This window comes from Marinobacter salinus (assembly GCF_001854125.1).
Lineage (GTDB): Bacteria > Pseudomonadota > Gammaproteobacteria > Pseudomonadales > Oleiphilaceae > Marinobacter > Marinobacter salinus.
In genome coordinates this window covers 1,322,026-1,378,460 of the sequence record NZ_CP017715.1, presented here as the reverse complement: position 1 = coordinate 1,378,460, position 56,435 = coordinate 1,322,026, and the positions used below count along the sequence as shown (strand labels likewise).

The 56,435-nt window shown below is 55.0% G+C and carries 55 protein-coding genes (2 of these 55 only partly in view); 33 read left to right on the top strand and 22 right to left on the bottom strand.

Annotated elements, in window-relative coordinates; translation table 11 throughout:
* The 3 genes in view from BKP64_RS06255 to BKP64_RS06245 are tightly spaced (each overlapping or abutting the next) and all read left to right on the top strand, a layout consistent with a single transcriptional unit that may run on beyond the window.
* On the top strand, positions 1-2,868 hold the 3' portion of the coding sequence (locus BKP64_RS06255; protein ID WP_070967414.1) for a coiled-coil domain-containing protein. Its footprint begins 72 nt before the window's first position; only the last 2,868 of its 2,940 coding nucleotides appear in the window; the start codon falls outside the window, past its left edge; its stop codon occupies positions 2,866-2,868.
* Complete coding sequence (locus tag BKP64_RS06250) at positions 2,861-4,288, top strand: hypothetical protein (RefSeq protein WP_070967412.1); 1,428 nt, start codon at positions 2,861-2,863, stop codon at positions 4,286-4,288. Before BKP64_RS06255 ends, BKP64_RS06250 begins: the two co-directional genes overlap by 8 nt.
* Entirely contained in the window at positions 4,281-4,850 is a 570-nt protein-coding gene (locus BKP64_RS06245; protein WP_070967409.1) for a condensin complex protein MksE, read from the top strand. The genes BKP64_RS06250 and BKP64_RS06245 overlap by 8 nt, the downstream gene beginning before the upstream one ends.
* An 11-nt stretch (positions 4,851-4,861) precedes the next feature.
* On the opposite strand, the gene BKP64_RS06240 is transcribed toward BKP64_RS06245, so the two are convergent.
* The 7 genes from BKP64_RS06240 to BKP64_RS06210 all read right to left on the bottom strand — a co-directional run bounded on the left by BKP64_RS06240 (position 4,862) and on the right by BKP64_RS06210 (position 12,603).
* Entirely contained in the window at positions 4,862-5,656 is a 795-nt protein-coding gene (locus BKP64_RS06240) for a cyclic nucleotide-binding domain-containing protein (RefSeq protein ID WP_070967405.1), read from the bottom strand.
* Between the two features lie 175 nt (positions 5,657-5,831).
* A complete protein-coding gene (locus BKP64_RS06235) occupies positions 5,832-6,308 on the bottom strand; it encodes a CBS domain-containing protein (RefSeq protein WP_070967402.1) in 477 nt (158 codons plus the stop codon).
* Between the two features lie 96 nt (positions 6,309-6,404).
* Positions 6,405-7,964, bottom strand: coding sequence for an FGGY-family carbohydrate kinase (locus tag BKP64_RS06230; protein WP_070967400.1), 1,560 nt, complete (start codon positions 7,962-7,964; stop codon positions 6,405-6,407).
* Complete coding sequence (locus BKP64_RS06225) at positions 7,954-9,564, bottom strand: glycerol-3-phosphate dehydrogenase/oxidase (protein WP_070967396.1); 1,611 nt, start codon at positions 9,562-9,564, stop codon at positions 7,954-7,956. Before BKP64_RS06225 ends, BKP64_RS06230 begins: the two co-directional genes overlap by 11 nt.
* A gap of 2 nt (positions 9,565-9,566) precedes the next feature.
* A complete protein-coding gene (locus tag BKP64_RS06220; RefSeq protein WP_070967393.1) occupies positions 9,567-11,171 on the bottom strand; it encodes an FAD-binding oxidoreductase in 1,605 nt (534 codons plus the stop codon).
* A 107-nt stretch (positions 11,172-11,278) separates the two neighbouring features.
* Positions 11,279-11,941 (bottom strand): transglutaminase-like cysteine peptidase, encoded by a 663-nt coding sequence (locus BKP64_RS06215; RefSeq protein WP_070967390.1) that lies wholly within the window; start codon positions 11,939-11,941, stop codon positions 11,279-11,281.
* 8 nt (positions 11,942-11,949) lie between these two features.
* Entirely contained in the window at positions 11,950-12,603 is a 654-nt protein-coding gene (locus BKP64_RS06210; RefSeq protein WP_070967387.1) for a type II secretion system protein N, read from the bottom strand.
* 163 nt (positions 12,604-12,766) lie between these two features.
* Between BKP64_RS06210 and gspE the strand changes: the two genes are divergently transcribed.
* Genes gspE through gorA form a run of 11 tightly spaced genes read left to right on the top strand, consistent with a single transcriptional unit; the run spans position 12,767 to position 22,618 of the window.
* The gene (gspE, locus tag BKP64_RS06205) at positions 12,767-14,275 is read left to right on the top strand and encodes a type II secretion system ATPase GspE (RefSeq protein WP_070967384.1); all 1,509 of its coding nucleotides are present in this window, start codon (positions 12,767-12,769) and stop codon (positions 14,273-14,275) included.
* A 2-nt stretch (positions 14,276-14,277) separates the two neighbouring features.
* Positions 14,278-15,489: a type II secretion system inner membrane protein GspF gene (gene gspF / locus BKP64_RS06200; protein WP_070967381.1), complete on the top strand. Its 1,212-nt coding sequence runs from the start codon at positions 14,278-14,280 to the stop codon at positions 15,487-15,489.
* Between the two features lie 51 nt (positions 15,490-15,540).
* Positions 15,541-16,008: a type II secretion system major pseudopilin GspG gene (gene gspG, locus BKP64_RS06195; RefSeq protein WP_269466073.1), complete on the top strand. Its 468-nt coding sequence runs from the start codon at positions 15,541-15,543 to the stop codon at positions 16,006-16,008.
* A 6-nt stretch (positions 16,009-16,014) separates the two neighbouring features.
* Positions 16,015-16,542, top strand: a complete 528-nt coding sequence (gene gspH / locus BKP64_RS06190) for a type II secretion system minor pseudopilin GspH (protein WP_070967379.1) — start codon at positions 16,015-16,017, stop codon at positions 16,540-16,542.
* Positions 16,539-16,913: a type II secretion system minor pseudopilin GspI gene (gspI, locus tag BKP64_RS06185; protein WP_070967376.1), complete on the top strand. Its 375-nt coding sequence runs from the start codon at positions 16,539-16,541 to the stop codon at positions 16,911-16,913. Before gspH ends, gspI begins: the two co-directional genes overlap by 4 nt.
* Positions 16,913-17,653, top strand: coding sequence for a type II secretion system minor pseudopilin GspJ (gene gspJ, locus BKP64_RS06180; RefSeq protein ID WP_070967373.1), 741 nt, complete (start codon positions 16,913-16,915; stop codon positions 17,651-17,653). Before gspI ends, gspJ begins: the two co-directional genes overlap by 1 nt.
* Positions 17,650-18,660 (top strand): type II secretion system minor pseudopilin GspK, encoded by a 1,011-nt coding sequence (gene gspK / locus BKP64_RS06175; protein WP_070967370.1) that lies wholly within the window; start codon positions 17,650-17,652, stop codon positions 18,658-18,660. The genes gspJ and gspK overlap by 4 nt, the downstream gene beginning before the upstream one ends.
* Positions 18,661-18,662: 2 nt before the next feature.
* Complete coding sequence (gene gspL / locus BKP64_RS06170) at positions 18,663-19,967, top strand: type II secretion system protein GspL (protein WP_070967367.1); 1,305 nt, start codon at positions 18,663-18,665, stop codon at positions 19,965-19,967.
* A gap of 4 nt (positions 19,968-19,971) precedes the next feature.
* Positions 19,972-20,502 carry a type II secretion system protein GspM gene (gene gspM / locus BKP64_RS06165; RefSeq protein ID WP_070967364.1) on the top strand — a complete coding sequence of 177 codons (531 nt, stop codon included), beginning with the start codon at positions 19,972-19,974 and terminating at the stop codon, positions 20,500-20,502.
* A 56-nt stretch (positions 20,503-20,558) separates the two neighbouring features.
* Positions 20,559-21,230: a GNAT family N-acetyltransferase gene (locus tag BKP64_RS06160; RefSeq protein WP_070967363.1), complete on the top strand. Its 672-nt coding sequence runs from the start codon at positions 20,559-20,561 to the stop codon at positions 21,228-21,230.
* Between the two features lie 26 nt (positions 21,231-21,256).
* Positions 21,257-22,618: a glutathione-disulfide reductase gene (gorA, locus tag BKP64_RS06155; RefSeq protein WP_070967360.1), complete on the top strand. Its 1,362-nt coding sequence runs from the start codon at positions 21,257-21,259 to the stop codon at positions 22,616-22,618.
* A 43-nt stretch (positions 22,619-22,661) separates the two neighbouring features.
* Here gorA and BKP64_RS06150 read toward each other — a convergent pair whose 3' ends face one another.
* The 3 genes from BKP64_RS06150 to BKP64_RS06140 are packed head-to-tail and all read right to left on the bottom strand — an operon-like array spanning position 22,662 to position 27,669.
* Positions 22,662-24,626, bottom strand: coding sequence for an ATP-binding protein (locus BKP64_RS06150; protein WP_099092549.1), 1,965 nt, complete (start codon positions 24,624-24,626; stop codon positions 22,662-22,664).
* Positions 24,598-25,590 carry an ABC transporter substrate-binding protein gene (locus BKP64_RS06145; protein WP_227515518.1) on the bottom strand — a complete coding sequence of 331 codons (993 nt, stop codon included), beginning with the start codon at positions 25,588-25,590 and terminating at the stop codon, positions 24,598-24,600. The genes BKP64_RS06150 and BKP64_RS06145 overlap by 29 nt, the downstream gene beginning before the upstream one ends.
* A gap of 21 nt (positions 25,591-25,611) precedes the next feature.
* The gene (locus tag BKP64_RS06140) at positions 25,612-27,669 is read right to left on the bottom strand and encodes a TonB-dependent receptor plug domain-containing protein (protein WP_227515517.1); all 2,058 of its coding nucleotides are present in this window, start codon (positions 27,667-27,669) and stop codon (positions 25,612-25,614) included.
* Positions 27,670-27,894: 225 nt separating this feature from the next.
* Between BKP64_RS06140 and BKP64_RS06135 the strand changes: the two genes are divergently transcribed.
* Positions 27,895-28,551 carry a molecular chaperone DnaJ gene (locus BKP64_RS06135; protein ID WP_070967354.1) on the top strand — a complete coding sequence of 219 codons (657 nt, stop codon included), beginning with the start codon at positions 27,895-27,897 and terminating at the stop codon, positions 28,549-28,551.
* Positions 28,552-28,606: 55 nt separating this feature from the next.
* Here the strand turns inward: BKP64_RS06135 and BKP64_RS06130 are convergent, their stop codons facing one another.
* The 8 genes from BKP64_RS06130 to BKP64_RS06095 form a co-directional block, all read right to left on the bottom strand.
* Positions 28,607-30,193, bottom strand: coding sequence for a gamma-glutamyltransferase family protein (locus tag BKP64_RS06130; RefSeq protein WP_070967351.1), 1,587 nt, complete (start codon positions 30,191-30,193; stop codon positions 28,607-28,609).
* 65 nt (positions 30,194-30,258) lie between these two features.
* Positions 30,259-31,095, bottom strand: coding sequence for a sulfite exporter TauE/SafE family protein (locus BKP64_RS06125; protein WP_070967349.1), 837 nt, complete (start codon positions 31,093-31,095; stop codon positions 30,259-30,261).
* Between the two features lie 24 nt (positions 31,096-31,119).
* Positions 31,120-32,445, bottom strand: a complete 1,326-nt coding sequence (locus BKP64_RS06120; RefSeq protein ID WP_070967345.1) for a TRAP transporter large permease — start codon at positions 32,443-32,445, stop codon at positions 31,120-31,122.
* Entirely contained in the window at positions 32,442-32,984 is a 543-nt protein-coding gene (locus BKP64_RS06115; protein ID WP_070967343.1) for a TRAP transporter small permease subunit, read from the bottom strand. The genes BKP64_RS06120 and BKP64_RS06115 overlap by 4 nt, the downstream gene beginning before the upstream one ends.
* 14 nt (positions 32,985-32,998) lie before the next feature.
* Complete coding sequence (locus BKP64_RS06110; protein ID WP_083329168.1) at positions 32,999-34,093, bottom strand: TRAP transporter substrate-binding protein; 1,095 nt, start codon at positions 34,091-34,093, stop codon at positions 32,999-33,001.
* Between the two features lie 373 nt (positions 34,094-34,466).
* Positions 34,467-34,913: an Lrp/AsnC family transcriptional regulator gene (locus BKP64_RS06105; protein ID WP_070973579.1), complete on the bottom strand. Its 447-nt coding sequence runs from the start codon at positions 34,911-34,913 to the stop codon at positions 34,467-34,469.
* A 63-nt stretch (positions 34,914-34,976) separates the two neighbouring features.
* A complete protein-coding gene (locus tag BKP64_RS06100) occupies positions 34,977-36,482 on the bottom strand; it encodes a flavin-containing monooxygenase (protein ID WP_070967340.1) in 1,506 nt (501 codons plus the stop codon).
* A 94-nt stretch (positions 36,483-36,576) separates the two neighbouring features.
* On the bottom strand, positions 36,577-37,485 hold the full coding sequence (locus BKP64_RS06095) for a LysR family transcriptional regulator (protein WP_070967337.1): 909 nt from the start codon (positions 37,483-37,485) through the stop codon (positions 36,577-36,579).
* Positions 37,486-37,585: 100 nt separating this feature from the next.
* Between BKP64_RS06095 and BKP64_RS06090 the strand changes: the two genes are divergently transcribed.
* Together BKP64_RS06090 and BKP64_RS06085 are read left to right on the top strand one after the other, a co-directional pair.
* Positions 37,586-39,199, top strand: coding sequence for an NADH-quinone oxidoreductase subunit L (locus tag BKP64_RS06090; RefSeq protein WP_070967335.1), 1,614 nt, complete (start codon positions 37,586-37,588; stop codon positions 39,197-39,199).
* Complete coding sequence (locus tag BKP64_RS06085; protein WP_070967332.1) at positions 39,196-41,634, top strand: YbcC family protein; 2,439 nt, start codon at positions 39,196-39,198, stop codon at positions 41,632-41,634. Before BKP64_RS06090 ends, BKP64_RS06085 begins: the two co-directional genes overlap by 4 nt.
* Positions 41,635-41,671: 37 nt before the next feature.
* Here BKP64_RS06085 and BKP64_RS06080 read toward each other — a convergent pair whose 3' ends face one another.
* Both BKP64_RS06080 and BKP64_RS06075 read right to left on the bottom strand, forming a co-directional pair.
* On the bottom strand, positions 41,672-41,944 hold the full coding sequence (locus BKP64_RS06080; protein WP_070967329.1) for a YebG family protein: 273 nt from the start codon (positions 41,942-41,944) through the stop codon (positions 41,672-41,674).
* 102 nt (positions 41,945-42,046) lie between these two features.
* Entirely contained in the window at positions 42,047-43,051 is a 1,005-nt protein-coding gene (locus BKP64_RS06075) for an MBL fold metallo-hydrolase (protein WP_083329167.1), read from the bottom strand.
* Between the two features lie 258 nt (positions 43,052-43,309).
* Between BKP64_RS06075 and soxC the strand changes: the two genes are divergently transcribed.
* From soxC to BKP64_RS06015, 12 genes are all read left to right on the top strand, one after another.
* On the top strand, positions 43,310-44,641 hold the full coding sequence (soxC, locus tag BKP64_RS06070; RefSeq protein WP_070967326.1) for a sulfite dehydrogenase: 1,332 nt from the start codon (positions 43,310-43,312) through the stop codon (positions 44,639-44,641).
* 46 nt (positions 44,642-44,687) lie between these two features.
* Positions 44,688-45,305, top strand: a complete 618-nt coding sequence (locus BKP64_RS06065; RefSeq protein ID WP_099092548.1) for a c-type cytochrome — start codon at positions 44,688-44,690, stop codon at positions 45,303-45,305.
* A 48-nt stretch (positions 45,306-45,353) separates the two neighbouring features.
* Entirely contained in the window at positions 45,354-45,707 is a 354-nt protein-coding gene (gene soxX / locus BKP64_RS06060) for a sulfur oxidation c-type cytochrome SoxX (protein WP_070967321.1), read from the top strand.
* 19 nt (positions 45,708-45,726) lie between these two features.
* Complete coding sequence (gene soxY / locus BKP64_RS06055) at positions 45,727-46,215, top strand: thiosulfate oxidation carrier protein SoxY (RefSeq protein ID WP_070967319.1); 489 nt, start codon at positions 45,727-45,729, stop codon at positions 46,213-46,215.
* A gap of 25 nt (positions 46,216-46,240) precedes the next feature.
* Positions 46,241-46,552, top strand: coding sequence for a thiosulfate oxidation carrier complex protein SoxZ (gene soxZ, locus BKP64_RS06050; protein WP_070967317.1), 312 nt, complete (start codon positions 46,241-46,243; stop codon positions 46,550-46,552).
* Positions 46,553-46,608: 56 nt separating this feature from the next.
* Positions 46,609-47,448: a sulfur oxidation c-type cytochrome SoxA gene (gene soxA, locus BKP64_RS06045; RefSeq protein WP_070967314.1), complete on the top strand. Its 840-nt coding sequence runs from the start codon at positions 46,609-46,611 to the stop codon at positions 47,446-47,448.
* Between the two features lie 26 nt (positions 47,449-47,474).
* The gene (locus BKP64_RS06040; protein ID WP_070967312.1) at positions 47,475-47,780 is read left to right on the top strand and encodes a hypothetical protein; all 306 of its coding nucleotides are present in this window, start codon (positions 47,475-47,477) and stop codon (positions 47,778-47,780) included.
* A 97-nt stretch (positions 47,781-47,877) separates the two neighbouring features.
* The gene (gene soxB / locus BKP64_RS06035) at positions 47,878-49,635 is read left to right on the top strand and encodes a thiosulfohydrolase SoxB (RefSeq protein WP_070967309.1); all 1,758 of its coding nucleotides are present in this window, start codon (positions 47,878-47,880) and stop codon (positions 49,633-49,635) included.
* Entirely contained in the window at positions 49,632-50,102 is a 471-nt protein-coding gene (locus tag BKP64_RS06030) for a DsrE family protein (RefSeq protein ID WP_070967306.1), read from the top strand. Before soxB ends, BKP64_RS06030 begins: the two co-directional genes overlap by 4 nt.
* 29 nt (positions 50,103-50,131) lie before the next feature.
* Positions 50,132-50,644, top strand: coding sequence for a GlcG/HbpS family heme-binding protein (locus BKP64_RS06025; protein ID WP_070967303.1), 513 nt, complete (start codon positions 50,132-50,134; stop codon positions 50,642-50,644).
* Positions 50,645-50,684: 40 nt separating this feature from the next.
* On the top strand, positions 50,685-51,440 hold the full coding sequence (gene dsbG / locus BKP64_RS06020) for a thiol:disulfide interchange protein DsbG (RefSeq protein ID WP_070967300.1): 756 nt from the start codon (positions 50,685-50,687) through the stop codon (positions 51,438-51,440).
* 30 nt (positions 51,441-51,470) lie between these two features.
* Entirely contained in the window at positions 51,471-52,412 is a 942-nt protein-coding gene (locus tag BKP64_RS06015) for an MBL fold metallo-hydrolase (RefSeq protein ID WP_070967298.1), read from the top strand.
* A gap of 4 nt (positions 52,413-52,416) precedes the next feature.
* On the opposite strand, the gene BKP64_RS06010 is transcribed toward BKP64_RS06015, so the two are convergent.
* Complete coding sequence (locus BKP64_RS06010; protein ID WP_070967295.1) at positions 52,417-53,385, bottom strand: beta-ketoacyl-ACP synthase III; 969 nt, start codon at positions 53,383-53,385, stop codon at positions 52,417-52,419.
* Positions 53,386-53,435: 50 nt separating this feature from the next.
* Between BKP64_RS06010 and BKP64_RS06005 the strand changes: the two genes are divergently transcribed.
* The 3 genes from BKP64_RS06005 (at position 53,436) to BKP64_RS06000 (ending at position 54,629) form a co-directional block, all read left to right on the top strand.
* Complete coding sequence (locus tag BKP64_RS06005) at positions 53,436-53,801, top strand: YdcH family protein (RefSeq protein ID WP_227515516.1); 366 nt, start codon at positions 53,436-53,438, stop codon at positions 53,799-53,801.
* A gap of 164 nt (positions 53,802-53,965) precedes the next feature.
* Positions 53,966-54,118 (top strand): hypothetical protein, encoded by a 153-nt coding sequence (locus tag BKP64_RS19390; RefSeq protein WP_198402653.1) that lies wholly within the window; start codon positions 53,966-53,968, stop codon positions 54,116-54,118.
* Between the two features lie 250 nt (positions 54,119-54,368).
* Positions 54,369-54,629, top strand: a complete 261-nt coding sequence (locus tag BKP64_RS06000) for a hypothetical protein (protein ID WP_070967290.1) — start codon at positions 54,369-54,371, stop codon at positions 54,627-54,629.
* Between the two features lie 89 nt (positions 54,630-54,718).
* Here BKP64_RS06000 and BKP64_RS05995 read toward each other — a convergent pair whose 3' ends face one another.
* On the bottom strand, positions 54,719-55,672 hold the full coding sequence (locus tag BKP64_RS05995) for a nitrogen regulation protein NR(II) (RefSeq protein ID WP_070967288.1): 954 nt from the start codon (positions 55,670-55,672) through the stop codon (positions 54,719-54,721).
* A 239-nt stretch (positions 55,673-55,911) separates the two neighbouring features.
* Here BKP64_RS05995 and BKP64_RS05990 point away from each other — a divergent pair, with 239 nt between their 5' ends.
* A protein-coding gene (locus BKP64_RS05990; RefSeq protein ID WP_070967285.1) for a CheR family methyltransferase crosses the window boundary here: on the top strand, positions 55,912-56,435 show its 5' portion. It continues 2,092 nt past the right edge of the window; only the first 524 of its 2,616 coding nucleotides appear in the window; its start codon is at positions 55,912-55,914; the stop codon falls past the right edge of the window.

The window sequence follows — 56,435 nt, the reverse complement described above, 5'->3', positions numbered from 1 at the left end:
GGCTTCTGTTACGTGGAAATTCCGGTGGACAACCACGGCCTGATCCTGGGCCCGGGCAATCTGGGCAAATCCAGCCTTTTAAACAGCCTGCGCCTGTTCCTGCTGCCGGAAAACAACTTCAAGAACAGCCGCAAGAAATTCGCTTTCCGCAATGCCAGCGCCGGCAGCTTCTACTCCAACGAGGAAAGCTACCAGCATTATTTTCCCAGCCAGTTCAGCTTCCTGATCATGGAGGCCGAGAACCCGGCCGGCGTGCATTGCCAGATTCTGTACCGGGACAGTGCCAGCCAACTCAGCTATGGCCGCGCATTTGTACCGGTTGCTTACGACCAGTTGCGGCCCCTGTTCTGGAATGGCGATGATGAGGACGGTATTGGCCAGGCCGTGCCGGAGTTGTCGTTCAGCCGTTTGTCCGAGGCCCTGAAAAAGTTCTCCAAAGATACCCGGCTGGTGAATGACCCCGCCAAACTCAAACAGATGCTGTACAGCAGCGAGTTGATGAACGCTGATGCCGTGCGTTATTCGGTGCTGCCGTTGGGTGAGTCCGACGAGCGCCGGGTGCAGTCTCTGCGCACGCTGATCCTGTTGCTGTTTGAAATGAAGGCGGACGATCAGGCCATGGCCAATGCGGTGGCCAGCATCATCGAGGCGGACAAGAAGTTTGCTGACGACGCCTTTGATTTCAACATTGATGAGTTTCTTAACCGGCACGATCAACTGAAGCAACAGCAAATCCAGCTGAACCAGATTGAAAAAGAGCGTTCACGGTTCGAGAAGCTGCAAAGGGATTATCAGGCCTACCAAACCCTGCTTCGCAGTCAGCATGATTTTGCCGCTTTCCGGGATGGCGTCAGCCATGCCTTGCAGGACATTGGCGCCAGGCGCAAAGCCGCAGTGGAGGCGTTCAATGAACAGAACGAGACCTTGCGCCATGTGCTCCAGGCTCTGAAAAAACTGGAGCAGGATGCCAGCGGTCTGAAGGGCGAGATCCGTTCCGCCGACCGTCGCATCAAGCAGGCCGAGCAGAACCAGAAAGATGGCGATCTGCTGGTATCCCAGTACGGGGAGATGACCCTTCAGGAAATCGAGGACATCCAGAAAGAGGAACTCGATAGCAAGAAAGGGCACCTGGCTGCCCTCAAGAGTGCCGCCCAGGCGGAAATCCGGCTGGAGCAGATCCAGAAAAAGAAGCAGGAACTCGAGCGCAAGCTGGAATCCCTCAAGGATCGGGAAAGCAAGCAACACTGGCAGTTACAGAACCAGCTGGATGAAACCACTGCGGCACCGCTGCGGGCCGTGGACCCCCGATTGGTCATGGCCAGCCCGGGCCAGGATCTGGATGCCGACAGCAAGGCGGCCATTGAAGCGTTCGCCCGGCTGTTTGTGCCCAATGACAAAGGCTTTGACTGGTTCGACGCTGAATACGCGGCCCAGCCGGCCCGGCAGACTGACTTTGCAGAGCAGCGCCGGCATATCGAAGGTGAGCTCCGTGGCCTGGAAAAGGAGCGGGCAGAGCTGGCAGACACCGCCAACCAGGAACATGACCGGCCCCGGTTGATTGAGCGCACGGAAAAGGAAATCCGCGCCATCGAGAAAGATCTGGATACCCTGAGCCGTTACCCGGCGGCCGCGACGACCCTGCGGGACGCTACTGAGGAGAAGCAGGCGGCGGAGGAACAGCTGGCCAGGCTGGAAGAACAGGCTCGGCTAGAGCAGGAAAAGCAGGATGCCGTGCAGCAGAAGGCCGCTAAAGCCAGGGCCGAAAAAGACCGTATCGAAGAGCGGGAGCGTGAACTGGCGGGCCTCAGCCGTAGCGTTGGGACAGTGGAGCATCGTTTCACGCATCTGAAAGTCGTTGAGGCCGAGCAGCCTCTGGCGATTGAGCAGGTCTCTGTTGCGGCCTTTGATGATCTTCAAACCCAGTTGGACGATCTGGAAGATCGCCGCCGGAGCATCCTCGACCACCTGCGCCAGTTTGTCTATCTGGGCATTCATGAAGATGCCGAGGGTGATTTGCAGAAAGACAGCCCGGCCTCATCTGTGATCCGGGAAACGTTCAAAAGCCTGTCGGATTTGTTTGCCGGTATGGCCGAGCGTTGGAATGTGCTGGAGCAGCAGGTTGGTATCCACAATGAAACCGTGGCGAGCTACCGGCAGGCCCTGAAATCCAACCATGAACACATTGCCCGTTTTGAAGCGCAGCTGAACCGCGAGCTGGAGGGCGTACGCATTAACGATCTGGTGGAGATCCGCGTGGATATCCACACCGATCCGAAATTCCGCAATCTGGTGGAAGAAGCCAACAACATCGATCCTTATGGCAACCAGCTGCAGTCAGACGCATTCTATGACCGTTTACGGGTGTTCGTGGCGGACTTTTTCGGGGAGGGCGGCAGCAAGCGCCTGACCATGGACAGGGTGATCACCGGCATTTCCTACAGGACCCGCAAGGAAAACGCCGCGAGCCTGGACAAGAAAGGCCAGTCCACCTCCACCACGGCACTGATCAATCTGGAACTGGTGTACCGGCTGCTGAAACGGGTGTTGTATCCCGGCGTGCAGCTGTCGTTCCCCATGGTGCTGGACGAGCTGGCCAGCGTGGACATCAGCCAGATGCCCTCGCTGCTGGAACGGTTGCGCCAACAGGGCTTCAACCTCTTTTCAGCAGCGACCCACAGCGCCAGTGCGGAAGTGATCTACCTGATTGGCAGGCATCTGGAAGTAGGGCAGATGCGCACGGCACGTCCCTATAAGCCTGAGCGCACCCTGGTGTTCTGGGGCGGGGCCGAGGGCTTTACCAACGGTGAACCACTGAGCCACTGGGCCGACCAGACCCAGAACAGCCTGCTGGAGCCGGCGGATGAGTAAACGCTTCAGCACCCTGGACACCACCCGGCTGCTGTTCGAGCACCCGAAGATTCTGTTCCGGATGATTGAGCGGATGGACCGGAACGAAGCCCGGTATATTCTCGAGAGTGATCTTGTGGCCGAGGTGATGGACTATACCCGTAGCCTTGGCAATGCCGATCGGGAACGGGTGCGGCTCGCCTTGAATACCGACAACCTGTTCCGCAGCGGCCTGGTGATCGACATCATCAAGGCCGAGGGTGAACGGCGGCTGGTATTCCAGGATGCGCTGATCAACCTGATGCGGGCCTGCAACGCCTCGCTGTACCAGGAACTGACCGACGCCCGCCTGCGCGGCCATCTGGTGACCCTGCGGGATGTGCGCAATCGGCTGGAAACCAGCAGCTTTAGTGACGCGGACCCGGACTATACCGAACTTCGGGACGACCTGAACGAGCGGGTCAGTCAGCTCATCGGCCTGCTGCGCCAGAACGTCCTGCGCATGCAGACCATCAGTGCCCAGCTCGCGGACCTGTCCGGCGACGCCAGCCGGGCGCCTGAGAAATTCCTGGAGTTCCGCCAGAACCTGTTTGAGCAGATCGTCACCCTGTACGAACGCCACATCAAGCCAACCCTGGTGTTTCTGAACCCGGATACCCGGCTTCCTGACGGCAGTAACCTGTTCGAGACCCTGGAAGCCATGGTCCGGTTGCTGGAAGAACATGGCGACCATAACCTGGCCGACCAGTTGTTCCGTTCTTCCATCAGCCTCAACGCCTTGTACAAACCCATTCAGGCGGTGGCCCAGGAGGTGGAGCATTTCCTGCGCAAGACCCGGCAGGGCATGGTCCAGTACAACGCCATGGAGCATTTCTACGGCAAGCTTCAGGAACTCAAGAGCGAAACGGAGACCCTCAGCCTCAAGAGAAAATGGTTGGAGGGCGGGGATTTTGCTCGCAGCACCGGCTTCCTGGTGGGCTTGCGGGCCCAGCAGCGCCCGAAACACTACGCCTTCGGTGAATCGTACAGCTACTACCAGCTGTTGTTCAGCGAATTGGAGCTGCGCCTGAACGACCTCCGCCGCAAGGCAGAGGTGCCGGTACTGCAGCAGGTCGACGGCAGCGGACGCCATACCCGGATTGATGTCCAACGCATTAACCAGCTTTATCAATGGCTGGAAACCCTGGAACTGCGGCCCACCTCTGATCTGGTGCGCGAGCTGCACGGCCGGCTGGATGGCTTTATCCCCGGCTACCGCTTCCCGGATCTGTTGGCGGCCCTGAACCGGCTGGTAAACTTGCCGCCGGACGGGCTGCAGGTGGTCACGACCAACCGTTTCCGAATTCTGGACCAGTCATCGGACAGCGAGCAGTTTGTTTACCGCAAGCGCCGTCTGGAAACCCATGCCCCGGCCAATCAAGAAGAGCGACACCATGTCTGAATTCGACAATATCCTCCCGGCCCACAGCGCCGCGATCTACCGGGAATTCCAGGCCGGTCGGGTGATTGTGCGTGATGTGTGGGACAGCAACCGTTCCGAGCTGCGAGCCAATCCGCTCTACAACCTGGTTTACAACCACCTGTCCCACTTCCGGACGTTCTACGAGCACTTGGGCAGCGAATTGGTGTTTAACGAAACCGGCGCGTTTTTCTTTCTCAAGGAAAGCAGTGACGACGAGAACGAGGAACACGACGAAAACGCCTTCCGGGTGCAGGTGATACTGCTGCTGATCGGGCGTTATTTCGCGCGCAGTGGTCGGGATCTGGAATACCTTGGCCGCCCGGATGCCGGGTTGAATGAGCAAGACCTCTCGGCTTTGGCGAGCGATGAGGAGTATCAGGAGATCCTCAGGGCGGCCCGCTTTGAAAGAGGTCTACAGGAAGCGTTGGACTACCTGGAGAAACGCCACCTGCTGTTTCGTTCTGGTGCAGGCCGCTGTTTCCTGAGTTCCGCGGGTCTCCATTTTCTGCAGGCGCTGGTTCGGGAGTATGAGCGGGCGTAGAGGTATCAGACTCAGAAGCTAGTCCCACTGAGGCATTTAGGATCCAACTCCAACACCTTGGTTTTATTTTCCTCGCTGATATAGCGGATCTCTGTATTCGGTGCCACGCTGATTTTGCTTAGCAAACGAGAGTGGTTGAGAATCTTAAGCTCTCTGCCCCGGATAGTCAGGTCTCCGTCATGCTGAATTCGCCCCAGAACCCTGGATACGGTTTCAACTGCAAGTCCCAGATGGTTGGCAATGTCGGTCCGGTTCATGGGGAGGCGGAAGTAGAGCGCAGAAAGTTTTCGGTCGGCGTACCGCTGGGACAAATCCAGAAGGAAGCTGATTATCCTTTCTTCCGCTGTATACCGGGTTAAACGAATCGCGAGCTGTTCGACGTTATTAAGCTCCCGACTCATGAGTTTCAGTAAGGAGTGTATAAAATCTGGCTTTGCGCTGGCTCGCTGCTCAAGGTATTCGATTGGAATTTTGCATACCATGCTTCTTTCCATGGCGATTGCAGTGCTGGGGAAGCTTCCTCTGAAGACGCCCTCCCAACCGAAGACCTCTCCCGGGAGGTAAAAACCGATAATTCGTTCATTACCCTGAGCGTCTACGTTTACGATTTTTACAGAGCCGCTCTTGACGATGTAACAGGCAGAAGAGCAGGCACTCTGGCTAAAGATGCGCTGCCCCCGCACGTAGATGGCTTCATGCCTGCTAATATCTTTAACCTTATTTCCACGCACTGCCTCTGAAAGCTTTGCTGCAATGCAGTGATGGGACTGGTGGCACTCCTTACAACTGCTCCGTTCAATACTCATATTGTTTTCAGCCGGTTATCAATCCATGAAATTCGGGTTATAAACGTATAACTTTAAAAATAGATGAATTCCAAAGATACGACCAATATCGATCTCTAATAAACCGGTAATCTGATATAAGCGGGCTGTCCTCACTGCTTTATAAAGTACAGCCTGACAAAGGAGTGCCAGCGTCTCAGGCCACTTCCTGCAATGCATTTGGCCTGCAAATTTTCTGAAGAGTCTCAAGAACTTCGTCCGACGTCAGACTGTCACCCTTCCGTCGCTTGGCTGCGACCTTAGTGTGATCGACGATGTCCTTCAGGCTTACCATGCCCACCAGGTGTTGTTCTGAGTCAACAACCGGCATGCGGCGGACCTTGTTCTCACTCATCTCCTGCAGTACCGCGTGAATATCATCTTCGGATTGACAGTAATGGCACGACTGGGAACCGGTCAGCTCATCGGCCCGGATGTCCCAGAGCGGGCGATGTTTCAGTGCTGCAGCGATGGCAATGTCCCTATCCGTGATAACGCCTTTGAGTTTTTCCTCGTCGTCTACAACAGGCACAATGCCCAGGTCATCTGTCCACATTGCGTTCGCGAGCTCCTCAAGCGTCGCATTGTGGGAAAAGCTTTTTGCACCCTTGTGCATTATATTTTCGACTTGCATGTTCCATCCTCCCTGTGGCTACTGGTTCAGAATATATCCGCCTCATGGTATTTTCGTGATTCAGATCAAAGTTTGTGCTCCTGAGCGCTCAGGGCATTACTTCGGGTAACCTGTAATGTCGCGTATTTTCTGGTAAAGCGGTTGGAGCCGCGGGTACATCTGCAGGTACACCTCTGAATAGAGCCTTTCATAAAGCGCCCGGGTTTCAGGCTTCGGATAGAAGATATCTCCAACCCGGGTCATTGCAGCAACGGCGGTCGGGAAGTCCGGATGCAGTCCCAGCCCGACGGATGCATCTATGGCTGCGCCGAGCCCCGAAGTTTCATAGGTATGTGGGCGCTCGGCCGGCAGGCCAAAAACGTCTGCTGTGAGCTGCATGGCTGCATCGCTTTGGGAACCGCCGCCAGCGACTCTCAAGGTCCTGATTTTGACGCCACTTCGCTTTTCTATCTTTTCCTTTCCCTCCCGAAGGGCATAGGCCAGTCCTTCCAGAATGGCCCGGTACATGTGTGCGCGTGTGTGGACATCGCCGAATCCAATGATTGATCCTTTGGCTTCGGGGCCGGGCTGCCTGACTCCCGGCGACCAATAGGGCTGGAGCATGAGTCCCATGGAGCCTGCCGGAACGGAATTCACCAGTTCGTCAAAAAGCGCTTCCGGTTCTATGTCTCGCTGTTCAGCGATTCTTTGTTCCCGGAGACCGAATTCCCGCTTGAACCAGCTCACCATCCAGAACCCCCGGTAAATCATCACTTCTGCAGAGTATCGGCCCGGCAGTGCGGAGGGGTATGGGGGCATCAGCCGTATTGGCTCGACATAACGCTCGCTGGTGGTGTTAATGGTTGCGGTTGTCCCGTAGCTCATACAGCCCACGTCCGGAGTCAGACCGCCGGACCCCAGAATCTCGCAGGCCTTGTCCGAAGCCGCGGCAATGACGGGCAGGCCCACCGGAAGCCCGAGGTGGTGGGCGGCTTCAGTGGTCAGGTTACCAAGGGTTTCAGACGGTTCTACGAGCTCAGGCAGCATGTCCCGCGTGACCGGCATGGTCTGCCATTTGAAATCCCTGGGCCTGGCCCATTGGTGCCTACGATAATCAAACGGGAGGTAACCGACCTGGCTACCGGTTGAGTCCCGGAACTGGCCCGTCAACCGGTAATTCAGGTAGCCGGAAAGCAACAGGAAATGGCGTGTCTTGTGCCAGATTTCCGGCTGATTCTGTTCAATCCAGTTGGCCTGGGTTTTTTCCCGGAAACGGTGAATCGTGTTTTCCAGTCTGGCCAGTTTAAAAAACCACCCCCAGGGCCCTTTCACGGGCCCCGTCACTCTGGCGTGCCTCTGGTCAAGCCAGATGATGGCCGGGCGCAGGGGCTTGCCATCGGCATCGAGGTTGATGACCGTACCCCTCTGCGTTGTTACGGTGATGCCAGCTACCCGGTCTGGGGCTGCCGATGAGTTTTCCCAGAGTAATTGGCAGGCTTTGCCCACGTTACCCCAGAAATACTCCGGATGCTGTTCGGCCCAACCGGGCTGCTCGGAAAAGTAAGGTTCTATCTCCTGTTTGCCTTTGCCGACCAGGTTGCCATGGGTGTCGAAAAGAAGTGCGCGAACGCTTTGTGTGCCGTTGTCGATGGCCAGAATCAGAGGATCAGGAGACATGGGTCTGCTCTCCGCCGGGCAGGGAGTAGGCGTTGTTTCTGATTTGAAGGTAACGCGCCTGTTCACCAAGCCACTTGTCGTCATCCCAGCCCAGCAGAGCTTGGCAGTGTCTCCGAAGTTCAGGAAGCAGAGACTCCGCGCCGTCAGGGACGGTGAGCCCAAGGCGAGTCCGCCTTAGCAGCAGATCATCGAGATGCTGAACATCTTCATACTTGCAGGCCCAGTAGATTTCCGCCCAGATCAGGTCATTGCCACTGCTGTCCGAATGGACCGGATTCAGTGGCCCGCAGCCGAGCAACGGCTCTATATCATGGCTATAATAGCCCTTCAGGCGCTTCCAGGTCAGGTGTCCGATCGTTTCTGGCCTCGGTATATCCGGCCCAGAGGTAAAAACCGGATGGTCAGGCGCTCGCAGCTTCTTTGTGGTGTTACCGTTTCGGAGCCCGCGGGTAAGGGCCTCGCGGGCGATCAGGCGGAAGGTGGTCAGTTTGCCCCCGGCAATACTGATTAGCCCGTTTTCCTCGCGCAATTCATGTTCCCTGTTTTCCCTGGAGGGTGCCTTGGCGGTCCCGTCGCTGACGACGGGCCGCACCCCGGCCCAGGTCGAAACAATGTCTTTTTCCGAAACACCGTAGCCCGGAAAGAGTTGATCGGCTATCTCCAGAAGATAGTCCACTTCGGCCCGTGAAATCGCTGGCTCAAGGTTGAGATCGCCGGAGTGATCAAGGTCTGTGGTGCCAAGAACAGTGGTTCCCTGCCAGGGAAACGCAAACACGGGGCGTTTGTCGTCGGGGTGGAGCAGTGAAACACAGCAGGACACCGGCAAGCGGCCCCAGGGCAACACAAGGTGACTGCCCCGGAGCGGGCGAATCGTTATCTTCGTGCCGGGCTGTTCCGCAGGTTGGAACTGATTGGCCCAGACACCGGTCGCGTTGATCACGAGCGGCCCCGATGCGCTGAATGGGTGGTTTTCCCCTTCGGCCTGGAGGGTAACGCCTGTAACCCGTTCCCCGTGGCGTTCTACTGAGAGCGCCTTGACGTAGTTGACGCAAAGGGCGCCATCCCGGCGCGCCTCGGCAATGAGTTTCTGTACCAGTCGGGCATCGTCTGCAACCGCGTCTGTAAATCCGCTGGCGCCGGCGAGATTGTCGGAGGCCAGTCCAGGTACCCATAGGCTGGCTTCCCCTGGGGTCAGGAGTTGTCTGGAGCGAAACCGTGAAATTCGGTCGTAAATTCGAAGTAGTAGCTGGAACAACCGTGGGCCGGGAAACTGATGCCGAAAATGGGGCATGATAAAGCGCAGTGGCTCAATTAGCCCCGGTGCTTCGTTCAGCAATCGCTGGCGCTCACGCACCGCATCCCTGGCCAGGGCGTAATGCCCACTGCTTAGATAGCGGAGCCCTCCGTGAACCATTTTGGATGACCGGCTCGAGGTTCCCCAGGCGAAATCCTTTTGTTCTACCAACAGTGTTTTCAGGCCACTGCCGGCTGCCTCCCTGGCGACGCCGGCACCGGTGATGCCGCCCCCGATGACAATGACATCGAAGTCCCGGTTATCGCTTTTTAGCTCAGCGAGTACGGCTGCTCGGTTAACGGCCATATTCATTCCACCAGCGTTTTCGGATTCAGAAGGGCATCAGGGTCAAAAGTCGCACACAGCGAACGGATGGCCAGCATGCCAAGCTCTCCCTTTTCCACGGGAAGAAAGGGCGCATGATCCTTGCCGACGCCGTGCTGGTGACTGATGGTGCCCCCGTTCTGGACAATAAGCTCGGAGGTGGTGTTTTTCAGGCTTCTCCAGCGCGAAAGAGTTTCTTCGTAGGTATCGGCGACGCGAAACACGTAGGTCGTGTAAATGCTGCAGCCCTGACCGTAGAAATGGGACAAGTGTGTGAATACGTGCGTTGACTCGTTTTTGTCCTTTAGCCCGTCGCGGAGGTTTTTCTCTATCAACTCGAGGAGGTTATCGACGTTATCCCAGTCGGTGGCGGTTTCCAGGGTGTCAACGGCGTAACCCATTTTCCAGAGTGCCTCCCTGAGATAGGGCATGGTGAATCGTTTCTCTGCCCATTTTTTACCAAGTCTGGTGCCGGTATAGACGCCCTTATATTCCGAGCAGATTTGCCGGACCTCTTTCACGGCCGCTTTGCATTGATGGCGGCTACCGGTCAGGCCAAACGTCATCATGCATTTTCCGCTACCAGCTCCACGGAGCGACAGGAAACTCTCGAGCAGGCCAATCAGGCGTGGATGACCCGCCAGTGCCAGCTGGGTTTCGGTCTCTGCGCCATTGCTGAGTCGTAGCATGGACAGCTGCGTGCGATTCTGAACCAGCTTTCGGCAGGCTGTGCGGGCCTGCTCCCAGTCGGGAAAAAAGAAAACGTGGAAGCTTTCCTGTTCTGGCAGGCGGCTGATCCGCACCTTCACTTCGGTGATCAGGCCCAGGCGGCCCTCTGATCCCAGTATGAACTCCCGTAGGTCGGGGCCTGCGCTTGAGGCGGGAAAGGTGGGCAGGTCCCACGTGCCTTGAAGGGTTTCAATGGAACCGCCGGCAAACAGTTGCTCAATCCGGCCGTAGCGCAGTGACTGCTGGCCGCTGGAGCGTGAGGCTACCCATCCGCCGATCGTGGACAGTTCAAAGGATTGCGGGTAATGCCCAAGGGTATAGCCATGGGCACGAAGCTGGGACTCCACCAGAGGGCCTGGGGTGCCGGCGCCAAACGTCGCAATCTGACTTTCCCGGTTCAGGTCTGTCAGACGGTTCATATCGCTCATATCCACCGTTAGCACCGGGTTGTCGGCTTTGACCGGGTTGATGTGTCCTGCCACGCTGGTGCCGCCACCATAGGGGATCAGTTGAAGCGAGTGCCTTTTCGCAAACCGAAGCAGTTTTTGCACATCCCGACTGTTCCGGGGACGGGCGACGCCATCCGGGAACACTCCGATATTTCCGCTGCGCATGGCGAGCCAGTCGGCCAGGCTCTGGCCGCGGGCATGCCGTACCCGGGCTTCGGGACTGCAATCAATCAGCGGGGCTGCATCGCTATCGGCAGGCAGCCGGGAAGGCGGCACCGAGTCGCAGACCGTCGACAATGAAACGTCGGGGAGCGCCGGACTGGTGCCAATGCGGTCTGCGAGGAATGCGTGACCCTGATCGGGTAAAGCCATAGTGAAGTTGTCATCGCCCCAGCCATTCCAGCGTCGCATTCGGTTACTCCCTGATTATCAGCCAATTCCCGGCATTCTATAGGGTCTGATCTGTAAAGCGGTGTCGCTTGGCGCCATCGGGAATGTCATTTACCGCCATAGCCGGTTCAGGGGCGCAGGGACTCAGTGAGCCGTTTATTAAGTTCCTGCCAGCGTGAAAGCTTCTGCGCCTCACCGATACGAGTGCGTCGACCGCCTGCCTTGTTCATCCACAGGCCTTCACCATTAAAGCTGTAAACAGGTTCAAGATCAGGGCGTTGAGACGCTGGTTTAATGTCATTTATGAGGTTGTCAAGAATGAGCGGGTCGGCATCCGGTTCGGGGTACCAGGCCAGAACCATGTGCGCCTGATTCAGTTCCAGTGCCTTGACATAAACCACGCGTAGCTGGTCGTCGGGCACCCCCATGGATTTCAGGGTGAGGTATTTGGCAATGGAAAAATCCTCACAGTCGCCGCCGTTGGTGGTCAGAAGTTCCACCGGCGTGGCCCAGTAATCTTCCTCTCCCCAATGGCGGATATCGCTGACAAAGTTGATTCGGTTGAAGAAGGAGTTAACCAGCTTTATCTGGCGATCGACGGGGGCGTTTAACGCCAGTGCATGGAGGCGCTGCCAGTTTTCCAGTCGTTGGTGGGCTTCTGTTCCAAATCTTTCCTGTACGTAGTTCATTAGCCGGTTGCTAAGCTCCAGCGCACCAACCATGGCGGTGAAGAGCAAGAGCGCAGGCAGCAGGGAGGAGCGGCGTCTGAGTCTGGGAGCAGCCGTGACCATCACCGGCCTCAGTTATTGTTGTTCCGAAGGCGTTCCCTCAGTTGCTCAAGGCGCCTGCGAATTTCCTCACGACGCTGATCCTGGTCAACCGCGGAGGCGGGTGTCGATGAGGGGGAGGTGGCCGGTTGAGTCCCGGCGGAGGCTGGTTCGTTTTCCTCAATGTTGGAGGCGAAGGACATACCCGAGCGGTCTTCGGATTCGGGGAACAGCAGATTTTCGAGTTTGCCGCCACGCTCGATGATGACCCGGTTGGGGTAAACTGAACGGAGAGTCGCGTTTCCCGGAAGTTCATCGCCGACCAGGTAGGCCTCGGTGTTACGTTTGTCGTCTTCAATCAGGGCGCTGCCTGGAAACTCCCCACTGGCGGCAAGCACGCCCCGGAGATACAGGCGAAGGTTGGTCTCCGGCAGATTCTCGGTATCGATGGTTTCTTCGCTCGCACCTCTGGTAGCCTTGCCAAAAAGGTCCAGGGAGGACAGGTTAATTTGGGGTACCTGTTGCCCCGGGGGCGGAGCCAGCGAGCGTGTTTCGGTGCTTTCCTGGGTCATTTTCAGATTTTCCGCGCGCCAGAAACTATAACCCTGCCATGCTGTCACACTCAGCATGGCCGCTGCCGCAACAAGCGCCAGAAGCATTGGAAGCCGTTGGTTATCTAGGAGCATTGATTATCCTGAATGCAATTGGGGGCCGGGAAAAAGCCCACAGGTTATCAGACTGCAATGTTTAATTGGCAGTATAGTGTATAGAGTTATTCAGCGGTTCCATATCCTGTGGTAGCCTTTCAGAATTGATTGAATCGAAAAGAATTTCACGACGGGGACGACCTTGACCACAGAAACTGAACATCAGCAGCAGGATGCTCCGCTGGGCCGTCTACCTTTCACCTTTGCCAAACGTAATGGCGTTATTCTGACGCGTTCCGATAACGGTGATCCGGTCATTCTGATTCGCCCAGGTGCGTCTCATTCGGCGCTGGCAGAGGCGAACCGTATCAGTGGCGGCCAGGCCAGATTTTCGACAATTGAGCCGAGCCGGTTTGACCAGGCCCTGAATGCTGCCTATCAGAATGATTCAGCCGAAGCGATGCAGATGGTTGAGGGTATCGGCGATGATATGGACCTTGCATCACTGGCGGACTCCGTTCCTGAGACAGAGGATCTGCTCGAACAGGAAGACGATGCGCCGATCATCAGGCTTATCAACGCCATCCTTACCGAGGCGGTCAAGACCAGCGCTTCTGATGTGCATATTGAGACCTATGAAACGCGGCTCGTCGTTCGATTCCGCATTGATGGCGTTCTGAGGGAGGTCGTGCAACCGAAAAGGGCACTGGCGCCGCTGCTGGTATCTCGCATCAAGGTTATGGCCAAGCTGGATATTGCCGAAAAGCGGGTTCCTCAGGATGGCCGGATTGCGCTCCGTGTTGCGGGCCGTGAAGTGGATATCCGGGTATCGACCATGCCTTCCTCAAGCGGGGAGCGAGTAGTCTTGCGCTTGCTGGACAAACAGGCCGGAGCCATTCGCCTTGAATCTTTGGGTATGGAGGGCCGTGACCTTACCGTCCTTCGCAAGCTGATATACCGACCTTATGGGATTCTGCTGGTGACGGGTCCGACCGGTTCTGGTAAATCCACCACGCTTTACGCCGCTCTGCAGGAAATCAATGATCGCAGCCGTAACATCCTGACCGTTGAGGACCCGATTGAGTACAACTTGCCGGGTATTGGGCAGACACAAGTCAATGCCAAAGTTGATATGACGTTTGCCCGCGGTCTCAGGGCGATTCTTCGCCAGGACCCGGATGTCGTCATGATTGGTGAGATCCGGGACCTGGAAACAGCCGAAATTGCTGTTCAGGCAAGTCTGACCGGCCACCTGGTGCTATCCACTCTGCACACCAATACGGCCGTGGGTGCCATCACCCGGCTTATGGACATGGGGATCGAGCCGTTCCTTATATCATCCAGTATGGTGGGTATTGTTGCCCAGCGGCTGGTCAGGGTACTTTGCACAAAATGCCGTGAACCCTACACGCCAACGGCAGAGCATTGTGAATTCCTTCAGAAGGACCCGTCCACCCCCCCGACCATTTACCGTGCGGTCGGATGCGACCACTGCAACGATCTTGGTTACCGGGGACGCATTGGCATTTACGAAGTGGTGGAAATCACCAAAGAGATTAGCTCATTGATTCACAAGCGGGCGGGCGAGCTGGATCTGGAGCGGGAAGCACGCCTGCGTGGGCCCAGCATTCACGCTGACGGGGTGCAGAAAATTCTGGACGGTGTGACCACCGTGGAAGAGGTTCTTCGCGTCACCCACCGGAGTCAGTAACCATGCCCGCGTATGAGTATAAGGCTCTGGACGCCCGGGGCAAACAGAAGCAGGGCGTATTGGAGGCAGATGCGCCGCGTGCTGTGCGCCAGCAGCTTCGCGAAAAGGGTTTGACACCCCTGGCTGTTGAGCCCGCCGTCGAGCAGCGGACACGAGCGAACCCTCTCAGCAGCCGCGGCTCTCTGGCAGCCGCCGACCTGGCGCTGGTAACCCGGCAACTGTCCACGTTAATTCAGTCTGGTATTCCAATTGAACAGGCGCTTTCGGCTGCGGCGCAGCAAAACGCCAAACCCCGAATCCGCAGCATGCTGATCGCTATTCGAGCGAAGGTCATGGAAGGTTACAGCCTGGCCGACAGTCTTGGCGAGTTCCCCAAAGCCTTCCCGCGCCTCTATCGCTCGACCGTTGCGGCAGGTGAACATGCCGGACACCTGGACTTGGTGCTTAATCGGCTGGCGGACTACACGGAGGGACGGCAGGAAGCGAAACAGAAAATCCAGCTTGCAGCGATTTATCCGATTATTCTCAGTATTGTCGCCATTGCGATCGTGGTTTTTCTGCTGACTTATGTGGTTCCGGATATTATTGAGGTGTTTCTCAAGCAAGGTCAGGAGTTACCGACTCTGACCCGGGCCATGCTGGCGGTTTCGGACTTTCTGGCAAACTACGGTATTTACGTCGCCATCCTGTTGGTGATTGGCCTATTGGCCTTCCGGTTTGCGTTGAGCAAACCGGGTTTCCGTATGCGATTTCACAAACGGCTCCTGCACTTGCCGCTATTTTCAGGCATGGTCCGGGGTGTAAACACGGCCCGTTACGCCAGCACCCTGAGTATTCTGACGACCAGCGGCGTTCCGCTGGTAGAGGCCATGCGCATCGCCGGGGAAGTGCTCTCCAACGACTTTTTGCGCCGTGAGTTGCGTGACGCGGCACGGAAAGTCAGCGAGGGCGGGTCGCTCCATCGATCCCTGGATCAGACCGGTTACTTCCCACCCATGATGCTGCACATGATTGCCAGTGGTGAAGCCAGTGGCGAACTCGACAGCATGCTTGAGCGCACGGCCCGGATGCAGGAAAACACCCTGCAGTCGAAGATCGCGGCGATTGTCGGGTTATTCGAGCCGATGATGCTGCTGGTTATGGGCGGCGTGGTATTGATGATTGTAATGGCCATCATGTTGCCGATATTGAATATGAGCAACCTGGTGGGCTAGTAGCAACCGGATTTCAGGGACCTGTGTAATAAACGGAAGGATTCCAAGCCAATGACGAGTGAGACAATGAAGATTCGAAACATCAAAAAGCGGAAAGACAGCCGCGGCTTTACCCTGATCGAGATCATGGTGGTAATGGTTATCCTCGGGCTGCTGGTAGCTATTGTCGCCCCGAATATCATGGGGCGGAGTGATCAGGCCAAGGTAACGATTGCTGAAACCCAGCTAAAGAACATCCAGAGTGCCCTTGACCTATATCGCCTGGACAACAGCCAGTACCCGTCCACCCAACAGGGGCTTGAAGCGCTGGTTTCCAAGCCAAGCGGTAGCCCGGAACCCAAGAACTGGAACCCGGATGGTTATCTCAAAAGTGTACCGGAGGACCCCTGGGGTGCTGAGTTCCAGTACATAAGCCCGGGTTCCGAGGGAGCATATGACCTGTATTCCTACGGATCCGACGGCCAGGAAGGAGGGGACGGTGACGCCTCTGATATCAGCGTCTGGAACACCGAGGGCTGATCTGTTTTGCGACAAAGGAGCCGCCAGGCCGGTTTCACGCTGATAGAAATACTGGTCGTCCTGATTATAGTCGGGCTGCTGGCGGCGCTTGCCGTGTTCAGTATGGGAGGCAGTTCCCAACAGCGGGAATTGGAGAATGAAATTCGTGAGCTCTACCTGCTGATGCAGACCGCGTCTGAGCAAGCGGTTCTGAATAACCTCGAAATGGGGCTGCAGTTTACGGAAGAAGGATACCAGTTCGTGGCGTTTCATGATGAGACCGGCGAATGGAGAAGCTCAGGAGAGCGGATGTTCCGGCCCAGAAACTTTCCTGACTGGCTGGTGGCAACCCGGTTCATCGAAAATGACGCACCCAGGCTGGCCACTGCGGAAGACAAGTTATTGCCCGACGTCGTGTTTTTTTCAAGCGGTGAAACGACGCCCTTTGAACTTGAATTTACAGTGGGTCGAAACAGCGATTACGCCCATGTGATTGCTTCTGATGGAGTATCCCCCATGGAGTGGCGACGGCCCGGCGACGGAGACCAGCGGTGAGGGGGGAGAAGGGCTTTACGCTGATTGAAGTGCTGGTCGCACTGCTGGTTTTCGGTCTTATCGCCGCGGCCTCAGCCCAGGTTGGCAGCCAGTACATTTCCAGTTACGAGAGAATCCGGGACAAAACGCTTGCTGGCTGGATCGCCGATAATCGGATTAATGAGATTCGGCTCGCAGAAAACCTGCCGGGGATATCAGAAACCTCTCGGGATACCGATTACGGGTCCTATCGTTGGAAAGTTACGGCGAAGGTGACAGCGACCAGCGAGCCAACCATGCGGCGCATTGAGGTCACTGTAGCCCGTTATCGTGGCGACCGATCCGAACCGGTTCCGGTGCATACATTGTCTGCATTCGTCGGTGAAAACTGATGGCTATTCCCTCTCGCATAACGGTTCGCAGACAAGGCGGGTTTACCCTCATGGAAGTTCTGATCGCCGTTACCATAACGGCGGTTATAGGATTGGGGGTCTGGCAGGTGATTAACGGAGTGGTCAGGTCCAGGGATCGGGTAAACGATGTGGCAGAGGCTTTTGATGGGCTTCAACGCACCATGCTGCTGCTCGAACGGGACATCATCCAGATTGTCAATCGTCCCGCCAGGGATATCTACGGTGATTTCCAGCCGGCCTTGACCTCCCGGCAGGATGATTTCGCGCTGTTGCTGACGCACCAGGGCTGGCGGAATCCGCTTGGTCTCCGGCGAAGTGAGCTGCAACGGGTTGGTTGGGAATTTACGGGCAGCGAATTGCGCCGGCGTTATTGGGCTGCTGTTGATCAGGGGCAGGAGGACAATAGCGAAGATGTCCTGTTGTTGAGGGGGGTCACCGCGTTTGATGTCCGGTTCCTGAGCGGTCAGCGAAACTGGCAGCCCCAGTGGCCCACGGATGAGACATTGGCAGCTTTGAGCCCGGGCAGTCGTCCTGATATAAAACTACCGATTGGTGTCGAAATCACCCTCGAACACGAAACCTTCGGAACGCTGGTACGAACCTTCGCCCTGCCAGACTTTGATCCGGAAGAGGCTCAGAGTGTGGTGAATCAGGCGAACGAAGCTGGCAGTCCGACAGATGAAGAGGAACAGTCGGAGCAAGGGGGCAACCAGCCATGAGTGGTCAGCGCCTCCACCACGCCTGTCGCCGTGAGCACGGCGTCGCCTTGATCATGGTTTTGCTGGCCATGGCGTTGATGGTCATTCTGGCGGCCGGCATGACCCAGCAGCAAAGTATCCGGGTCTTCAAAGCCGGTCACTACCTTGCCCAGCAACAGGGAGGGAGTATTGCTCTGGGGGCCGAGGCCTTCGCCCGTCGGATTCTGGTGACGGATTTCGAGGAAGACAAAGAAGACAACCAGATGGTGGACAGCCTTGATGAGTTCTGGGCCGCGAATGCTGCCATTCTTCCTCTGGACGACAACGGTGTTGCGGAGGTCCAGATTGACGACCTTGGCGGACGGATCAACCTTAATGACCTGGTTTCCGGCAATGGTCAGGTGGATACCCTCACCAAAGAGCGGCTGACTCGTCTTCTGGCGGCACTGGATGTCACGACGATCACTGTGGATTCCCTGATCGACTGGATTGATACTGATGACCAGACCGTCAGTGCCTATGGGGCCGAGGACGGACAATACCTGATGGCGGATCCCGGGTACCGTACAGGCAATCAGCCTTTTGTCAGCATCACGGAGTTGCGACTCATTGAAGGTATGACCGAAGAAGCCTATCAGGCTCTGACGCCTCATGTTGCGGCGCTCCCGGTGAGTGGCGTTGGTGTCAACGTCAACACCGCCACGGTGGCTGTGATCCGTTCTTTAAGTGATGAACTGACGGAAGCCCAGGCAGCATCTATTATTGAAAAACGGGAGGAAGAGCCTTTCGAAAACCTTCAGGACTTTCTGGCATTGCCGGAATTTTCCGGTCTGGGTCTAAAGTCTGCAGGGCTAGGCCTGCAAACCCGTTTTTTTGAAGTTGTTTCAAGGATTACCTACGATAATCGTGTCGTAAATATGGTCAGCACCGTTTTCCGTAACCCGGAAGGTGAGGTCCGGACAGTCCAGAGGGATACCGGACAGAAAAACAGAATCACCAAAGAGCCCTATACTATTTCAGAAGGATAACCATGTCTTATCGCCTTTACGTGAGGCCTGTTCCTCCGTTTACGGATCCTGACCAGAACCCCGAAGCGCAACTTTTCAACTGGGTTTTGCACGATGCCAGTGGGGACGCCCAGGCGCGTGGTATTGGCGATACTCGTGATGCAATCGAGCAGACACTGGGACAAAACGCCCTCGATAATGTATTGCTGATTGGCCTGATCCCCGGCGATGAGGCATTGTTCTGCGTCGCCGACATTCCGGCCAAGCAAAGCCGGTTTATCAACCAGGCTCTGCCTTATGCGGTTGAAGAGCAGATCGCCCAGGACATTGATACCATCCATCTGGCTCTCGGGAGCCACACCGACGAAGGCTACCGGGTGGCCGCGATCGATCAGGAGCGGATGGCGCAGTGGGTGTCACTGTTCAGCGGTTGGGAGTATGTCAGGCTTGACGCACTGTATCCGGATGCCGCACTGCTTCCGATAACCAATGGCGGATGGACGATTTGCCTTGCGGGGGCAACAGCGTTAATCGTGAGCGACCGGGGCGAATGGCTGAGCCTGCAATCCGACAACCTGGGTATGTTTGCACATACCATGGCAGTTGCGCCCTCCGATGACGTGGTGGCCGAGGTGCCAGTGACGCTTTACGCCACGGAAGAAGAGTTTGAAATCCAGCAAACGGCGATCAGTGAGCTTATTGCTCCCGGCCGGCTTGCCGTCAGTCGCAAGGCGCTGGAGCTAATGCCGCTGGAGCTGCTGGCCCATGCCCATCATTTCCACCTGTGCCAGCCCGTCAACCTTTGCCAGGGACGCTATTCGACCAGATCGAACAAAGCGAATCCGTTCAAGCCATGGAAACCCCTGATCGCTGTTGCCGCGGTATGGTTTGCCATTCAGGTGGCGCTGGAAGTGGGTATGGGGTTTTATTATCAGCAACAGGCGGATGAACTGGAACAAAAAGCCATGGCCATTTATCAGGAGGCGTTCCCCGGTGACCGCAAGACAAATGCGGGGAGGGTTCGAAGAGTGCTCGAAGGGCAGATGAGGGTGGCTGGCTCTCAAGGTCCCGAGGCGGATTTTATTACGCTTATGAAATACACCGGCCAGCAGTACTCCCAGTTACCGGGGGCCGGCTCGGTGAGTTTCAATTCGGTGAACTACAGCCGTGCCCGGGGCGAACTTGTGGTGGATGTTCGGGCAGACACCTATGACAGGCTGAGTGCATTGCGTAATGGCCTGGCCGGTCAGGGACTTGATGCACAGATTGGATCGGTGGTGAATGAATCCAGTGGCGCCCGCGGTCGCCTGACGGTATCGGGAGGTTGATGGCATGTTAACCAGACTCAAGGACCAGCCATCAGTCGGTAAACTGATTGCCCAGTATGATCAGTTGCCCAGGCGGGATCAGCAGGCAGTCACCGTGCTTGCGATTGCGATCTTTCTGGGAATTCTCTATTTCGCTGTGTGGCAGCCGGTGTCCGCGTTCAATGATCAGGCGGCCAGCTCAAGGGAAAATGCGAGCGAACTGCTGGCCTGGATGCAATCGAATGAGGCGGCGATCAAGCGGCTTGGGACGGCCGGTGGATCTTCAGACACCGGCTCGGTGAACAAGCCTGCGAATGGTCGTGCACTCATGGCGTTGGTCACCAGCTCGGCCCGCGATGCAGGGCTGTCTTTGCAGCGTTTTGAGCCAAGCGGAGAAGATGCTATTCGTGTATGGCTTGAGGGGGCCCCCTTTGCTGACGTGGCCGCCTGGCTCGAAGGACTGAAAAGTGATCATGGCATAATCATTGACCAGGCAGCCATGGACAGGGCCAGTGAACCGGGGCGTGTCTCTGTGCGTTTGACACTGACGATCTGATACTGAACAACAGTTCCCGGGGCTGCCTCCCCGGACTGATGCAGGAGAGGAAAGTGATGAGTGACGGCAACGACAACAAAAACAAACCCGAGCCGGTCATCGTTCGCCTGGATACAGGTGCGACCAACGAGGCCAAATCCATTCTCTACCACGCCTATCGGAACGAACCTACGTTCCAGTATCTGTTTGACCATAGGCGTGCCGGCTATGATCAGCGGGTAAGAGCGACGATCCGGGAGTTGATTGACCTGTATTTCGGCCTGGAACAGGACGCGGTAGGTGTAATGGTTGATGACACCCTGGTGGCTGTGGCCTTTATTGGTGACCCCGAATTACGTATGAATCTGGCTGATCAGTTGAGCTGGCGCATTCGTATGGTGCTTACGACCGGTTTCGCATCGACCCGGCGGTACCTTGATTACCATGAAAAAATTCGGAATATGTTGCCCCAGCCACTGGCGCACCAGCTTCCTCTTATGGGAGTGAATCCCAAGTATCAGAACCGTGGTTATGGACGGCTGTTGCTGAAAGCGGTTGAGAAACTGTGCTCGGAAAATCCGAGAGGCAGCGGGCTGGTGCTGGATACCGGGAACAACCGTTATCTGCCATTTTATGAGTCGGAGGGCTTCCGCAGCCTGGGTAAGATCCGCTTGGGCGATTTTGAGGATCACGTGCTGTTCAGGGAAGTTTATCCTGAAGAGAAAGCGGCCGCCCCGGCCCAGAACTGAATTCCAGATAAACAACAGGAGACACTGTGTCTGACAACCTGGATTATGATCTTATTGTAATTGGCGCCGGTTCCGGGGGCGTCCGCCTGGCAAGAATGTCCGCTCAGCGCGGTGCGAGGGTTGCGATTGTTGAGTCCCGGTATCTGGGAGGCACATGTGTCAACGTGGGTTGTGTGCCCAAGAAACTGTTTGTATACGGGGCTCATGTCCATGATGAGTTGGAGGACGCCGCCGGTTATGGCTGGAGCGTTCCGCTGGAGAATGTCAGCTTTGATTGGCCGACCCTTGTTGCTAACAAGAACGCCGAGATAGAGCGACTGAACGGAATCTACGGAAAGTTGCTGGAAAACGCCGGCGTAACAGTGATCGAAGGAACTGCGGCTTTCAGGGACGACCACACGGTTGTTGTCGGTGATCAGCGCTACACCGCGCATCATATAACGGTGGCGACAGGGAGCTGGCCGGTGGTTCCCGATGTCCCCGGCAAGGAGTGCATCCTGACGTCCAACGAGATGTTTTACCTGCCGCAATTACCAAAACAGGCTGTTGTCTGGGGGGGCGGTTATATTGCGGTAGAGTTTGCCGGCATTCTGGCAGGCCTCGGGGTAGAAACCACCTTGCTTTACCGGGGGGACCTGTTCCTTCGTGGATTCGACCGCGATATCAGGACGTTTACCGAGCAGGAGATGCGCAAAAAAGGTGTAAACCTCAGGTTCGGCGTTACCATTGAATCCATTGAAACAGAGGGGGGCCATTACCGGGTCAACCTGAATAACGGAGAAACCATGGACACCGGGCTGGTGATGGCCGCCACCGGCCGGAGAGCGCTTGTCGATGGGCTTGGCCTGACGGATCTGGGGGTCCAGTTAAGCGCATCCGGGCATGTGGTTGTGGATGACCACTTCCAGACAGCTGTGCCCTCCATAACTGCGCTCGGCGATGTGATTGGCACCCCGCAATTAACCCCGGTGGCGCTGGCTCAAGCAATGGTTTTGTCCCGCCGGCTGTTCGGTGACGGGCAAGGCGAAATGGACTATTCGGCGATTCCAACGGCGGTGTTTTGCCAGCCCAACATCGGCACGGTGGGTTTGACGGAAGAGGAAGCCCGTGAGGCAGGGCATCGTTTACGAATTTACCGGTCAGAATTCCGTCCGATGAAGTACACCTTGAGCGGGCGGGACGAGCGTAGCCTGATGAAGTTGGTTGTCGATGATGGGACGGATAAAGTACTTGGCGCCCATATGGTGGGGCCTGATGCCGGTGAGATCACCCAGGGCCTTGCGGTGGCCATCAAAGCCGGCGCCACCAAGGCACAGTTTGACGCCACCCTGGGGATTCATCCGACCTCCGCAGAGGAGTTTGTTACCATGAGGGAGCCGGTAGCCTGAGCCGATTCCGGGAGGGGCCCAGGGAGGGGCTGTTCCCAAAATGTCAGAGCTGAATCCACTTGCCTAACACGGCCCTGAGGTTTTCCTTTCTTACCGGTTTTGCCAAATAATCATTCATACCGCTCTCGCGACAGCTCTCCTCGGTGCCGGGTAATACGTCCGCGGTGAGTGCAATGATCGGTGTCCCTGACTGACCGTTACCCTGTTCCCACTCTCGGATGTGTCGAGTGGTTTCGTAGCCATCCATGACCGGCATCTGGCAATCCATGAGAATGACGTCGTACCCGGTATGGTTGGTTTTAACCAGCTCGAGAGCCTCTTCACCGTTACTGGCGGCGTCTGTATGAAATCCCAGCCGGGTAAGCATGGCGCTCGCCACTCGCTGGTTAACAAGATTGTCTTCGACAACGAGGGCATGGGCGGACGTATCCGGGTTGATTCTGGCTGCCGGGCGCTCCGGTTCAGGCTTTGCAATGGAAGCTGAGAGTTCAAACGGTAGCTCAAAACGGAAGGATGACCCTTTGCCAAGATCCGTTTCTACCTGGATATGGCCACCCATAAGCTCAACCAACCGCTGTACCAGAGACAAACCAAGCCCTGTCCCGCCGTAGAGTCGGGTGTGGCCACTATCCAGTTGCTCGAAAGAGTTGAAAATGTCCGAGAGGCGCTCGACAGGAATGCCTGAGCCGGAGTCGCTGACCGAACAGTTGAGAATGATGCAGTTATCCTCCAGTGAGAAGCATCCTGCCTGAATATTGATGAATCCGTCTCCGGTGAACTTGATGGCATTATCCATCAGGCCAGCAAGAATCTGCCGTAGCCGGGCCGGGTCGCCGGCTACCAGGGCTTGGTCAGGCCATTCTCCATAGAAGTTCAGGCTCAGGGAAAGGCCATGTTGTTCCGCAAGATGGCGATAGGTAGCGGTGCAGTTGGAAATCAGATTCTTTAGATCAAACTCCTGATTTTCCAGCTCCAGCTTGCCGTTTTCTATTTGAGAGAAATCCAGAATGTCACTGATGACTGTCAGCAGGTCTTCCGTGGACTGTTTCGCAGTAACGAGATAATCCCGTTGCCGTGGCGTAAGGCTGTCTTCCTGAATCAACTCGATCATGCCAAGCACTCCGTTCAGCGGGGTGCGCAGTTCGTGGCTCATGGTTGCAAGAAACTCGGATTTCGCGTGATTTGCCAGTTCTGCTTTCTCCCGGGCGCTTTCGGAGGCTGCGAGCGTTTGATTCCGGGCGGAGTTGAGGTTGTCCAGGTGAGCGGCCAGTTCATTCAGTTGTTGTTCAATTTCCACAACTTCCCGGGCGTTGTTGTGGTTATTGACGGGTTCTTCGGAATAGTCCCGGTTGATGAGCTTTGCTACCCGGTCGGTAAGCGCACTGATGGGTGAGAGAATGGTATTCAGATAATGATTCACCAGAATGATTGTAAACAACAGCAGAGCGATGCCTACCGCAAGGGAGGTCCACAAGATATCCTGGCGACGGGTGGCAAGGAGTTCGGTGCTCACGCCTACCTGCACTGTGCCGACCCGGAGAGCGCCGGAACCAAATCCATAATCGGGTTCAAACCACTCGGTTTGCCTTCCTGAATCCAGCTCCAGAGGTTGTTGGAGTATTTCTGCCTCGTAAATGCTGTAACGCCCGACTTGAGTGGGGTTCTCAACGGGTGTCTCGGAAACAAAGCCAATCTGGTCACCCATCACATCGGATACCCGGATCCATTCTGCCTTGCTGCGTCTCAGCGATTGCTCCAGGATCTGCTCAAGCGCAATTGTATTGCCTGATACCACAGGGTATTCCAGGGCAGGCGCAAGACTATCAGCAAGCATTTGGCTGCTCTGGGACAGGTCGCGGCGAGCATCGTCAAGACGAGCGGACGTGAAAAACGCCATCAGCACGACAAACATAAGGACTGCGGGTAGGGCGCCCAGCAGCAGTAGCTTGCGTGATAGCGGAGTCTGGCTGGAGTGCAATTTACTCAACGTCTGCCCCTCCGTGCTCATTCAACGTCTCATTCACGGCCGCTTCAACCTCTGCTCGCTCGGGCAGGGGAATATTCAGAGAGCGTGCTACCTGTCGATTGATCTCAACACGATAGAGGTCGGGATATGCCGGCGATGGTAACTGACCGTTGGCATAGTACTCTTTGATAAACCCGGACGCCTTCTTGACCATGGCTGAAAACGGGGCATAGTTCGAAGCAAGGGATCCCACTCTGACATAAGCCTGACTGGGACCTATGACAATCTTGTTGCGCCGGTATGCTGTCAACAGGATGTGTTTGATCGTGCGGGGGTTGTAGATGGCATCGTCGGGAGCTGCGAGCAGGAAATCTCCATAACTCAATGCCCTGACCAGGGTCGGAATCAGGTCGTCATCACTGTTCACCACAAACATCCGCGCTGTCATTCGAAAGGCTGCCAACTGGTCAATGAGTGGCTCATAGAGCTCCACGGAGTCAGTCGTCGCCAATAGCGCAATTTTTGTGGCGTGGGGCAGAATGACTTGCCCCGCGACAGCCTGACGGATCAGCGGTACATCATAGAATATTCCGGATACCTGGCCAGGCGACCGGGAGGCGAAGCCATCGATGAAGTCTTTTTTAACGAGCATCGCCAATATGGGGGCGTCTCGATTGGCCTGTCGCACTCTGGAAAACGCCGAGGGTCCGATGGTGACTATCGGCGTGTCCCTGATCATTGCTACCTGATCATCAGACACCGGAATCAGGTTCGCGTTTTCACCCAATTGTTGCTGAAGCAGGGATAAAAGATGCTGATCCAGCGAGGTATTGCCGGAACCCGCTACGTAAACGGTGCTGTCCCGCGTTTCCTGCGAGTAACACGCCGACGACATGGCAAGCGCTAACAGACAACACAGAGTCTGGAATACCATTTTCCGAAAGAAACAGTCGCTCTGACGACCGTGCCTGATGTCCTTGATTCGTGTCATACCGTCCTGGGTCACGTACTTTCCTTGCTTCAGAAATTAGAAGCGTATACCGGCCTCAACAAAATACTGGTTGCTGTTTTTAATAATATTGTCTGGGCTTATCCAGGCTTCCTGATCAATGTAGTGCTGAACGTTAAACGCCAGAACATAACTGTAATTCGACCGGTCCACCCGACGTGCAAGGCGGAAATCAGCGCGCTTGAAACGGGTATCCCTGACCTCTTGGGCGAGGTAGAAGGAGACCGACGAAGTGAGTTCAAGTGGCAGGTCCTGAATCCACGCAAAACTGCCTGAATGGCGAGCAGACAGGCGGCTCAGAAGGTCAACGGCACGCTCTTCTGTTCTTGGTGGTAATGCGCCAGGCTCACCCGTATACCGGCCTTCCTGATCCAGATAGGCGTAGGTTGCGCGCAGCTTGGTTCCGGGGAATTCGAGAGAAGTCTCCAGCTCTACCCCTTCCTGCTCCAGGGCCACGTTGTTGTCGATGTACCAGTCCTCTTCGTTGATCACACCACTGATCATGTCACGAAGGTAGTCGTTGAAATAGCGAACTTCCACGCTCATCAGGGCAGTGTCCAGGTGAAACTGCCCAAAATAGCTGATTTCACGGGAGGTGATCCACTCTTCCTCTAGTTCCTCACCGAATGTGCTTGTTTGCGGATCAACCAGGTCCTCAACCAGAAAACGTGTTCCTTCGAGCGCCTCGAAAGGGGGTTGAATGTTGGCTGGACGGTATGACCAGTCCGGATTTTGTTCGAAAGCATCCGGTGTGCGCACTGCGCGTGAAAACACAAATCGGATGGCGTGGTTATTATTGATGATGAAATTGGAGGCAACTCGGGGTGAAAAGTAAATTTCCCCGGTTGTGGTTGTTCTTTCCCAGTTACCACCAGCGTTGAATGTCAGCCAGTTCAGCGGAGAGTATTCTGCGTTGGCGAATAGTCGAGCCTGATAATTGTGCCCGGAACCGTTGAAGAACGTTTCAGACCGATAGGTGTCTTTTCTGTAGCCCATACCTGAAACGAACTGCAGCTCCGGGTTCAGGATAATCGTGTCCTGAAGCTCGAACTCGAGTCGTGATTCCTCTGAGTCTTCATTGAGGTCGGCGACAAAAGGACCTTGATCGGTCGGGAATGCAGGTGCACCGGGCGGCAAAAGTGTTACGAACTCATCTGCCGGAATGGCAATTGACCATCTCTGCCTGCGTTTCTGATTCTGATAGCTGGCCTGCACATAGTAGAAGTGCCGATCTGAGGTAGCGCCATTGAAACGTGCCTGCAGATAATAATCATCCATTACGATGTCGGGGTTGGTGAGGGCGCCGAGTTTTCCGGACTTGTCTTTATCCTCTTCATTGACGCCATCCAGCACTCCCGCTCTGAGATCCAGTGAGTGCTGGCCGTCTAATGTGATGATGCTATCGAAGTTGAAGTTATTGACATCGTACCCATCGTGAAAGGGAATTCTTTCGTTGCTTTCTATTTGCTCATCAAAGCCGTTTGACTTTCGCTTTTCATAAGAAAGGCGCCAACTTCCATCGCGACCAGTATCTCCGGCCGAGGCAAAGGTCCTCAGGTGCCCCCGAGAACCCACAGAACTATACAATTCAGAGCCTGCGGTATCTTGTGGTGAGCGGGTAATAATGTTGATGCTGCCGAGGAAGGCATTGATGCCGTAAGCCGCCGAGTTGGGGCCGCGGCTTACCTCGATACGTTCGATGTTCTCGAGTGCCACAGGCATGGCGATCCAGTCTACGTCTGCCAGACTGACGCGGTAGGCTGTGCGGCCATCAATCTGAACCTGCAGTCGCCGCTGCTCGTACTGTGAGGTGCCGTGATAGGTCGTTACCTGGTTATTGCTGCCCCGTTCACCGACGACCATGCCCGGCACAAGCCGGAATACTTCGACCAGATTCATGACACCCAGGTCGCGAATCATGTCCCCGGTAATGATTGTTGTCGTGCCAGGCACTTTCAGTTTGGATTGCCTGAGCCGGGTTGTCGTCAACACCTCGGGCAGTTCAGACATTTCGCCGTTAAAGGCCAGGAACTCAGGTGATAAAGCCGGGTCGGAAGGCTGGGCAAATGCAGGCATTTGTGCTGTGCAACAGAGCAACAGAGCAACAGCTGTTTTTTTGGTGATTGGGACGAATGCACTGACTAAGTTATATTTTATCGAAACACGCATAGTTCACGTTTTATAATCTGCCGGGCTCAGGAATTGGAACTGTCTTCTTTTCTTTGGTGTCTATCGTATGGGACTACACACTGTTTGTCTCTCAAAAATGTAATCAATCTCAGGGCTGGGAGCTACAGCTTTATGAATTGCTGGGAAATCCTCGGAATTGAACCCACTGGTGACCATGAACGAATTCAGCGGGCCTATGAACAGCAGTTGAAATTCGCATCGGGAGAAGACGCAAATCGTCTTGATCAGGCGTTCAGGGAAGCCACAGGGCAGATGCCGGCCTCCCCGAAAGGTGGGCCTGAATCTGAAATTCCGGATGAAGCCCCCGCTGCCGTTGACGAACCCATCTCTGGGGCGAGTAATCAGCCACTGGACGGAAATGAGGGGCAAGTTGTCCGTGAAGTGGTCATCCAGATCAAGGCCTTGTTGAACGATTCCTCGCACAGCAAGGATGCCGGGATCTGGAAGGCCATTCTGTGTGAGCCGCCGGCTGATCAGTCGCGGCTGCGTGCTGAGATTGGTCGACAGCTGGAGCCGCAGATTCGCCCAATGGCGGAGAATGGAAGTTTTCCCGAATCCGTCACTCATTTTCTTGGCCACTGGTTTGGCTGGTCTAGCCTGCAGGCAATGCCGGAAGAAGCTGATGAGCGAATCTATCGTGAATCGGAAGTGCCAGAGGTGGGTGAGAACGAGCCCCCCCAGATGGTCAACTTCTGGCCAGCGGTCATTGGCTGGATTATCGGGTTGGTCATTCTTGCCAGTTTTTTCGGGGGAATGGGTGGAGGATAAACTCCACCCATGAAACTGACGGGCCATGGCGACCCCATCCGTGGCCGTTCTGCTTCTACAGTGTGGCCACGCAGCCGTCGCTACGGGGATCAGCCGCACCCTCAATCACGCCATCTGGCTTTCGCACCAAGGCTCCGGCGTGCCCCATGGTATCGCTGAAAGCCTCGTTCAAAAGCTCAACGTCGTGTCCGGCCGACTTCAGTCGGTCAAGCAAAACCGGGTCGAACCGGCTTTCAAACTTGAGGGTGGTGGTGGTGTCACCCCAAGTCCTGCCGAGCAACCATCGAGGCGCTGTCACGGCTTGCTGGAGGGGTTGGTCGAACATGCCATAGCGGCTGAATACCATCGCCTGGGTTTGGGGTTGGCCTTCACCGCCCATGGTCCCATAGCTCATTATCCGGCCGTCATCGAAATGGGCAAGGGCCGGATTCAGCGTATGGAATGGCTTACGGCCGGGCTCAAGTGCCTGAAGTGCTGCCGGATCCAGTGAAAAACTTATGCCGCGGTTCTGCCAGTTGACCCCGGTTTCTTTAAGAACAACCCCGGAGCCAAACTCCCAGAAGATGCTTTGAATGAAACTGACGGCTCTGCCTTCGGAATCGATACAGCCCATCCAGATCGTATCGCCCGGCTTGGCGGGGTCCGGCCACGGCAACGCGATTTTTGGGTCAACATTGGCCGCCAACGTTGCGAGTTTTTCCGCTGTCAGGTAATCGTTTGGCTGTTCCGGTAGCCGGTCAGGATCGGTAACAAGGCGATCTCTGACCCTGAAAGCCTGTTTGGTTGATTCCACCAGGCCATGAATATAATCGAAGCCTTCAGCCTCGGAGACACCCAACTGGTCGAAAATACCCAGAATCATGAGCGATGCCAGCCCCTGGGTGGGCGGCGGCAAGTTAAAGATTCGGGCGCCCCGCAATTTGGTTTGTAGAGGGGCAACCTGCATCGCGTGATAGTCGGCCATATCCTCTCGGGTTAAGGGGCTGCCGATTTTTGACAGCTCGTCCCCGATGGCTTTGCCCAATTCTCCCCGGTAAAAATCATCCAGTCCGGCCCGGGCAAGTTGTTCCAGCGTTGCGGCCAGTGTCGACTGTTTCATCAGGCTGCCGGGCAGGGGGGATTTGCCACCGGGCGCAAAGGTATCAAAAAACCCTGGCGCATCGCTCATCTGATGTGCTTTCTCAGCCGTCAGTCTGGCCTGGCTCTCTGTTACGATAATGCCGGACGTTGCCTGATCGATTGCCGGGGCCAACAACCGGCTCAAAGGTAATGGCTTTCCCCAGTTCGCTGCAACATTCAGGGCCTGTTGCCACCCCTCGATGGTTCCTGCGGTGGTCAGAGCTGCCATAGGGCCACGGGAAGGGATCTGCTGATGGCCCTTATAGAAACCTGTGGTTGCGGCCTTGGCCGCACGACCGCACGCGTCGATGGCGATCGGCGCCTTGCCGGGCTCATGGATAAGCCAGAACCCATCACCGCCAATTGAGTTCATATGCGGGTAGACGGTGGCGATAGACGCCGCCGCCGCCACCATGGCCTCGACCGCGTTACCGCCGTCTTTTAGGACATCCCGGCCTGCCAGGGCCGCCTGATGATGGGGTGCAACGAACATCCCTTTTGCTGAATAGACCGTTTTAAGCATTTTTGTTGTCTCCAGGAGCGATCATCGTATTCGGGCACTCGTACATTATGTGGTTTGCGCGGAGTTCAGCTGACAAGGCCATAAAACATACGCAGCGACGTGATGAACAGAAAAAGCGCGAACAGTTGTTTCAATAGTTTTGCGTTAATCGCATGGGCGACCCGTGCGCCGATGGGCGCCATCAGCATGGTTGCGGGCACGATCAGGGCCAGACCAATCAGGTTGACGTACCCCAGGGTCAGCGGAGGCCGTGCTTCGACGCCCATCCCATTGATCAGGAAAGCAATTGCACCGGGAACACTGATAACAAAGCCCAATGCGGCGCCGGTACCGACTGCGTTGATCATCGGCACGCGCATGGCGCTGAGGATCGGAACGCTGAGAGTGCCACCACCGATTCCCATCAATGTCGATGTTCCGCCAATGAAAGTACCCAGTAAGCCTGAACCCATTGGTCCGGGCAGCCCGTCACTGACGCTGAAGCCATCCTTTTTGAATGCCATGTTGAGAGCCACAAGAAGTGCGATCACTGCAAAGACCGCGGTCAGCACCTGACCATCCAAAACACCACTTGCGATAGCTCCAATCCCGACACCGATGATAACCCCGGGGACGAGCTTCTTGAGGATGTGTGGGTCGAGGCTACCCCGCTTGAAATGGGATCGAGACGAAATGATAGATGTCGGGATGATTGTAGCCAGGGAGGTCCCGACCGCCACGTGCATCCGCACCGCTTCATCGATTCCGAGAAAAGTGAACAGGTGATAGAGCACCGGGACGATCACAATTCCACCGCCCACACCAAGCAACCCCGCCATGAGCCCGGCAATGATTCCGGTCACCATTAAAGATAAAGCGAGCCCGGCAAGCCAAGTCGCGGAATAATCGGCGAAAAAATCCATACTTCAGTTCCTGATTGAGAGTTTCTACCAGCCAATGGCTTCCGGGAGCCACGTGACCAGTGCCGGGAATTGGAAGAGTACTACGAGTGCTGCAAGTTGCAACGCCACAAAGGGCAAAGCGCCAACATAAATGTCCCGTGTTGTGATGCCCTTAGGGGCGACCCCCTTCAGGAAAAACAACGCCCAGCCAAAGGGTGGCGTAAGGAATGACATCTGCAGGTTCATGGCAACCATAATAGCGAGCCAGACCATGTCGGTCCCGTAGTTCATAAATACCGGCAGGAACATTGGCAAGGCAATGTACGATATTTCAATCCATTCCAGGAAAAAACCGAGAATAAACAACAGGGCCATAAGGAACAGGATTGCTCCGAATTCACCGCCCGGTAGCATTTCGAACAGCGCATGAACCATCTGTTCACCACCGAGACCCCGGAAGGACAGAGAGAAGGGTTGAGCGCATAGCAGGATGAAAAACACCATGGCAGAGATTACCAGCGTGCCATGCAAGGTTTCCTTGAGCAGAGCCGGGCTGAACCGCCTGGACAGGATGGCGATCATCAGTGCGCCCAAAGCCCCCATTGAGGCTGCTTCCGTCGGAGCAGCAACGCCACCCACAATGGAACCAAGAACGGCAAAGACCAGAATCAACGGCGGCATTACGTGGGCAATCAGGTCTTTTACGAGCTGCTTTTTACTTGTCTCCGCTCGCTCTTCTGCGGGAATGGCAGGAACCAGTTCCTTTTTGAAAACACCCAGTAGCAGCAGGTACAAGATATAGATTCCGGCCAGAATCAGCCCCGGTATAAAAGCGGCCGCGAACAGTGCGCCAACGGATTCTCCGACGATGTCAGATAGCAGGATCAGAACCAGGCTGGGGGGAATGATCTGACCCAGTGTCCCGGAGGCGCAGATGGTCCCACACGACACGCTGGGCGAATACCCCCGACGCATCAGGGCAGGGAGGGTCAGAAGCCCCACGGTGACCACCGTTGCGCCAACGATACCGGTTGACGCACCCATCAGAACGCCCACCAGAATAATCGCAAGGCCCATGCCACCGTTTAAACCGCCCATCGCCTTGCCGATGGTCTCCAGCATATTTTCAGCGACTTTCGATTTTTCCAGCATGACACCCATGAATACGAACAAGGGTATTGCCAGCAGCGTGTAATTGGTCACCACGCCGAAGAGTCGTGCGGGCATGAGGTTGAACAGCGACGAACCAAATCCCAGGTAGCCGGCAATAAAGCCGGAGACCGCGAGCGATATAGCCACCGGTATACCAATGATCATCAGGCCGAGAAACCCTGCGATCATACCAATGATGAGCCACTCGTTTCCGCTCATGCTGAAGCCTCGGAAGAGAGAGAGGCCGGTAATTCCATCGGGTTCTCGGGGTCCGAGAACTGGACCACGGCTCTCAGGGTATCCGAGACACCCTGTGTCACGAGTAAGAAGAAACCAAAGGGAATAAAGGCTTTTAGCAAGTAGCGCATAGTCAGACCACCAGGATCGGGTGACCCTTCATTCAATTGATAGGATTGAGCAACATAGTCCAGTGCCAGCCAGGCAATAATGCCGCCAACCGCCACCGTTAGCAGAGAAGCGACAAGATCGACCAGGGCCTGTGCCCGCATACTGAAACGCTCGTACAGAACGTCAATGCGAACGTCTGCCCGGTGCTTCATGGAATAGGCCAGGCCAAGAAGCGCGATGGGGGAGACCAGGTGCCATTCCAGTTCCTGCAGTGATACCGGGCCAATGGAAAAGAGGTACCTCAGGATGACGTTGGTTGCCACAAGCAGCACCAGGGCCAGCACGCAAAAGCGTGCCAGCCCACCCAGCTGCTCGACCAACCATTCGAGACTTCTGATTGTCATTCTCATGGTCGAGCTCCGGATTACATGTTGAGCAGAGGTTTTTCGCTCAGGGCTGCCCAGGAAGCATGCTTATCCTTAAACGCCATGTAGGAGTCATAAACAGTCTTCATCTGAGCATCGGCATTGGCCATCGTGAGCAGCGTATCGGCTGTGACTTCTTTCAATCGGCTCACAATCGGTGCAGGCAGCGGTTTCGCAATAACCCCTTCATTTTCAACCAGGTCCTTGAGGGCATCCGAGTTGTTTGCCTCCGACCAGGACAGACTCTCAAGAACTGACGCCTGTGCTGCCAGCTGAATAATCATCTGAAGGTCCTTGGGCATGCTGTCCCAGACTTTCTTGTTAATGAGCAGTTCGGTGACATTGGTGGGCTCGTGCCATCCGGTGGTGTAATAGTTTTTCGCTGCTTTGTGGAGGCCAAGACGGCGATCCTGGTAGGGGCCTACGAACTCCGCTGCATCAATGACACCACGTTCCAGGGCAGGAAATATCTCTCCGCCCGGCAGCAGTCGAACAGTGACACCGAGTTCGCTGTATACCTTGCCAGCCAGTCCCGGAATCCGCATTTTCAGACCTTCAAGGTCTTTAAGGGTCTCAATCGGCTCCCTGAACCAGCCCGTCATTTGTACGCCGGTGTTGCCCATTGGAAACGCAACCAGTCCATAGGGTTCATAGAGTTCGTGCCACAACTTCAACCCGCCGCCCTGGTAGAGCCACGCCATCATGCCCTGGGTGTTCAGTCCGAAGGGTACGGTGGTGAAAAACTGCGCTGCGGGGATTTTTCCTGCCCAAAAATAGGCGTTCGCCGCGTTCATCTCGACGGTGCCCTGTGCCACGGCGTTGAAACCTTCGAGTGCAGGTATCAGCTCTCCTGCGGCAAAATGAGAAATGTTAAGTCTGCCACCAGACATTTCGCCGACCTTTTTACAGAAGTCCATCGGGCTTCCTGGTCCCTGAACGTAGAAAGGTGAGCCTGGAGGATAGGCATTTGTCATTTTGAGGTTGAACGTTTCTTTCGAGGCTGCGGCGGTGGCAATCGCCGGCGCCCCAAGAGCAATACCTGCGGTTGTAGATGCTAACGCTGCGCCGAGGAATTTCCGTCTGTTAATCGTCATTGCACATGCTCCACTGCTTCAGTTGACCGTTAAAAGGTGTTTCTTTCATTGTCAGTGGAAGCCTTTGCACGCTATGTGCCAGATCCGAAACTAATTTAAAGCTATGAAAAATAACATTAAAATGGCGTTATTGGTTCTTGGTGGCAAGACTGGTTTATGTTCGAAAGGGAGGCATGGGCGTGAATTTTTCATTGGGGGCCGGTCTCAGTGACACCCGGTTTCCATTCCAAATGAGTGCAAAATTCCGTTAATGGAAGTTTTGATCTGACATGTGTTCACCGATTGATCCGGGGAGCGTCATTTGTCAGATGCGCACCAAATAATGACAGAACGCATCATTTTGAGACAACTTCAGACGCCCTCAACACCAGCCTCAGAGGCGTGCTCCGCCCCGCCTGTGTTTGACGCGCTTCAACAGTGAGCTCGAATGCACCGATAATATATCGGGATTGGAAAACAGGTATTCAGACACAAATTTGTGAAACGTTTCGTGACTGTCCACCAGGGTGTGGATATGCAGACTCTGCAGGTCTGTCATGATGTAGAGGCTGACCACCTCCGGTTTGGATGCGAGATCTTCGGCAATTACCTCGATCGCGCGAGGTGCAACTTTCAGATCTATAAAGCTCGAAATGGTTTTGCCAAGCTTTTCCGGATTGATTACAGCAGTAAACTGTTCGATCAGGCCCGATTCAACCATATCCTGAACCCGAGCCCGGGCGTGGGTCCGGGAAATATCGAGCTGTCGCGCTATATCCGCAAAAGAAGCACGACCATCTTTAATCAGTAGATTTAGCAACTCAGTATCAAGTTTATTCATGATTCCAACATCAAAGCATTTCATCGAAGATCGCAGGATAGCGCGTTGCGGGTAGTGAAGCGATTAATCCGTTGTCTGTGGCTGACCGGGTTTTCCATTTTGGTAAAACCGGTAGTCGGCAGTATTGACGCTTCGCGTTGCGAAGCGGTACATAAACGTAAACCCGGGCCAGTTGATCGTATTCTTGCCATTGGAATCCAGATACCAGGAGGTGCAGCCGGCATCCCAGACACTGCCGGTGAGACTGCTTTGGACCTCCGAGGAAAAACGTTCCTGGCGGTCCTTCCGCACATCCATGGCCGAGCCCGGGTTTTCCTTCAGTGCATTAAGGGCGCTGAGCACATAGCGGAATTGTGACTCCAGCATGTACACAATGGAGTTGTGAGCGAGGTTGGTATTGGGGCCATACAGTATGAACAGATTCGGAAAGCCGCTGACAGTGATTCCCTTGAAGGCGGATGCGCCATCCTTCCAGGCCTGATTCAGGGAAACTCCCGAACGGCCACGGACCGTCATCGGGGAGAGGAATTCCGAAGCTCTGAATCCGGTACCGAATATAATGGCGTCTACCGGGTAATGCCTCCCGTCCCGGGTGACCACGCCGTCTTCATTGATGCGATCAATCGGAGCCGTGACCAGGTTAACGTGCGGCTGATTGATTGCCGGATACCAGTCGTTGGAAATCAGGATGCGTTTACAGCCGATCTGATAGTCGGGAATGATGTGTTTCAGTTTCCCCGGATCGGTAACGTGTTTCCGGGCCTCTTTTTTTGCCTCGCGGGCGAATAATTCCAGTAGCCCTTTGAATTTGGTAAAGGCCAGCGCGCGGCTTTCGTTTTTCCAGTAAATGAGACAGCGGTACAAACGGTCCCAGCCCGGAACGGTTTTGAACAGGGTTTGTTCCCAGGCCCTGAACGGGCGGTCCGGTTTGGCAAGTACCCAGGCGGCGGAGCGTTGAAACAGGGCAAGGGATTTAACCTGCCTGGCAATTTCGGGTACAAACTGGATGGCGCTGGCACCGGTACCAATGACGGCCACGCGTTTGTTGGTCAGATCGTAGTCGTGATCCCAGCGCGCGGAATGAAACATCTTGCCGGCAAAACGCTCCATGCCTTCAATCTCTGGCCAGGCTGGTTGATTGAGCTGACCGGTCGCTGTTATCAGGACGCTGGCTTTTAGCTCTTCACCATTTGCCAGAGTGACCGCCCATTGATTCCGGGCTTCATCAAACGTTGCTTCCTGCACCTCTGCGTTGAACCGTATGTGATCCGAGAGGCCGTACTTGCAAACACAGTGTTCCATGTAACCAAGGATTTCCTTCTGGAGCCCAAACTTGCGGGACCAATCATGCTTGGGCTCAAAGGAATAGGAGTAAAAGTGGGACTGAACGTCGCAGGCGGCTCCGGGGTAGGTGTTATCCCGCCAGGTGCCACCGACGCGATCCGCTTTTTCAAGCAACGTCAGGTTGTGAAAGCCGGCTTTTTTGAGCTGGATAGCCATACCGAGGCCACCAAAACCGGTACCGATAATCAGAATGGACGGAGAGTCAGACGTTTTATTCTGGTGCATGGGGGTGGTCCGGTATCTTTTTGTTTTAATGATAACTCTGAGTATACGGCCCTATATCAGGACCTTGGATGGCTTTATATGACAGTCCGGGTGGTCAGAACGACCAATTTGAGGACCCGGTGAGCAATTCTTCCGCAGGTTGCGACAGCAGGCTCGTCAACAGCGGCGGCTCAAACTGACGGCGGATACTGACAGCGTAGAATTCCTCGAACACACCGGGCAGGGCGCCGTAATCGTACAGGCTGCCGGCCTGCAGTTCGTCGCGAACAACCACGGGTGGCAAAACTGCAAAATGTTGGGTGTCCCTGGCCAAAAGACGCATCATGGCCATGTCATCGACTTCAGCAACAATCCTTGGTCTGAGTTTGTGGTAATCACACAGCTGGTCAAACGCGTGGCGGATATTGTTGTCCTGCCCAGGGACGATCAGGCTCCGTTGGGTCAGTAACTCAGGAAAAGTTGTTGCTCCGCCAGCACCTGGCGGGCCGATCACACTGACAGATTGCCGGGCAATCCGTCTGGATCGCCAAGGGGTTTCCTCGTCGCCGTGAACGGGCTGGTTGGACAGAACGAGGTCAAGTCTGTGGGCCGAAAGCCGCCTCAACAAATCCTCAAGAGTCCCGCTTTGAATGCTCAGTTCCAGATCTTCGCGTCCGAGCAGTGGTTTCAGAAACCCTTCCTGAAAGTTTCTTGAGAGAGTCGCGACGGCTCCGATTTTGAGACTTTCCCGGTTGGCCTGGGAACCGGAACTGAACAAGGCCGTCAGTTCTTCCCCTTGCCTGAAAATGTCCTCTGCATAGCCAAAGGCTACCCGGCCAGCCTCTGAAAGCCTCAGTCGCCGGCCTTCCCGAACAAATAATTCATAACCAAGGCTGTCTTCCAGTTTTCGTATCTGTCCGGACAGTGCCGACTGGGAAACATGCAGAGATTCAGCAGCCCGGGTCAGGTGCCCGGTTTTGGCTACATTCCAGAAATAGAACAGGTGATGGTAATTGAGTTTCATGAATTATGTTCTCATAAAACGAACGATAGGATCTTTATAAACTATTTTTAATAACGATGCATTCCCTGCAAAGTATCGCCAACTGCGAAGGGAGGCATTTATGAACGATATTGCGACGGCTCTTTCAATGCCAGCTCTGCTGGCCTGGCTCATTCTGCCGGTTTCGTTGCTGCTGTTGGCGGCATTCAGTAGCTGGACAACCAATCCACTGAAACTGAATCATTGCTGGAGAATTGCCGGTCGGCTCCTGGCATGGTCAATGGTCGCAACGTTGGCGATTGGCGGGCTGCTTGTCGTGGATGCCTGGCTGGGAGACACGGGGCTTCCTGAACTTGGACACCGCCTGGGCCTGCAGCCGGATGGCCTGGCGGTCTGGATGGCATTGATGGTGGCCTTCATTGGATGGGTGATTCTTCGATATGCAGATAATTACCTTCAGGGAGACCCGGTGCGAGACCGTTTTCTTCCCTGGTTCCTGACCACATTGGCGAGTGTTCTGTTTCTGGTCTTCACCAACAACCTGCTTGTGCTGGCAGGGGCTTGGGTAGGTGTCAGCCTTGCTCTGCACCATCTGCTCACCCTTTATCAGGACCGCCCGGAGGCGCGCCTTGCGGCCCTCCAGAAGTTTATTGTCAGTCGTATTGGTGATGCCTGCGTCATTGGCGGCGTTCTGCTTCTCTACACACATTACGGAACCTTTCACCTCCCGGTCATGCAGGCTTTATCCGCCGAGGCATCCCAGGGCTCAATCGCACTGGAGGCTGCCTCAGTGCTTCTTGCGGTAGCCGCTGTTCTGAAATGTGCACAAATCCCGTTCCACGGTTGGCTACTCCGTGTCATGGAGGCACCAACCCCAGTTTCGGCGCTCCTGCATGCCGGTGTGATCAACCTCGGTGGCTTCTTGTGGCTGAGACTGTTTCCGGTATTCGACGGGTTTACGGCGGGGCATATGATTCTGCTGGCAGTTGGAGGGATCACTGCGGTTGTCGGTATTTTGACAATGATGAGCCAGCCGTCTGTCAAACATGCGCTGGCCTGGTCCACGTCTGCTCAAATGGGATTTATGTTGTTCGAGATCGGTATGGGCGCGTATACCCTGGCGTTTCTTCACTTGCTGGCCCACTCGCTTTATAAAGCTCACTCGTTTCTTGCGTCAGGACGCACAGTTGCAGCATCCAAAGTGGCCCCGTTTGAGGATGCCCGGGTGGCTTCACGCCTGGCTTGGAGCACAGCGGTTGCCGGAGTGGCTCTGCTGATACTCTGGCTCCGCCCGGAGCTTGTGGAAAACAATGCGGTACTTGGTGCAATGCTTCTGATGGCGGTATTCGGCGCGGTGTTCGGCATTCCGGCAGGGGCCCAAGTGCTGCGCAAACTGGCTCTGAGCGGTCTTGCCGTCGCTCTGGCACCTCTGTACGGCGCAGTTCACTGGTTGCTGGGCCCTGTCATTTCAGCGCAGCCGGGCTATGTTTTACCGCTTGCCGGTGTTGTTATCGGCTTGGTGATGGTGGGGTCTCTGGCCTTCATATCGCTGTTTCTCTTAATCGCGCCGCAAGGTCCACTGGCGCGAGCGCTACGGTTTCATATCAGTCATGGCTTTTATCTGGTACTCCCGTTTGATCAGATCACGGCGCGCCTGGCGGACTATCTGAAACGCCGGAAACAGAGTCAGAAAACGCCTGAAACCAAAACCGCCGCTTTGGGAGAAAGCTTATGACCGCCGCAATCCTGTCCCGGTCCGGAGAGCCGACGCTCTCAGCCGATCAGCGCGAAGCTCTGGCCAGGGGGGTGTCATCCATTCCGCCGAGCTGGCCGCTCGACCGCTGGATTGCCGTTAACCCCTGGTGGGGGCGCAGACACCTTCCAGCGGAACAGGCCGCCGCTATCCCGGGCGCCAGAACGCACACCTCAATGCTCATGCCGGCGTCCTTTTACCTGGACGCGTGGAGTGGCGGACGGATTCGTGAAACGGATGTCCGCAAAGCGATTGCCGAGTCCGGTTCCCAAAAGGAACCCGGAGCTCTCGTTTCAGCGCTTGACCGTTTACCTGCCGAGTCTGCGAAGGGAGCGCCCTCGGTCCTCGATCTGACGAATAAGCCCGGCACCAGCTCCCCGTTGGAGGCTATGCGCCAGCAAATAGCGCGGGCATGTGCTCTTTTTTTCGACGTCAGACAGTCTCGTTGGCTCAGCGATATTGCAGCAGGAAGCCTGCTTGAGAGCTGGCTGGAGCAAACCCGAAATGACTTGCTGCTGGACCGTAAGGTTGGTCTGAAGGGGGTACGGGCGATCGTTGAGAGCCTTTCGAATGAAGAGGTGGACGCCTCTGAATGGGCATTGGGTGTGTTGAATCTGTCTCCGGATGATTTGGAGTCCCTCGCCCAGCGGCTGCTTTTCGAGCTCATCGGGTGGAGCTCCTGGTGCAAGGGCATCGATTGGCGAGCGGAACTCGAAGGAAACCAATCCGGATTGTGCGATCAACTATTGTCGATTCTGCTGGTTTGCGAGGCAATGGGCGTTCAGGTGGCATCAGCCGAACTGCGTCACCAGTGGCAAGCGGATTGGGGTAGGTATCGGAGAGCGCTACCCAATGCCGGGGATGAGCTGCTATGGACTTGGCACAGAGCCTACGAAATCGGCTATCTGCGAACACTTGTTCACACGTTGAGTGCTAGCCAGAACCAGGTGATTTCCAATTCAAGGGAGTCTGCCATCGCGGAGTTTCAGGCTGTCTTTTGCATTGATGTCCGGTCGGAGGTCATGCGTCGACATCTTGAGGAGGTATGTCCGACAACGCAGACTCTGGGCTTCGCCGGCTTTTTTGGAATGCCTGTGACCCATCAGGGTCTGGGTCCTGAAGGGGACACACCCAAGCTTCCGGGGCTGCTTGCGCCGGCGTTCAGGTTGGCGGATTCCACTGGCGACCGTCAGAAAGACCGGATCCTGAGCCAGGCCGCTGACCAGCGTGAACTGGCCCGGCAGGCTGTCCGTAAGGCCAAATACAGTAGCCTGTCGAGCTTTACGCTTGTCGAAACCACAGGGCTTGCCTGGGCGTGGAAGTTGGTGCGTGACAGCCTGAATTTCAACAAAGAGGCTGCAAAAATACCGGACGGGATGCACAGCGGCCTGTTTCATCGTCACGGTGGCGATCCGGTATCCGACATCGAAAAATTGGAACTGGCGGAACAGCTCCTGCGAGGTATGTCGCTTACTTCCGGATTTGCCTCTTTGCTGGTTTTCGTCGGTCACGGGAGTCATACCGACAACAATCCGCACCAGGCTGGCCTGGCTTGTGGCGCGTGCGGAGGCCAGAACGGGGGTGTGAACGCCGGGCTTGCCGCCAGACTGATCAACGATCCCGTTGTGCGCACGGGTTTGGCCGAGCGCGGGATACGGATTCCGGATTTCACGGTTGCCGTTGCCGCCGAGCATTGCACGGTAACCGATAAAATACAGGTTCTGGACAGGGCTCAGGTTCCAGACAGCTATCTGGGCAAGCTTCGCAAGCTTGAAACAAGCTTTGCGGATGCAGGGCAACGGACACGGCGTGAGCGCGCCACAGCGTTGAATCTCAATGGTCTGGACGATCAGCCCCTGATGAGCGAGCTAACCAGACGTACCGTTAACTGGTCCGAGGTGCGCCCGGAGTGGGGCCTTGCCAATAACGCGGCCATCGTTTTTGCACAGCGGTCACGGACAAGAGGGCTGGATCTGGCGGGACGCGCATTTCTTCATGACTACGATGAGTCTCTCGATCCTGAAGGCAGTGTGCTTGAGAGTTTAATGTCGGCGCCAATGGTCGTCGCCAACTGGATCAACCTGCAGTATCTGGGTTCGGTTGCGGCACAGAATACCTTCGGATCTGGCAACAAGCTGCTTCACTCGGTAATTGGAGGAAACGTTGGCGTCATTGAAGGTAACGACCCGGATCTCAGGATCGGTCTCTCATATCAGTCGGTCCACGATGGGCAGCAGTGGCGCCACGAGCCGGTGAGACTGAGCGTTTTCATTGATGCGTCACGCCTCAGCATTGAGAAGGTCATTGCACATCAACCCGATGTGGCAGCTTTGGTTGAAAACCATTGGTTGTGGCTGTTCAGGTTCTCGGAGGGGGGCGTAGAGCAATATCAGAATGGTAGCTGGCACAAATTCTGAAACATGGGGGGGCAGCCAAGGTGCGCCCCCCATCCTTTTATTCCTGTTCCGCGTTCAGAAGCTCGGGTTTCTTCAGGGCTTTCTGAAACAGATCTTTTTCCTCAGCGATGGCCATGGCGCAACGTTCCGCCTGATCATCTGTCAGTCCTTCGACCTTGCGGGTCAGGAAGACCTGAATTTCTTCCGCCAACTCAAGGATTTTGTCCCGCGCATCAGCGTCCGCCTTTGAAGTGAAGAGCATCGTATCAGGATGTTTAAGTGCCATTTCCAGGCCGTCCCTATCGGAAAAGTAGACTGCTTGTACCGCCATGGTCATTCCTCGCAGTGAATGTACGTAATACTGTATAAAAAGACAGTGTACAGAAAGAGGCCTGTTTGACACAACATTTGTTGAACCGCGGTCTTTGTGAGCTTATTCGCCCCCAAGTGCAGATTTCTCCATATCCAGGTATACCCGATAAGCGTTTGCTTTGTTCGAGGCATCAAAAGCCGGCAGCGATTCGTAACGTGACCAGTCTGTTTGATCATAGGCATCTTCAAATGATACCCAGTTCTCAACGGCGGCTTTCATCTGATTACGAACGAATGCCAGGTAGTTGTAGGTGAAGTCCAATGCTTCCATGGCGTTTTGGGAAGCGCGCCCATGGCCCGGGATAAGTACCTTTGGCTTGAGCTCTTTCACCTTCTCAATGGCGCTCATCCAGTTTTCAGTATCCACTTCAGGACTGTTCAAAAACGGGATTCGACCATTCTGGATGATGTCTCCGGAGAACAGTACACCCGAGGGTTCAACCATCATCATGCTATCGTCTGGAGCATGGGCTGGGCCGGCATGATAGACGCCAAAGCGATAGCTCCCCGATTCCAGGGCCATTTCATCTTGAAAGGTAATATCTGGTTGAACCACTCGTGTCTGGTCGTTAACCCACGGCGATAGTGCCTCTCCGCGTTGCTGGAGGCGCTGTTTCGCATCGGGACTGTCTATATAGAGCTTTGAGCTATCCTGAGCGATGATTTCAGCATTTGTCAGGTCTTTGAACGCTTGGAGTCCGTAGATGTGGTCAGCATGGTAGTGGCTGACAACCACGTGAGTGATGGGCAGGTCCGTCAGTTTCCGTATTTCCCGGATCATGGCGGCGCCAAGACTTGGTGTCCCCAGGGCATCAAAGACGACGACACCCACGTCGGTTATTACAAAGCCGGCGTTGGCGGTAAAGCCTTGATTGCTCTTGCCTGGTACCCCGGATTCCCCGTCAAAATAGTAAATGTTTTCGATGTTTACCGATTCGGGGCTAAAGGGGATTGAGATTTTCGGATAGGTTGAATCAGATTCGCCAAATGCGATTCCGGGTAAAAAAATCACTACCACAGCCAGAATAAGCAAAAAGCCATCTTTTTTCTTCCTTAAATGGTGCATTTCTGTTCCCTCCAAACGTTTCTGGTTGATTCGTAACCAGCTGTCCTGTTTGTGATTTTACTGGATTCCGGAAAAACGTCCTCCCGAAAATCAGATCTTTTAGCCAATGTCGAGTCACATAAAAGTACTTGTCACCCGCCACTTAGGAGTCTATAAATAAGTTATATCCTTATAACATAAACAACAAGACCGCCTTTCAGTCTCTGAACTGAGTGCCGGCCGACAGCCCGCAAGAGGGCATCGAAGGAGGATAAAACTATGTTCGGCAAGCTCCGCCGGCTTAAGCAAGACGTTTCCGGTATCGCCCTGGAAGAGTCAGAACGTTTACCATCAGATGAACGCCGGCGCTTCCTGAGGAATGGCCTTTTCACTGCGGGTGGTGCCATGGTCGGTGGTGCCCTTGCCGGCATCTCTCCCAGGCTTGGTGCCGCCGAAACCCAGTATCCCCCGGAAATCCCCTCCTGGACCCGCTCGCTTGGACCGGGTGTTGTTACCGATCCGTACGGTGTTCCGTCGCCCTTCGAAAAAGGCGTTATCCGGAGGAATGTTCCCTGGCTTACTGCTGAGAAAACATCTTCGATCAGCTTTTCGCCGCTCCAGCACCTGAAGGGCATTATCACGCCGAATGGCCTGTTCTTTGAGCGCCACCACGCGGGTCGTCCGGAAGTTGATCCTCAACAACATCGTCTGATGATCCACGGGCTGGTAGACCGGCCGATTATTCTCTCCATGGAAGACCTGCAGCGGTTTCCCAGTGTTTCGCAGATCAACTTCATCGAATGCCCCGCAAACGGCGGTATGGAATGGCGCGGTGCCCAGCTGAACTCCCTCCAGTTCCTTCATGGCATGGTCAGTTGTGCGGAATGGACTGGCGTCCGGCTCTCCACCCTGTTGCAGGAAGTCGGTATGAAGCCCGAAGGCAAGTGGTTGCTGGCAGAGGGGGCCGACGGGGCAGCTATGACCCGCAGCATCCCGATGGAGAAGGCGCTTGACGATGTGATTGTTGCCTATGCCCAGAATGGCGAGGCGCTGAGGCGGGAACAGGGCTATCCGATAAGACTTGTCGTTCCCGGCTGGGAAGGCAACACCCATGTGAAATGGTTGCGCCGCCTGGAAGTCGGTGACAAGCCATGGATGCAACGGGAAGAAACTTCCAAGTACACGGATCTCATGCCGGATGGAACGGCTCATGGGTTCACCTGGGTAATGGAGGCCAAATCCGTTATCACATCGCCGTGTCCGGAAATGCCCTTGAGAGGCAGCGGTATTTATCAGATAGAAGGCATTGCCTGGAGTGGGAAAGGCAAGGTGAAGGCAGTGGATGTGTCGGTTGATGGTGGTCGCAACTGGAGACAGGCTCGTTTGCGTGAGCCAGTGATGTCGAAATCGCTGACACGATTCTCACTTGAGTGGAACTGGGACGGCAACCCCGCGTTGTTGCAGTCCCGGGTAATCGATGAAACCGGCTATGTGCAGCCTACGCTTTCGCAGCTCAAAGAAGCGCGCGGCACCAATTCGATTTACCACAAGAATGCGATCCAGACCTGGCAGGTGACGCCAGATGGGAGTGTGAACAATGTTCAGGTTTGATAAATCGTCGCGAGTTTTGGCCAGTTTAGGAACCGGGGTGCTTTTGATGTCTATGGCAGCGGCTTGCCAGGCTGAGTCTGCCGGATATTACGGCTATGGCGAACCCGCAACCAAAGAGCAGATTGCCGGATGGGATATTGATGTCCGGCCAGATGGAAAAGGGCTGCCGGAAGGCAGTGGCACCGTTGATGAAGGAATGAATGTCTACGAAACCTATTGTTCGTCCTGTCATGGAGCTTTCGGTGAGGGTATGGGGCGCTTCCCCAAGCTCGCTGGTGGCGATGGCAGCCTGACGGAAGACCGCCCGGAAAAAACCGTAGGCAGTTATTGGCCCTATGCAAGCACCCTGTGGGATTACATTCACAGAGCCATGCCGTTTTTTGCGCCTCAGTCTTTGACCGATGATCAGGTGTATGCGCTGACAGCTTATGTCCTCAACCTGAACTACATCGTGGACGGGGATTTTGTTGCCAACAAGGAAACACTGCCAAAAGTAAAAATGCCCAATGAAGACAATTTTGTCTGGGAAGACCCCCGACCAGACATCCATAACGAACGTTGTATGAAGGATTGCAGGGACACGGTGGAGGTAACGGACTCAGCTGTGGGCAAGAACCTGACACCAAGCACGACCGGCCCGCTCGACAAAGGGCTTACAGAGTAATTGCTGGAGAGGCGGTGCCATTTGAAACGTGCCGAGGAGGATTAAGTGATGCGTAAAGGGTTAATTTCCGTGTGTTTAACCACGCTTGCACTGAGCGCTACACCGTCGGTGTTTGCAGAGCCGACCAAGGCCGAGATTGATCTGGGCAAGGAGCTGGCGTTCAGCCGGAAGGACGGAAACTGTCTGGCCTGCCATCAGATGGATGACGGCAAGTTGACAGGCAATATCGGACCGGCCCTGGGGAATATGAAAGTACGTTTTCCGGACCGGGAAATGCTGTTCCAGCGCATTTGGGACGAAACCCAATTCAACCCGATAACGGTGATGCCTCCATTCGGACGTCACTCGATCCTGAGTAAAGAAGAGATCAACCGGGTTATTGATTATTTGTACACGCTCTGAGAGCGGAGGAGGAGTTGCCGTGATTGACGAAAGACGAAGAGGTTTTTTGAAAGGCGCATTGGGCGCGGGTGTTGCGGGTTTTGCACTTGCTTCCGGAATGGTGCCGCTTCGGGTAGAGGCCGCTGCAGCTCCCGATGCAGGCAATTGGCCGAAGAAAGCTTTCAATACACCGGGCGTCGACGAAACGATTTCCGAACTATACGGCATGGATGCGGAGCAATCCGACAAGATATCCGTGGACCTGCCAACCATTGCCCAGAACGGTGCCGTGGTGCCGGTAACCGTCGAGACTACGCTGCCAAACGTGACAAGTATTGCATTGTTGGTCGCCGAGAACCCGAATGCCCTGGCGGCATCGTTCATGATCCCGAAAGGGACGCTACCATTTGTATCCAACCGTCTGAAAATGGCCGAGACCACGGATGTCGTGGCGGTGGTTATTTCCGATGGCAAGGCTTACAAGGCCACCAAGAATGTGAAAGTGACCGTCGGCGGCTGTGGCGGCTGACCGCTAGTAGGACAGGAGAGAAAGAATGGCTTCCAGTATCAGAGTTCGCGCAGTAGAAAATGGTGGCGTAACGTCGCTCAAGGCCTTGGTGCGGCACCCCATGGACTCCGGGTTCGTTAAGGATTCGGCCGGTAATGTGATTCCCGCCCATTTCATCCAGGTATTGACCATTAACCATAACGGTAAAGACGTGTTTGTGGCTCAGTGGGGCCCTGCCGTTTCGAAGGACCCGTTCCTTGAGTGCCGGTTCGAAGGTGCCAAGAAAGGAGACAAGCTCACGATCAGCTGGGTGGACAATAAAGGCGAGAGTGATTCAACCACAGCGACGATCGGCTAAAGGTTGTTGGCGGACAGGGCCCCGGGCTTTTGTACCGTCGCAGAGGAGGATTGGACATGCTTAAAGCGAAAATCATCCTGGTCGCCCTGGGCGCGGCGCTGGTCGTGCCACAGGCGCTGGCGGGAAACTCGCCGGAAGAAGACCGGAAAGAAGCGGTTGAGTACTTCAAGCAAAGGTTCCCTGACGTGCCGTTCAAGGAATTCGTCAACGGCCAGTACGCACTGGATGACGACCGACGTTCCCAGTGGGAGTCACTGCAGGATTTCCCACCCTATGAATTCGCCGTTGCGGAAGGCAAGGAGATGTTTGAAACGCCCTTCGCCAATGGCAAGACCTATGCAAGCTGCTTTGAAAACGGCGGTATTGGTATTCGCCAGAACTATCCTTACTTCGATATGGAAAAGAAGGAGGTCATAACGCTTGAGCTGGCCATCAACCGTTGTCGGGAGGAAAACGGTGAGAAGCCCCTGAGATACAAGAAAGGCGACATTGCCTCTATCTCAGCCTATATGGCCTCCACCTCTCAAGGTAAAGAGTTCGACATCAAGGTTCCGGATGAGCCTGCGGCCCTGGCGGCCTATCAGGATGGCAAGGAATTTTATTACAGCCGCAGGGGGCAGCTGAACTTTTCCTGTGCCAGTTGTCACGTTCAGAATCCAGGCAACTGGATACGTGCGGACCTGCTATCGCCTGCGTTGGGCCAACCGTCAAACTTTCCGGTTCATCGTTCCAAGTGGGGCGAACTGGGTACGTTGCACAGACGTTTTGCCGGGTGCAATAACAACGTTCGTGCCGAACCATTACCGGCTCAAAGCACGGAGTACCGAAATCTTGAGTACTTCCTGACCTATATGAGCAATGGCCTGCCAGTGGTTGGTCCGGCCACCCGTCCATAACCGGGAACGGAGTTGGGAGAATCGCAATGAAAAAATCATTACTGACACTTGGCGCAATACTGGCCCTGGGAATATCGCTGTCCGCCCTGGCAGGCCCGAAAGAGGATTTTGAAAAGATCTACTCGGAGGCTGAGAGTACCCACAAGGACGCCGGAACGTTTCAGTGGACCATTACTTCAGACCGGCTCAAAGCTGCCAGGTCCGCCGCGGAAAGCGGTGATTATGAGAAAGCGAAGGGTATGGCAAGCAAGGCTCTGAAACTGGCCGAGGAATCCGTTGCCCAGCGCAAGAAGCAGGCAGAGGTCTGGCGTAATGTCGCGATAGGCGGATAAACGTGCCCGTAATGGATGCTTGACCCTGTGTCTGCGGCGCTGCCCAGGCTGCAGGGTTATTCGTCTATTCCCATAATGACAGAGAGAGGAAAAGACCGTGTCGATTTCCCGCAGAGATTTTCTCTTGGCCATGCAAGCAGCCGCGATTGCCGGCCTTGCCCCGAAACTTGCTCTGGCGAAAGGGGGAGAGGGGTTATACGACATACCGAAATTCGGCAATGTGCGCCTGTTACATCTGACGGACATTCACGCCCAGCTTTCACCGGTGTATTTTCGCGAGCCCAACGTGAACCTGGGGGTTGGCCCCAGCAAGGGTAAAGTACCCCATCTGGTGGGATCACATTTCCTGGAACACTTCGGGATCCCGGCAAACTCCTCACGAGCCCACGCTTTTACCTACCTGAATTATCAGGAAGCGGCACAGGAGTATGGCCGCCTCGGTGGCTTTGCCCAGCTGAAAACGCTCATCGACCAGTTGCGTGAGCAGGCGGGGGCCGGAAACTCTTTACTGCTTGATGGCGGGGACCTGTGGCAGGGGTCGGGGACCGCTTACTGGACCAATGGCGAGGATATGGTGGAGGCCAGCAATCGTCTTGGTATTGATATCATGACGGGGCACTGGGAATTCACCTATCCGGAGCAACAGATCCGGAAGAACATAAACAGCTTCGAGGGTGAGTTTCTGGCCCAGAATATCTTTTTGTCGGACGAAGCCATGTTTATGGGCGCCGAGTCGTTTGACGAAATGAGTGGCCGCGTTTTTAAACCCTATTCGATCCGCGAACTTGGTGGCAAGCGCGTTGCGATCATTGGTCAGGCCTTTCCGTACACACCGATCGCCAACCCTTCCTATTTCATACCGGACTGGCGTTTTGGTATTCGGGAAAACGAGATGCAGGCGCTGGTCAACGAAATCCGGGAAACAGAAAAAGTTAACGCCGTCGTCGTTATCTCCCATAACGGTATGGATGTAGACCTGAAGATGGCCAGCCGGGTAACCGGTATCGATGCCATTCTTGGTGGCCATACCCACGACGCCGTTCCGCAGCCAACTGTTGTCAAGAACCCTGGTGGAAAGACCCTGGTCAGTAATGCCGGCACCAACGGCAAGTATGTGGCTGTTCTGGACCTCGATATCGGAGACAGCGGAGTCCGTGGCTATGAATACAGACTGTTGCCGGTTTTTTCGGACCTGATCAAGCCGGATGCTGCCATGAGCAGCTTCATCCAGGAAGTCCGGGCACCCTACATGGACAAGCTTGGAGAGAAACTCGCCATCGCCGATGAACTGTTATACCGCCGCGGCAACTTCAACGGAACGATGGATCAGGTGATTTGTGATGCGCAGAGGGAGGTTCTGGATGCTCAGATTTCCCTGTCACCCGGTTTCCGGTGGGGCACCACGGTTCTGCCGGGAGACGCCATCACAATGGACGACGTAATGAACGCCACTGCGATCACCTATCCGGAAACCTATGTTCGGGAAATGTCTGGCGCTGATCTGAAACTGATCATGGAAGACGTGGCAGACAACCTGTTCAACAAGGACCCGTACTACCAGCAGGGCGGTGACATGGTTCGGGTAGGTGGGATGGACTATACCTGTGATCCGACGGCGAACATGAATGGCCGTATTTCCGACATGCGCCTGGATAACGGAGAACTGATTCAAGCCGACAAGATGTACAAAGTTGCCGGGTGGGCCACTGTCAACTCGCGAGCTCCGGGACGGCCAATCTGGGATGTGGTCGCTGATTATCTGAGATCGGAGAAAACGGTCCGGATTACCAAGTTCAATACTCCCCGCCTTAAAAACGTGGAGGGTAACCCGGGGCTGGAAGACTATTCGTCATGAGAGCGGCGGGAGGTTTACCCAGAGGAGGTCTGACAGGGCTGATCTTTCTGATCCTGCTGTCAGCCGGTGCAAACCTCCACGCCGGTGAGCCTTTAAACCCGGAGAAGCCATTTGCCGAAAAGTTCCTGCTTCTACAGCTCAGCGATGATGAGCCGGAAAAGCAGGAAAAGGTTCTGAGCGTCGCTGGTAATCTTCTTGAGTATTACGATCTGGACCTGATTGATATTGAGATCACAACGTTTGGCCCCGGGGTGCGACTGCTTTACGCCGACAACAAGCATCGGGAGCAGATTACCAGCCTGATGTCTCAAGGGGTCCGGTTCTCAGTATGTATGAACACCATAGACACGATCGAGAGAGCAACGGGCGAAAGGCCTGAACTCCATCCTCAAAGTCAGCCTGTGCAGGTAGGTGTTGCCCATATTCTTGAGAGAGTCGAACAAGGATATGTATTGGTCCGCCCCTGATGCACTGGGCCATTTAAAGGAAACAAACCATGCGCTTCAATCTATCGACACTGATGTTTACAGCAGCACTCTCTGCAACGGGACTTGCCAATGCGGCGGAGACAGACCAACCGGTGATGGTTGAAATCAAGCGCTTGTCCATGGACACCGCTCTGACCATCGCCAAAACCGCCATTGATACGTGCCGGGAACAGGGCGTTCAGGTCGCCGTCACCGTCGTTGATCGGGGAGGTCACCCACAGGTCGTGCTGCGCGATGTGCTCGCCATGGACCTTGCGCTGGAAGTCAGCTATCGGAAGGCTTATACCGCCATGACATTCACCAGCAAGACATCCGCCATGGAAGATCGTTTCACCGGACCATTTTCCGTTGGCAAGGTTGAGAAGGTTCTTCTGTCTGCCGGCGGGGTTCCAATACAGGCCAGCGGTGAGACGGTAGGAGGTGTGGGCGTGAGTGGAGCACCTTCCGGAGAAACTGATGAAATGTGTGCCCAGGCAGGCGTAGATGCCGTTGAAATGGACCTGGAAATGGCATCATTCTAACTGTCGAAGTTTCAATAGAAAACCATGAGATAACAACATAGTGCGAGATGTTCTTAAAGTAATTTTGGTTTTTGTCTGTTTGCCCGGGATAGCCTTTGGACAGTACCCGGATGCAGTGCAGGTCCTTATTGACGACGGTCTGAAGATTGAAGCCAGGTTCAATGCCCCGGGTGGGCTGGAGGGCTACGTTGGACGCAGAAATGGTCATCCGGTTTCGCTGTACCTCATGCCGGATGGCGAGCATGTTGTTATCGGCAAAATGGTGGACGGATTTGGACAAAATCTGAGTGCAGAACATATCCGTGCCTGGTTGCCCGAATTGGACCTTACAGGGGCTTGGGCGAAACTGGAAAACGCGACATGGATTGGGGAAGGACCCGGGGACGCAAAGCGGATTGTCTACGTTTTTACTGATCCCAATTGCGGTTATTGCATTGTGTTCAGAGAAAAGGCCAAAGCTTTTCTGAAGCGTGGAATCCAGCTGAGGCACATTATGGTTGGAATAATCCAGCCGACCAGCCTGGCTAAAGCGGCAAGTGTTATCGCCTCACAGGACCCGGTGGCGCAGCTCGATTATCACGACAGTCAGTTTCCCAGAGACTGGCTTGATACTCCGGAAAATATCCCGGAACCACTCCGGGTCAAAATTGAGAATAACAACCGTTTGATGGAGGCGCTCGCGATATCAGCGACACCTGCCGTTTTATACCGCGATGAGCATGGTGAGGTCCGAAAGATCGTCGGTCTTCCGGATGATCTGGGGTTATCGCAGGCGGTGTTCCGGTCACCGGAATAATTTGGGCACTGTATGGGGGAGGTGCGAATAATGTCATTACGCAATTTCTTTTCAGGATTGATGCTTTTCGTTCCGGTTTTGGTAAGTGCCGGAGAATCCGGTGTGCCGGACCAGCTTGAGCTGACGAAAGTAACAGACCGTGTGTATTCCGCGATTGGCGAGACCGCGCCCGGTACCTACGAAAACAATGGCCACAACAATAACCTGAGCTTCATCATTACTGCAAAGGGCGTGGTCGTGATGAATGGAGGAGACAATTACCTTCTTGCCAAAGCCCTCCATAACTCAATCCACAGTGTGACCGACAAAGTGGTCAAGTATGTAGTGAATGAAAACGGTCAGGGTCACGCCATGCTGGGAAACAGTTACTGGCGGGACCAGGGAGTGCCGATCATTGCGCATGAGGCAGCGATAGAAGAGTTCCGGGAGCACGGTGATATCAAGCTGGCATCGATGGAAAACCGGAATAAAGAGAAGGCCGAAGGCACTTACGTAGCCGTTCCGGATATCGGGTTTTCGGACCGATACGACCTGGATATGGGCGATGTGAAAATCGAGCTGCGTTACTTTGGCCCCGGGCACTCTCCGGGTGACATTGCCCTTTGGATACCTCAGGACAAACTGCTGATCACTGGTGATTTGGGGTTCCACCAGCGTTTGTTAGCGGTGTTTGACGATACGGATACCGGCGCCTGGATAGAGTCGTTTGATAAGATGAGTGAGGAACTTGACCCCGAGGTCGTCATACCAGGGCACGGCGAACCAACGACGCTGGACGTCGTTACGCGCGAAACCCGTGGGTACCTGGTGTTTCTCAGAAGCGCGGTTATCGAGATTCTTGAGAATGGGGGAGGCCTGGACGAAGCCTATAATATCGACCAGTCCCAGTGGGCGTACCTGGATACGTTCGAGGAACTGGCTGGTAAAAACGCAGGACGCGTCTACCAGCACCTTGAGTTCGATTACTTCTGAAAGCTCAGTAGCGGAGTAGGGCGGATCCCCAGGTAAAACCACCCCCAAAGGCTTCCAGCAGGATGACCTCGTTACGTTTGATGCGGCCATCGCGCACAGCGACGTCCAGCGCCAGGGGAATGGAGGCCGCCGAGGTGTTGCCATGTTCATTAACGGTAACCACCACCTGATCGATGGACATGTTCAGCTTCTTAGCGGTCGCTGAAATGATCCGCAGGTTGGCCTGGTGGGGTACCAGCCAGTCGATCTCGGACTTTTGCATCTGGTTGGCTGCGAGCGTCTCATCGACGATCTTCCCTAACGTATTGACGGCCACTTTAAAAACTTCATTGCCTTTCATTTCCACGAAGGCCTTTCCGGCTTTCACCTGGTCGTACCCGTGGGCGATTCCACAAGGCACGTGAAGAAGTTCCTCGTACTGACCGTCTGCGTGGATATGGGTTGAAAGGATGCCTGTTTCTTCATCGGCTTCCAGAATGACGGCGCCAGCTCCGTCGCCAAAGAGCACACAGGTACCGCGGTCCTCCCAGTTGATGATTCGGGAGAATACCTCTGCGCCGATTACCAGCGCCTTCTTGCTGGTACCGGTTTTGATGAACTTTTCAGCAGTGGCAAGGGCATAAACAAATCCACTGCAAACCGCTTGAATATCAAATGCCGGGCAGCCATGAATGCCCAGCCGAGCCTGGAGAATACAGGCGCAACTGGGGAAGATCTTGTCTGGCGTGGAAGTGGCGAAAACAATAAGGTCAATGTCCTTACCGTCAATGCCGGCGGCCTCTATGGCGTTACGCGCGGCATGCTCCGCGAGATCGACTGTCGTCTGTCCCTCAAGGGCAATATGCCTCTGCTCGATACCCGTGCGTTCACGAATCCACTGATCAGTGGTGTCGACCATCTTTTCAAGGTCTTTGTTGGTAACGATGTTTTCTGGCAGGTATGAGCCCGTACCGGTAATTCGTGCAAACGTCATTCGTGAAAGTCCCGAGGCGTAACTGTTTATCGTTACTCCATGCTATACCCATGAGCCTCTGGGCGTTATTAGCGATTTGTCAAAGACCCACCGAAACTGGCAGGCTCGACTACTATAATGTAGAAAGTGATCCACCACTCTGTAACGAAGAGGAGAGAACCGCGATGGGAATTTCCAACCATGAACTTCACAGCGAATTTCCGCAGTACAAAGATCTGATTGATGAATTGAGAGCCAACGACCTGAAATTCAGTGAGAAGTTTAAAAAGTACGCAGAGTTGGATCAGGAAATAGAGGGGCTGGAGAGAAGGGGGGCCCCGGTCGGAGATGACAAACTCCATCGGATGAAACAGCAGCGTGCACAACTGAAAGATGATCTTTACCAAACCCTGACGAAAAACAGTCAGGCTTCCTGAAACTGAAGCAACATAAAGTTACTGTAAATCGCTGAAATGCCCGCCAGATAGGGGTTTCCAAGTATTCAGGTAAGGCTGCCCTGTCATTAGAATAGGTGGCTAATAAAACTTGATCCCGGTTAATTCTAACCGGAACCATTGGACCCTTATTCTGGAGACGGAAAATGAAAAGAGCAGCATCGATTTATAAGGGATGGCGGATGAAACGCGATTTTATTCACCTCGTGACCACTAGAGACAGCCGTTTGCTGAACGACGTTGGATTGTCACCTGAAGTTGTTGCAAAAAGGCTGAAAACTCCGTTTTGGGAGTTTTGAGCCGGCCCTTGGCCATCAGGGTGGAGTAGCTCTATCAAGGCTGCTCCGGCCTGATGACGTCTCCCTCAGCCCCTGACCTGGCTTCCGGCGGCTGTCACGTAAGTGTAATACACGGTTGTTATGAAAGGCTTTTTATCCCAAAAAGATATAAAAAAATTGATCTGCGCCTATGTCCCCGGCGCGAGCTTCATCCTATAGTGTCGCTACCTCCAGAACCATAACGGTTCAACCTGAAAAGGAGAGCGTGACGATGATCCAGGAATTCCTTCAAAGCACCTTGCCACTCGATTCCTCCCTTACCCTAAAACGATCTGACGTAAACCCTGACAGTGCCGGACATCACCACAGCGAAGGGTTCGAGCTTGTCTCAAACGCTGGCGAAACCGTTGGATTCGTCAAAGCATGGGAAGATGACTCCAGTTTCCGCGGCTACGTTCATTTCGATTCCGACGGAAATGTCGTGGACTGGAAAGTGTTCACGTCAGCCAGCGAGGTAAACCGCCACTCCTGATTCAGCTGCTGGTTGAAGTAATCAGCCGGGTTAGTTCCGTCCCGGCTGTAGGTCTTTTGTGTAAAAGGGTTGCTTTTAGAGGTCAGGCATCAATGGGTGCCCCGATGGCCGGATGCCTCGTGAGCGTTAAGGTCACAAACCTGAATTGCATTATTTCCGAGTTGCCGGGCTTCGGTACATAACTGGCGGGCGGTCTCGACCATCAGAGAGGTCTTACCCTTCGATGTATTTGAAGGCATGATCAGCACGCCCGCTGAGAGTCCGATGCGCGTACTGTGGTTGGCAGAAAGCTGAAACTTCGCACGGATCACATCAATCAATCTCAAGGCCATCTCAATTGTCGAGACCTGGCTGCTTTCTTCCATGAAAAGCACAGATTCGCCTTTGCCTATTTGATATAGAGCCGCCTGGGCCGGCATCAGTTTCTCGATGAGCTTTGAGGCTTCTTTAAAACTATCTTGTATTGAATGTGTCTGCTCTCCGGCCGAAGGGGCAGACGGAAGTTTGTCAAGACACAGATAGGTGAGGCTGAATCGCGCGGATGCACGCTCTCTGGGCGGCAACGTGTGATCGACTGTGCGAGGGTGCCCGGTAGAAATGTTGATAGGTCGTGAAGATGCTCGCAGAGAGTTGGTCAAGCCGGAATGATCGTGTAGCTGTCTAATAATAAAGACATACTCTTTGCCGAATGTGTCACTGCTGCCTATCTCGGAGACCTGGATGCTGATGATCGTTGCGGTGGTTCGGCGCCGTAACGTGAACAGCCCTTTAAGCACTTGCGCATCGAATTCACCGTCCGGGGCCACCTTGCCAGTCGAACGTTCAGGTCCAAGGGGGCTGAGCGCAAGGATCTGGTTGATCTGCTCGCCAAGAGCCTCTCCGAAGCTTATATCCAGGATTTCCTCTGCCGCCTCATTGAGGTAGGAGACAATGCCAAGCTCATTGGTAACCGCAATACCGTCCTCTGTGGCCTCAAGTACATTCCACGCAATATGATTCGCCTGAGAAGATTGATCCTGCCTGAATTGTTGGGAATGGTTCATAGCCTGACTCCGTGTCTGCTTTACTCAAGTCGATCTGCGGCAACTTTCTTACTCTGCTGCAAACGAACCTTGGAAACCTGTCATTTTTGATCTCCGGGATTCAGACTATAGGCTGGTAAGATGACCCATAATATGGGGCATAGCTTGAATAATGTATGAGAAAAACTCCTAAGGATTGTCTGTGTAGGATGCAATGCTGTTACTTCTGGAAGTCTGTCAGATAGGGAAAATTAATACTTATGAATGAGTCAGCCTCGGGCACCGAACTCAAGGAATGCAACGAAAGCCTCCCGATCGTCATTCTGGGCGCCTCGGCCGGTGGACTGGAGGCATTGAATGCTTTTTTCAAAGGTGCGCCGGACCCTATTGGTTGTGCTTATCTGGTCATTACCCATCATAAAACGGATCACCAAAGTATGTTGCCGGAATTGCTGGCCCGGTCCTCCGGAAAGCGAGCACTGGAAATAACAGATGGGATGAAGGTTGAGCCAGACTGTATCTATACCAACCCTTCTGGAGAATGGTTTACCGAGGTTAAAGGTGGAATCTTCAAGCTCCTGACCGCGAGTGAAGCCCTTAAGCAGACGCTGCCTGACAGCAGGCAAGGTGTGCCTTCAATGAAGGTTTACCACCCCATCGATTTTACCTTCCAGCGGCTTGCCGACGAGGTCAAGAGCCGGGCAATTGCAGTGGTCCTGTCCGGATCCGGCAGTGACGGAGCTCTCGGACTGAAGGCCATAAAAGCCAACGAAGGCATGATTAT

What these genes read in the sequence shown, in the direction of transcription:
- BKP64_RS06210 (WP_070967387.1), bottom strand. Translation starts at nt 12,603, where the DNA reads ATGCTCCTAGATAACCAACGGCTTCCAATGCTTCTGGCGCTTGTTGCG.
- BKP64_RS06025 (WP_070967303.1), top strand. Translation starts at nt 50,132, where the DNA reads ATGCGCTTCAATCTATCGACACTGATGTTTACAGCAGCACTCTCTGCA.
- BKP64_RS06140 (WP_227515517.1), bottom strand. Translation starts at nt 27,669, where the DNA reads ATGCCTGCATTTGCCCAGCCTTCCGACCCGGCTTTATCACCTGAGTTC.
- BKP64_RS06130 (WP_070967351.1), bottom strand. Translation starts at nt 30,193, where the DNA reads ATGCTTAAAACGGTCTATTCAGCAAAAGGGATGTTCGTTGCACCCCAT.
- soxA (WP_070967314.1), top strand. Translation starts at nt 46,609, where the DNA reads ATGCTTAAAGCGAAAATCATCCTGGTCGCCCTGGGCGCGGCGCTGGTC.
- BKP64_RS06030 (WP_070967306.1), top strand. Translation starts at nt 49,632, where the DNA reads ATGAGAGCGGCGGGAGGTTTACCCAGAGGAGGTCTGACAGGGCTGATC.
- BKP64_RS06065 (WP_099092548.1), top strand. Translation starts at nt 44,688, where the DNA reads ATGTCTATGGCAGCGGCTTGCCAGGCTGAGTCTGCCGGATATTACGGC.
- BKP64_RS06010 (WP_070967295.1), bottom strand. Translation starts at nt 53,385, where the DNA reads ATGACGTTTGCACGAATTACCGGTACGGGCTCATACCTGCCAGAAAAC.
- soxX (WP_070967321.1), top strand. Translation starts at nt 45,354, where the DNA reads ATGCGTAAAGGGTTAATTTCCGTGTGTTTAACCACGCTTGCACTGAGC.
- BKP64_RS06075 (WP_083329167.1), bottom strand. Translation starts at nt 43,051, where the DNA reads ATGCACCATTTAAGGAAGAAAAAAGATGGCTTTTTGCTTATTCTGGCT.
- BKP64_RS06090 (WP_070967335.1), top strand. Translation starts at nt 37,586, where the DNA reads ATGAACGATATTGCGACGGCTCTTTCAATGCCAGCTCTGCTGGCCTGG.
- BKP64_RS06120 (WP_070967345.1), bottom strand. Translation starts at nt 32,445, where the DNA reads ATGAGCGGAAACGAGTGGCTCATCATTGGTATGATCGCAGGGTTTCTC.
- BKP64_RS06085 (WP_070967332.1), top strand. Translation starts at nt 39,196, where the DNA reads ATGACCGCCGCAATCCTGTCCCGGTCCGGAGAGCCGACGCTCTCAGCC.
- BKP64_RS06245 (WP_070967409.1), top strand. Translation starts at nt 4,281, where the DNA reads ATGTCTGAATTCGACAATATCCTCCCGGCCCACAGCGCCGCGATCTAC.
- BKP64_RS06125 (WP_070967349.1), bottom strand. Translation starts at nt 31,095, where the DNA reads ATGGATTTTTTCGCCGATTATTCCGCGACTTGGCTTGCCGGGCTCGCT.
- BKP64_RS06005 (WP_227515516.1), top strand. Translation starts at nt 53,436, where the DNA reads ATGAGCCTCTGGGCGTTATTAGCGATTTGTCAAAGACCCACCGAAACT.
- BKP64_RS06015 (WP_070967298.1), top strand. Translation starts at nt 51,471, where the DNA reads ATGTCATTACGCAATTTCTTTTCAGGATTGATGCTTTTCGTTCCGGTT.
- BKP64_RS06250 (WP_070967412.1), top strand. Translation starts at nt 2,861, where the DNA reads ATGAGTAAACGCTTCAGCACCCTGGACACCACCCGGCTGCTGTTCGAG.
- BKP64_RS06100 (WP_070967340.1), bottom strand. Translation starts at nt 36,482, where the DNA reads ATGCACCAGAATAAAACGTCTGACTCTCCGTCCATTCTGATTATCGGT.
- BKP64_RS06230 (WP_070967400.1), bottom strand. Translation starts at nt 7,964, where the DNA reads ATGTCTCCTGATCCTCTGATTCTGGCCATCGACAACGGCACACAAAGC.
- BKP64_RS06215 (WP_070967390.1), bottom strand. Translation starts at nt 11,941, where the DNA reads ATGGTCACGGCTGCTCCCAGACTCAGACGCCGCTCCTCCCTGCTGCCT.
- BKP64_RS05995 (WP_070967288.1), bottom strand. Translation starts at nt 55,672, where the DNA reads ATGAACCATTCCCAACAATTCAGGCAGGATCAATCTTCTCAGGCGAAT.
- soxZ (WP_070967317.1), top strand. Translation starts at nt 46,241, where the DNA reads ATGGCTTCCAGTATCAGAGTTCGCGCAGTAGAAAATGGTGGCGTAACG.
- BKP64_RS19390 (WP_198402653.1), top strand. Translation starts at nt 53,966, where the DNA reads ATGAAAAGAGCAGCATCGATTTATAAGGGATGGCGGATGAAACGCGAT.
- BKP64_RS06150 (WP_099092549.1), bottom strand. Translation starts at nt 24,626, where the DNA reads ATGAGCACGGAGGGGCAGACGTTGAGTAAATTGCACTCCAGCCAGACT.
- gspM (WP_070967364.1), top strand. Translation starts at nt 19,972, where the DNA reads ATGTTAACCAGACTCAAGGACCAGCCATCAGTCGGTAAACTGATTGCC.
- gspK (WP_070967370.1), top strand. Translation starts at nt 17,650, where the DNA reads ATGAGTGGTCAGCGCCTCCACCACGCCTGTCGCCGTGAGCACGGCGTC.
- soxC (WP_070967326.1), top strand. Translation starts at nt 43,310, where the DNA reads ATGTTCGGCAAGCTCCGCCGGCTTAAGCAAGACGTTTCCGGTATCGCC.
- BKP64_RS06220 (WP_070967393.1), bottom strand. Translation starts at nt 11,171, where the DNA reads ATGCGACGCTGGAATGGCTGGGGCGATGACAACTTCACTATGGCTTTA.
- BKP64_RS06135 (WP_070967354.1), top strand. Translation starts at nt 27,895, where the DNA reads ATGAATTGCTGGGAAATCCTCGGAATTGAACCCACTGGTGACCATGAA.
- gspF (WP_070967381.1), top strand. Translation starts at nt 14,278, where the DNA reads ATGCCCGCGTATGAGTATAAGGCTCTGGACGCCCGGGGCAAACAGAAG.
- BKP64_RS06160 (WP_070967363.1), top strand. Translation starts at nt 20,559, where the DNA reads ATGAGTGACGGCAACGACAACAAAAACAAACCCGAGCCGGTCATCGTT.
- BKP64_RS06080 (WP_070967329.1), bottom strand. Translation starts at nt 41,944, where the DNA reads ATGGCGGTACAAGCAGTCTACTTTTCCGATAGGGACGGCCTGGAAATG.
- BKP64_RS06235 (WP_070967402.1), bottom strand. Translation starts at nt 6,308, where the DNA reads ATGCAAGTCGAAAATATAATGCACAAGGGTGCAAAAAGCTTTTCCCAC.
- BKP64_RS06105 (WP_070973579.1), bottom strand. Translation starts at nt 34,913, where the DNA reads ATGAATAAACTTGATACTGAGTTGCTAAATCTACTGATTAAAGATGGT.
- BKP64_RS06095 (WP_070967337.1), bottom strand. Translation starts at nt 37,485, where the DNA reads ATGAAACTCAATTACCATCACCTGTTCTATTTCTGGAATGTAGCCAAA.
- BKP64_RS06225 (WP_070967396.1), bottom strand. Translation starts at nt 9,564, where the DNA reads ATGGCCGTTAACCGAGCAGCCGTACTCGCTGAGCTAAAAAGCGATAAC.
- BKP64_RS06115 (WP_070967343.1), bottom strand. Translation starts at nt 32,984, where the DNA reads ATGAGAATGACAATCAGAAGTCTCGAATGGTTGGTCGAGCAGCTGGGT.
- BKP64_RS06240 (WP_070967405.1), bottom strand. Translation starts at nt 5,656, where the DNA reads ATGAGTATTGAACGGAGCAGTTGTAAGGAGTGCCACCAGTCCCATCAC.
- gspJ (WP_070967373.1), top strand. Translation starts at nt 16,913, where the DNA reads ATGGCTATTCCCTCTCGCATAACGGTTCGCAGACAAGGCGGGTTTACC.
- BKP64_RS06000 (WP_070967290.1), top strand. Translation starts at nt 54,369, where the DNA reads ATGATCCAGGAATTCCTTCAAAGCACCTTGCCACTCGATTCCTCCCTT.
- gspL (WP_070967367.1), top strand. Translation starts at nt 18,663, where the DNA reads ATGTCTTATCGCCTTTACGTGAGGCCTGTTCCTCCGTTTACGGATCCT.
- BKP64_RS06040 (WP_070967312.1), top strand. Translation starts at nt 47,475, where the DNA reads ATGAAAAAATCATTACTGACACTTGGCGCAATACTGGCCCTGGGAATA.
- BKP64_RS06110 (WP_083329168.1), bottom strand. Translation starts at nt 34,093, where the DNA reads ATGACGATTAACAGACGGAAATTCCTCGGCGCAGCGTTAGCATCTACA.
- gspG (WP_269466073.1), top strand. Translation starts at nt 15,541, where the DNA reads ATGACGAGTGAGACAATGAAGATTCGAAACATCAAAAAGCGGAAAGAC.